Raw genomic sequence first — 56,502 nt, 5'->3', positions numbered from 1 at the left:
TAATACCAACAAGTTCTAGCACTGGTCTTACCGCACCACCGGCGATTAACCCTGTACCCTCACTTGCAGGTTTAAGTAAAATTTTTGATGCATTGTATTTAGCTTGAACGTCATGGTTAATAGTGTTACCATGAATACCTTCGATTTTAACTAAGTTTTTGAATGCATCGTCAATTGCTTTTTTAATTGCATCCGGAACTTCTTTAGCTTTTCCAGTTCCGATTCCAACTATACCTTTTTTATTTCCAACAACTACTAAAGCGTTAAATCTGAATCTTCTACCACCTTTAACAACTTTAGTAATTCTTCCGATATTAACAACTACTTCTTCAAATTCTTCTCTGTTATAATCTCTAATTACTTGAGCTTTTTTAGCCATTTGCCTTCCTTATAATTTTATACCGTTTTCTCTAAGAGTATCTGCAAACGCTGCAACTACACCATGATATTTATATCCGTTTCTATCAAATCTAACTGATTCAATATTAGCAGCTTTTAATTTTTCAGCAAAAAGTTTAGCTGCTTCTTTTGCTCCGTTAATGTTTGAAGGTAATTTATTTTCTAAATGTGCAGTATTTAAAAATGCCAACGTATTACCAGCAACATCATCAATAGCTTGAATAACTAAGTATTTATTTGATTTATAAATACTAACTCTTGGCATATCAGCAGTTCCGCTGATTCTACCTCTAACTCTTCTTTTTCTTTTAAGTCTTCTTAAGTCTCTTTTAGCTAATGCTTTACTTCTTCTCATCTCTCACCCTTATTTTTTAGCTGTTTTACCAGCTTTTCTAATAATATGTTCATCAACATATTTAACACCTTTACCTTTATAAGGCTCAGGTTTTCTAAAGCTTCTGATTTCAGCAGCAACTTGCCCAACTTGTTGTTTATCGCTACCTTTTACAGTAATAATGTTTTTTTCAACTGTAATAGTAATACCTTTAGGAATTTCATAATTTATAGGGTGTGAATATCCAAGTTGTAATTCTAAAACATTTCCTTTTACAGCTGCTCTGTAACCAACACCATTAATTTCAAGTTTTTTCTCAAACCCCTGAGTTAATCCGATAACTGCATTGTTAGCTAAAGCCCTAACAGTTCCCCACATTGCTTTTGCGAATTTGCTCTCTTCTGCAGGTTCAAAAGAAACTGTATCACCTTCAATATTTACTTTAACAACACCTTTAGTGTCTATAACTTTTTCGTCTTGGCCTTTTTTAATGATTAATTTATTCCCTTCAAGTTTAGCTTCAAGGCCAGAAGCTAACTTTACGGGTTGTTTACCTATTCTACTCATAAACTATCTCCTTACCAAATACTACAGATTACTTCGCCGCCTACTTTTAATTTGTAAGCTTCATCGTTAGGTAAAACGCCTTTATTTGTTGATACAACTAAAGTTCCGTATCCGTTTTTAAATCTTTTAATATCTTCGTATCCTTTGTAAACCCTTCTACCAGGTTTAGATACTTTTTTAACTTCATTGATAACAGAGTTACCATTCTCATCATATTTTAAAGTAACGTTGATGAATTTTTTGTTTCCATCTTCGATTACTTTAAAACTTTCAATATAACCTTTTTCTTCAAAAACTTTCAATACCGCTTCCATTAGTTTAGAGTGATTAAGTTGAGTAACCTCTAAACCTCTCATAGCGGCATTTCTGATTCTAGTTAATCCGTCTGCAATAATATCATTCATCATCTTGGCATCCTTTTACCAACTTGCTTTTTTAACACCAGGGAGTAATCCCTCGTTTGCCATTTTTCTTAGGCAGATTCTGCAAATACCAAAATCTCTGTAAACAGAGTGAACTCTACCACAGATTGAGCATCTTGTATATGCTCTAACTTTAAATTTTGGTTTTCTTTTAGCTTTAGCTATCATACTTTTTTTTGCCATATTACTTTCCTTTTGTGAATGGGAATCCGATAAGTTCTAGCATTCTTTCAGCCATTTTATCGTCTTCAGTAGTTGTGGAAATGTTAATATTCATACCATGAACTTTAATAATGTTATCATAATCAACTTCAGTAAATACTAATTGCTCAGTAAGACCGAAGTTAAAATTACCTCTTCCGTCAAATCCGTCTCTTTTTACACCTTTAAAGTCTCTAACTCTTGGAAGTGCGATTGAAATTAGTTTTTGAAGGAAATTCCACATCATTTCACCTCTTAGTGTAACTTTTACACCAACAGGCATTCCTTCTCTTACTTTAAACCCTGCAACAGACTTTCTTGCAGGTGTAATTACTGCTTTTTGACCAGTAATGATTGTTAATGTATCAGCTACGCTTTGAAGGAATTTTTTATCTCTGCTTCCTTCACCAACACCAGCACTAACAACGATTTTTTCAATGTTAGGAATTAGCATTGGGTTTTTAATATCAAACTCTTCAGCTAATTTTGCTCTAACTTCTTCTTTATATTTTTTTTGTACTTCAAACATCTTCTCAGCCTTCTACTTTTTTTACATTTGAGATGTGAATTGGTTTTTCAATATATTCAAACCCACCTTTTGGGTTTTGTTCAGTTGGCTTAACAGCCTTTTTAACTACGTTCACACCTTTAACAAGTACTTTAGCATCTTTAACAAGTACTTTTAAAACTTCACCAGTTTTTCCTCTGTCATCTCCTGCGATAACTTTTACCGTATCGCCTTTTTTGATTTTGTATTTAGGAGGTAAATTTTTTCTAGCACCCATTATAACACCTCCGGAGCAAGTGATGTAATTTTTTGGAAACCTTCGTATCTTACTTCTCTCGCGATCGGTCCGAAAATACGAGTTCCAATTGGTTCTTTTTTAGCGTCGATGATAACAGCCGCGTTATCATCAAATCTTATAAGTGATCCGTTTTCTCTTTGAACTTCTTTTTTAGTTCTAACGATTACCGCTTTTACAACTTGACCTTTTTTAATTTTACCGTTTGGAAGGGCTTTTTTTACAGAAGCGACAATAATGTCACCTACTGAAGCATATCTTCTTTTTGACCCTCCCAAAACTTTAATACACATAATTTCTTTAGCACCGCTGTTGTCAGCAACTTTTAATCTTGTAAATGGTTGAATCATTCTTATTCTCCTCTCTCAAGAATATCTTTAAGAACGAAAGATTTTCTTTTAGAAATTGGTCTGTGTTCAATTGCGCTTACAACATCGCCAACATTTGCTTCGTTGTTTTCATCGTGAACAAGATATTTTTTAAATTTTTTAACAATTTTATGGTATTTAGGGTGTAAAACTTTTCTTTCAACTAAAACGTTGATAGTTTTATCACCAGTTTTTTTGATAACTTTTCCAGTAATTATTCTTTTAGGCATTAGTTACCCCTTTTTGCTCTCATCGCAGTTTTAATTCTTGCGATGTCTTTTCTAATTTTTCTAACAAGAGAAGTATCTTGTAGCTGCATAGTTTTTAATTTCATTCTTGTTTCAAAAAGCTCCATTTTTTTCTCTTTTAAAAGATCTTGAAGCTCTTTTTCAGACTTTTCAACAAGTTCCGCTACGTTTAATTTAGTATAGCTCATTTTCACTCTCCATGCTTACAATTTTTGTTTTAAATGGTAATTTAGCAGCTGCAAGAGTTAATGCCCTAACGGCAGTTTCATTATTCACACCAGTGATTTCGAAAATAATTCTTCCGGGTTTAATATTCATAACCCACTCTTCAACACTACCTTTACCTTTACCCATTCTCACCCCAACAGGTTTTGCTGTTAGAGGTTTATCAGGGAATACTCTAATCCAGATTTTACCTGTTCTTTTCATAGTTCTTGAAAGTGCAACCCTTCCAGCTTCAATTTGTCTTGAATTGATTCTTCCAAGCTCTACAGCTTTAAGACCGTATGTTCCGAATGCAAGAGTGCTGCCTCTGTAGGCTTTACCTCTGTTTCTACCTTTTTGTTGTTTTCTATATTTAGTTCTTTTTGGCATTAACATTTCTGCGTCCTTTTCTTCTTCTTGGAGCTTTTCTTTCTGGCGCTTGTGTATCGTCAGAATTCATTTTTCTTTGAAGAACTTCACCTTTGAATATCCAAACTTTTACACCGATGATTCCGTATGTTGTTAAAGCTTCGGCAAATCCGTAATCAATTTTTGCTCTTAATGTATGAAGAGGAACTCTTCCCTCAAGATACCACTCAGTTCTTGCCATTTCAGCACCATTAAGTCTTCCTGCAACTTGAACTTTGATACCTTTTGCACCAGATTTAAGTGCAGATTGAATAACTTTTTTCATAGCTCTTCTGAATGCTACCCTTCTTTCAATCTGAGTAGCAACGTTTTCAGCCGCAAGCTGTGCTGAAAGTTGTGGTTTTCTCTCTTCTTTAATGTTAAGAATTAATTCTTTATTACCAATTCTTTTTTGAAGTTCAGCTTTTAAAGCTTCGATTTCACTACCACCTTTACCAATGATGATACCAGGTTTTGCTGCAAAAATAGTAATTCTGATTTTTTTAGCAGTTCTTTCAATAATAATATCACTGATACCTGCGTAATAAAGTTTTTTCTTAAGGAATTTTCTAAGTTCATAATCACTTAAAACATTCTCAGGCATAGTGTTATAGTTAATGAACCATCTGCTTCTCCAGTTTCTGTTTATCCCTAGTCTTAGTCCGATTGGATTCGTTTTTTGACCCATTAGCTTTCCTTTTCAACTTCTACAAAAATATGTGCTGTAGGTTTTTGGATTCTGCTTGCCATACCTCTAGCTCTTGGTCTGAATCTTTTTAGATACGGACCTCTGTCGATTCTGCAAGAAGTAATTACAACTTCATTTGCATCATATCCGCCGTTTGCAACAGCACTTGCAACAACTTTAGCGATTACTCTTGCCGCTTTGTTTGGCATAAATTCTAATTTAGCAAGTGCTTCTTCAGCATTCATACCTTGAATTTCTTTAGCAATTAATCTGGCTTTTGTTGGCGATAGTCTTATAAATTTTAATACTGCTTTACTCATCACCTATCCTTACTTACCAATTTTCTTTTGAACAGAACCTTTATGTCCTCTAAAAGTTCTGGTAGGTGCAAATTCACCTAATTTAAATCCAACGTGTCTTTCAGTAATATATACAGGCACGAAATCTCTTCCGTTATGAACATTGATAGTCAAACCTATCATTTCAGGTGTAATAGTACTTCTTCTTGACCAAGTTTTAATTGGTTTTGGGTTTTTTTCTTCTTTAGCTTTTAAAACTTTTTTCATTAAATGGTCATCTACAAAAGGACCTTTTTTTAAACTTCTAGCCATGAGCTATCCTTATTTCTTTCTTCTTGAGATGATGTATTTATCAGATTGTTTTTTCTTTCTAGTTTTGTAACCTTTAGTCGGCATACCCCAAGGTGTAACAGGATGGTTACCTTTACTTCTACCTTCACCACCACCGTGCGGATGGTCAACCGGGTTCATAGCAATACCTCTTGTTTGAGGTCTGATACCTAGATGTCTGCTTCTACCGGCTTTACCGATAGTAATGTTTTGGTAATCAGCATTACCAACAGTTCCGATAGTTGCCATACATTCACCTAGAATATATCTCATCTCACCGCTTGGTAATCTTAAAATAACGTATTTACCTTCTCTACCCATAATTTGGCAGCTGTTTCCGGCACTTCTTGCGATTTGTCCACCTTTACCAGGTTTCATTTCAACGTTGTGCACAACTGTCCCTACAGGGATATTTTTAAGTTTCATTGCGTTACCAGGTTTAATGTCAAGTCCTGCTTCAGCTGCCATAACAGTGTCACCAACTTTTAAACCTTCAGGTTGAATGATATATCTTTTATCACCATCAACATAGCTGATAAGACAAATTCTGCAGTTTCTATATGGATCATATTCGATTGTCGCTACTTTACCAGGCACACCGAATTTATTTCTTTTGAAATCGATAATTCTGTAAAGTTTTTTCGCACCAGCTTCTCTGTGTCTTGATGTAATTCTACCAAGGTTGTTTCTTCCTGCTTTTTGAGGAAGTTTAATTAATAGTTTTTTTACCGTCGGTTTTGATGTTATGTCGCTGTTGTCAAGCGTTGTCATAAATCTTCTTGACGGTGTATATGGTTTATAACTCTTTACTGCCATCTTCTATCCTTATACACTTAGGCTTTCAAGTTTTGCATCTTCAGGTAATTTAACATAGAATTTTTTATAATCCGGTCTTTTACCTTCGATTCCTCTAAATCTTTTCACTTTTCCTTTTTGTCTAAGTGAATTAACTTTAAGCGGAGTTACTCCGAAATACTCTTTAAAAATCTCTTTAAGTTGATTTTTAGTCACTTTTGGTGTAGTTTGCACTACAAGCACACCTTGCTCTTGAAGGTTTAGTGCTTTTTCTGTATATACAATTGATTTAATATCTGTAATATCCGCCATCGCTTAGCCCTTTATAACTTTTTCGTAAGCCGCTTTATCAAAAATAATGCTGTGGAATACACTTGCATAATAAGCGTTTAATTCTTCAGGTGTAATGATATACACGTTTGGAATGTTTCTGAATGCTAAAAATGTTTTTTCATCCATTTCGTCAACTACGATTAGATAATCTCTTTGGTTAACTTCATTTAGCCATTTTACAGCGTCTTTTGTTTTTCCGCTTTCGATTTTAATGCTGTCAACAACAAAAAGTTTTCCGTTTTCAGCTTTTTCATTAAGAGCATATTTAAGTGCTACTCTTTTTTGTTTTTTGTTTAATTTTTGAGACCAGTCTCTTTCGTTTCTTGGTCCGTGTGCAACACCACCACCTACGAAGTGAGGCGCTCTGATACTACCTTGTCTAGCTCTTCCTAGACCTTTTTGTCTGAAAGGTTTTTTTCCACCACCGCTTACTTCACCTCTTGTTTTTGTATGTGCAGTTCCTGCTCTTTGATTAGCAAGGTATGCTTTTACATACAAATAAAGGTTATGCGGATTGATGTTTTGAAAATCCTCAGGTAATTGCTTAATTACTTCTATACTCATTTCACAATCCTTACTTTTCCTAAACTTCCATTAGCTCCAGGAACGCTTCCTTTAATTACAAGAACGCCCATGTTTTCATCATATTCTAATACTTCAGCGTTTACTGTTACGTTTTTGTTTCCGTATTGACCAGGCATTTTTCTACCAGGCATAACACGTCCAGGCCATTCACAGTTACCAATTGATCCAGGTGCTCTGTGAAATCTTGAACCGTGTCCACCAGGTCCACCAGCAAATCCGTGTCTTTTTACAACACCTTGGAAACCTCTTCCTTTTGATTTGAAAGTTAATTTAACTTTTTTAGCCTCTTTAAGTGGTTCTACACTTAAATCTCCAGGCTCAGTATTTGCAACTTCAAGTTCAACAAATCTGTTGAATTCTTTACTTAATCCGTATTTTTTTTGCATACCTTCGATTGGTTTATTGATTTTTTTCCCATTTGCGTATGCAACTAAAGCTTTGTTTTCTTTAATTTCACAAACTTTAGCCGGAACAACTTTTAATAATGTTACCGGAACACTTGGGATTCCTACAGTCCTACTCATTCCTATTTTTTCAACTATAAATTCCATTCAATTCTCCTTAACTTAATGCCCTAACTTCTACATCAACCTCTGGTGCCAACTCTAACTTCATAAGTTGATCAACAGTTTCAGGCGATGCGTTCACAACATCAACAATTCTTCTGTGAATTCTGATTTCAAACTGCTCTCTTGAATCTTTGTTAATGTGAGGTGATCTTAATACCGTATATCTTCTGATTTTTGTAGGTAGAGGAATTGGTCCCTTTACTTCCGCTCCAGTTCTTTTAATAGCATCTGTAATAATGCTAACAGCTTTGTCAAGCACTCTGTGATCGTATGCTTGAAGTTTAATTCTGATTTTCTCCATAGCCTTCCTTTTTAAAGATCTCGTGGTTTTTCCACGCTTTTGTGGACTGAAATTATAAATGATTTTAATGTTAAATGCAAGATATTTTGAAGTATTTTTTCCTTATAAAAAGGAAGAAGAGATGCTATTTATTTTTAACTATTTCCGTAATAGGCGCATTTTTTGAAATATATTCAACTACCTCTTGAACATCATCAGTAACTAAATACAAATTTTTGTCTTCAGGAGAGATGTATTTCATTTCTAGCATCTTTTCATAAAAATCCAAAAGGGGTTTATAAAATTCAATTCCGAAAAACACGATAGGAATTTGACTCATTCTTTTAGTTTGAACAAGTGTCAGCACTTCACTTAATTCATCCAAAGTTCCAAAACCACCCGGCATCATCACGGTTGCAACGCTGTATTTTAAAAAAGTCACTTTTCTTGTAAAAAAATATTTGAATTTCAATTTTGTTTTTACATACGGATTAGTTATCTGTTCGTGGGGTAGTTCTATGTTTAGCCCTATGCTGATTTTTGCACCTTTATTCGCCGCTTCCATAATCCCCGGGCCACCACCGGTTATAATCGCATACCCTTTATCACTAAGCTCTTTTGATATTTCAGTTGCTTTTTCATAATAATAATGCCCGGGCTTCTCCCTTGCACTTCCGAATATTGAAACGGCGGGCGGGATATCTTCAAGCTCGTCAAACGCATCCGTAAAATCACTTATAACCCTAAATATTCTCCAAACATCTTTATTTATGTTTCTGTTATCTAAAAATTCTTTTTGTATATCTCGCATAGATGTCCTTTTTAGTTAATTAAGTTGTTAAAGTTATTTAGGTTAGTTAATGTTTGAAAGGTTATTATGGTTAATTTGTTATTGGTATATTTGTTATTTGTAATCTGTTATTCAGTCATCACAGTAACTTTAAAACTTAACTAACTCTAATAACCTCAACAACTTTTATAAATTTCCCATTTATTAAAACAGTCGCCCCATTTTTCTAAACCCAATATAAAATAATACCAAACCTATAATAATTTCACCGGCAAAATAAGGAAGCAGATCGTTAAATGAAGTTCCCCTGAAAAATATCGATTCAGTTCCTTCAATAAAATACCTCACCGGTGATATAATTGTTAAAGCCTGTAAAAATTCATTCATAGAACTGATAGGCGTCCATGCACCGCTTAAAAACAAAAGAGGCATCATAACTACAATACTGAGCTGTGAAACCTGCATAACACTTCTGCTAAATGCCGCTATTACAAGCGCAATTCCGCCAAGTGAAAGAGCAAAGAAAAAACAAAGCACAAAAAAAGCGAACAGATTCCCGTTTATCGGCGCGTTAAACACCCCAAACACCACAATGCCCACACTTATAAACACACCAACCATCAATAAAGCTATTTGAGAGAGAACTTTGGCTAAAATTATCACGCTTCCGCTTACAGGCATCAAAAGCATAATATCCCAGGTGCCCGATTCTTTTTCCTTTACAAACACAACGGCTATAAGAATCAAAGCCAGCATAGTAATAACGCTCATAAGCTCACTAAGACTCATAAACCACTCGGAATTGGAATTTTGGTTAAAAAGCTTATGGATTTTAATATCAAGAGGAAATTTCGCATTAAGCATGGAATATACTATCTGATTAAGATATATAAGCGTTACCTGTGCTTGTGCCGAAGCGGTGGCGTCTATTAAAACATTTATCCGGGCATTTTTTCGAGAGAGAAAATCCTTTTCAAAATCTTTGTCGAACATAATTCCTACCATTATTTCACGGTTAAAAATAGCTTTTTTAAGTTCTTTTTCATTTAAAAACCTTTTAGGCGGTTGAAATTCAGGTTTGTGAAAATGGGAAAGTATTTTTTGAGGTATTGCTTCACCGGAATTTATAACATAACCGATACTGACGTTTTTAGGTTTAATCTCTATCCCTTTTCCGGCCGTATAGATATCAAACGTAAACATATAAAGCACAAAAAACACAAGCCCTATATTACGCAAAAAAGAGAGTATTTCCTTTTTAAATACGGCATAAAAACCTTTCATTTTATCGCCTTTTTCAAAAGCAGTGATCCGATACTTAAAAGCATAACCGCATAAAAAAACAAAATCAGCAGGTATTTTATGTTAAGCAAAGAATCAAACCCGTTTCCGACTAAAAATGTATCGTAAATTATATGGTTGTAATACATTACCGGAAACATATGCGCTTCTATGTAACTCTCGCCCGTCATAGAAGATATCGGCATCATAATACCCGAATACAAAAATCCCGGAATTACGGTTATGATAACCGAAAGAACAAGAGCCGCCACCTGTGTGGAAGTAACGATTGACACCAAAAGCCCTATTCCGACACTGACAAGTATATACAGCTCACTCGCAAGAATATAAAGCCAAAAGCTTCCCTTAAAGGGCAGATCAAACCAGTAAACCGCCCATAAAAGCAAAATAATTGCATTAAGGGAATGTAAAATAAAAGGCGGGGTTAATTTGGCAATTAAAAACTCGCTTTTTTTAAGGGGTGTTGAGTAAAAATTAAAAATCGTGCCTAGCTCTTTTTCCTTTACAATTAAAAGTGCGGCAAGAATTGAGGGAGCAATCAGCAAAGCCAAACCGATAACCCCGGGAATTATCGCATTTTCATCCCTCATTGATTCGTTGAAAAGATTTCTCTGGTTAATCTTTACCGGTGTTTCAATGCCGTTTTTTTCCAAAATGTTAATAAACATCCCGTTTACATACCCTTCAAGCGTTGTGGCCCTAAGAGGAAAACTTCCGTCTATAAACACTCCAACTTCCGCATTTTTGGAATGTATCAAATTTCTTTCGAAATTATGAGGGATAATGATAAAAAGATCGGCTTTATTTTGTTTAACAAGTTTCAATGCGGCATTGTCCGATATATTTAAAAGTTTTGTATCGAAATATTTGGAATGAGTAAAAGATTTAACTATTTCATTTGAAAGTTTTGTGTTGTCTTTGTCTATTATTATTGTTCTGGCATGGGTTATTTCCATTTTGAGCCCGTATCCGAACAGAAGGGTTATGAGAGTGGGCATAAGGTAAACCATAATAATCATTTTAGATCGCACCAGATCTATAAACTCTTTTTTTAAATACGCTTTTATTACACCCACATTCATGCATTCTCCTCGTAATATCTTATAAATATCTCTTCAAAACTTAAATTCGGGAATTTTTCGTGTAAATTTTCAACTTCGTCGTCTATTATTTTTTTACCTCTTTTTAAAACCACAACCCTATCACAATATTCCGCTTCACTCATATAATGGGTCGTAATTAAAATCGAAATTTTCCATTTTTCTTTAAGTTCTTTTAAAAGTTTCCAAAATGTTGCCCTTGCCACCGTATCAACCCCGCTTGTAGGCTCATCCAGAAACAAAACGACAGGATCATGCAGCAGGGCGACCGCTACCGAAAAACGCTGGTTTATTCCAAGCGGCACGTCTTTTGGAAATTCGTTTAAATACCTCTCAAACCCCAAAAGTCTTGCAAAAAATCTTTTTTTATCATTTATCTCTTTATTTGAAAGCCCGTGCATTTTTCCGAAATAATCAATATTTTCCGAAATGCTCAAATCATCGTATAATGCAAATCTCTGGGATACGTAGCCTATTTTGCTTTTGAGTTTTATTCTGTCTTTGTATGAATTTATCCTCTCACCCAGCAGATAAAGCTCGCCCTCGTCAATCGGATAGAGTCCTAAAAGCATTTTCATAAATGTGGTTTTTCCGGCTCCGTTTGCACCTAAAAGCCCCAAAATCTCCCCGCTTTTAAGTTCAAGGTCAATGTGATCGTCGGCGACAAAACTGCCGAATTTTTTGGTAAGGCCTTTTGCTTTTACCACAATATCCGGTATTTGAGTGTTTTTTTCTTCAAGGGTAATTTTAACTATTTCCTGATTTTTCTTAAGCGAATTTATAAAAAATAAAGCCTCAAGCGTAGGTTTGGCGTGTTTTTTGTCTAAAGAGTTTAATGAATACGTTTTATTGTTAAACGATATACACTTTTCGCATTCAAACTCACCCTCATAGGTATAATTTTCGGCATTTTGCAAAAGTTCATCCACTTTCCCGGAAGCGATAATTTCCCCCTCATCAAACAGCATAACCCTGTCCATCAGGGCGGCTTCTTGCATATATGCCGTGGAAATTAGGGCGATTATTCCTTCTTTTCGTCTTATATCATCCACTATTTCCCAAAGCTCTTTACGGCTTATAGGATCTACTCCCGTTGTAGGTTCGTCAAGAATAAGAAGTTTGGGTCTGTGAAGCAGTGTTAAAATAAGCGAAAGTTTCTGCCTCATACCGCCGCTTAAATTTGCCGCAAGTCTATTTTGAAATTCATAAAGTCCCGCCATTTTGAGAAGTCTTTTTTCGTATTCCGAATCTTTTTTTACATTCCTTAAACTTCTGAAAAAATCAAAATGCTCTTTTACACTAAGAGAATCATACAAAACAAGCCCGAGCCCCTGAGGCATAAGCCCTATAAACTTTTTAATTTTTTCGGCTTCTTCGGGACTTTTGTAAACAATTCCATTGTAACTTATTTCCCCCTCAAACCTTTTAACCCCGGCAACTGCGTGTAAAAGAGAGCTTTTTCCAGCCCCGTCCGCACCGATCAGACCGATAATTTCCCCCTCTTTTACTTCAAAACTTATGTTTTTAACGGCCGTGACGTTTTTATACTTTACGGTTACGTTTTTTACACTTAACATAATGGTTTATTTGTTATTGGTATATTGATGTATTGATTATTTAATTTTCCATTTTTCATAGAATAATTTTCCTTTTTTCAACCTTCTTCATACTTGGAACCTGGAACCCGGAACTTGGCAACTTTTTCATTCTCTCTATACTCCAAAAAGTCTCACGACTTTTCGGGAACCCCGTTTTAATTGTCCATTCTCCATTCTCAATTCTCCATTATAATTCTGGTAATTCATCAAGTGATTTGGGAAGACTTCCGTTACCTGTAAGTATCACACCCGTAGCCGGAAGTCCGAGTTTAAAGTATTTACAAGGACTTAAAGGCTTAAGTCTTACTTCATACACCCTTGTTATTCTGTCGCTTCTGACTGCAACTTCTTTTGGTGTGAATTCCGCTTTTTTTGAAATTTTACTTACAACAGCTTCAATCGGTTTATCAGGGAATGAGTCAAGGAATATCACCGCTTTATCACCCAATCTTACTTTGCCGTTGTTTATTTCATCTATATATACGCTTAAATAATAACTTTTAGGATCAATTACCGAAACAACCGGCATACCTGCACCCACAACCTCACCCACGTTTGCAAGCTTTGCGTCCACATATCCGTTAACCGGTGAATAAAGAGTTAGCTCGTTGATAACATTTGATAATTCATTTCTCTTTGCTTTTAGGGCATTAATTGCGTTATTTAAAGCTTTGATATTTTCTTTTGAGGCAATTGCCGTTTTTAAGTCTTCTTTTGCAATATCCACCGCAAGTTTCAGTGCTTTTTCTTTTTGTAAGAGTGAATTTAATTTGTTTATATCCGTTTTTGTCTTAAGTATAGCCAGTTCGAGTTCGTGAGGTTTTGCAAGTTTTCTTTTTACAAGGGATTTTATTCTTTTTTCGTCTTTTTTATCCTGTGCAATCAGGGCTTTTAGAGAATCTATTTGAGGATAAAGGGAATTTAATTCCTTTTGTTTAATGTCTATTGCCGTTTTTGCTTTTTTAATTGTGCTGTTTATTTTATTTTTCATAAAGGCAAGTTCGTTTTCTTTGGCTTTAATTTCGTAATTTAAAGCATTTAGTTTGTCTTTAAACTCTTTGGAATCAAGAACAGCTAATATTTCGCCTTTTTTTACCAAATCACCGGTGTCAACATTTAATTTAATTATCCTGCCCGGATATTTTGTGTTTATGTTTATCAAATCGCCGTCAATTTTTCCCACCGCTTCTATCAGGTAAGGAGGCAGTTTTTTCGGATTTAATTTCTTATAGATAAGATATGCCGATACCGCCAACAATGAAATTACGACAATAAAAATTATATTTTTTTTATTCATAATAGCCTCCGTTTAATCTGAGCTTTATTTTTAGGAAAAATATTTTGGCTTTTACGGCTTCTTTTTTAGCCCTCGCTTCTGCAAGCTTTGCTATTGCATCGTTTAGGTCGCTGCTGTCAGCCAGACCTTCATTGAATTTTGCTTGTATGTATTCGTAATAACTTTCCCTGGCATTCATTTCTTCCCCGGCCGCATCGAGCTGCACATAAAGGGCTTTTAACGTTTCAAGGTCATTTTGGTATTCCGTTTTGATTTTATTCAAATAATCGTTATAAAAAAGCATCTGGGCATTTTTAGCAAGTTTAGCCGTTTGAAGTTCGGCGTTTTTTTCACCTGCATCAAATATATTATACTTAATTCCTATGGCAATATACGATTTGTCAATATTTTGATAATCGTTTTGAGTAAGCGTTAAATTGTCGGCTTCTCTTTTTATTCCGGCTTCTATTCCGATTTGAGGATAATATTTTGATTTTGCCAGGGCTATGTTTTTATCCGAAATTTTGAGGGTTTCTTTTATTGCTTTTACATCGGGTCTTTTTTGAAAATCGGGCTTAAACCTGACTTTTTCAATATTAACCCCGTCAATATCGGAAATATTTTTGTTGACAAGATATCCCAAAAGATTAAGCAAAGAATCCTTTTGTGCCTTTGTTTCTTTAATAAGTGCTTTGATTTCAAAATATTTGGCTTTGATTTCATCGACGTCCGACTTATTGATAAGTCCCTCTTCATAAAACCCTTCGGCCTTTTCCTTTGCGCTGATAAGGGCGTCTTCGGCTTTTTTAAGTGCGTTTATTTTTGCTTTTAGGGCGTATATGTTCGAATATAATTCGGCTGAATTTAAAATAAGCTCTCTTTTTATGTTTTTTAAATTCAATTTCTCTTTTATAAGTTCAAGTTTTGATTTTTCTATCATATTTGTAAGAGCAAAACCGCTAAAAAGCGGATAAGAATATTTTATTACACCCGTAAAATGGTTTTTGTCACTCATTGGAAGTTCGGAATGAACGGGAACGAAAATCAGCTGATTGGTAGACGGATTAACGGCTACGGCCTGCATTGTATCCATCTTCATAACAGGCTGTTTAAAAAGATGCACGGCGTTATATTCGAAATCAAGACTTCCGTAATTTTTAGCTTCAGCCGCTTTTAATTTACTCGCAAAAATTTCAACCCGTTTTTCCTGCATTTTGTATTTAAGAGAATTTGTTATTTCATTTTTTATCTGATTAAAACTTTCCGCATTTAAAACAAGTGCAAATAAAAAGAATAAAATTATTTTTTTTAATTCTCCATTCTCCATTCTCAATTCTCCATTCATATCGTTCCTTTTTTTAATTTTTTACTATTTACAAACAATAACATAAAAACAAACAAACTGCCCACAAGCCCCCAGAATCCTGCATCAAGCCAGACGTATTTAAACCCGTAACTCGCACTCATAAATTCTTCTAACATTCTGAATATTTCTTTTCCGGCACTGCCTAAAAACTTTTCAAGGGCTGATACAAAATCGTTCGTAATATGATAATTCTGAAGCGTCGTCATTCCGTCAAACTCTTTGTTGGAATAAAACACAAGGTTGTTTGTGGCAATTGCCGTCCCGAAACTCCCACCGATAAAGCGCACATAATCCATTGTCATTATACCCTGTTCGATTTTTCCGTTTGAGTTGTTCATAACAAGCACCGTAATCGGTGCAAAAAACAGCCCCATCGCAATACCAAAAGGCATGGTTTTTAAAACCGCCTCATAAAACGGCGTATAGTAATTTATACTCGGAAACAGCACAAAAGAACTTACAAGATATATTACCGCCCCGGCGATTAATACAGGCACCGGTGAAAATTTATCACTAAGAGCCCCAGCTATCATACTGAAAACTCCAATCCATATACCAAACCCAAGCACCCCAAGCCCAGTCTGAATGGAACTTAAGCCCTTTATATGCTCGTAAAACATAGGAATGAGATAAAAATACTGATACATCGAAAAGCCAAGCAAAACGAAATAGATAAGTATCCCCAAAGAATAGTAAGGGTTTTTAAAAAGCGAGTAATCAAAAAGAGACTCTTTGGAATAATACTCACTCATTATAAAAAACAGTGTCCCGAAAAACGTAATAAACGCAAGATACACAATCAGTGAAGAATTAAACCACCCAAACTGCTGTCCCTTGCTTAAAAGTATCAGCAATGCAACTGTCGCAACGGTTAAAAACGCCACTGAAATAAAATTGAGCCTCTCTTCTTTTCTTTCATCTTTATCAGGCAAAAGCAAAGAACCGAATATCACAAGCACGATACCAATCGGCACATTCACAAAAAACACGGCCCTCCAGCTGAACCATTCCGTCAAATACCCTCCAAGCGTCGGACCGATTGCCGGGGCAAACGCAACGCCAAGGGCAAATATACCCATGGCAATACCACGTTTTTCAGGCGGGAAAAAACCAAAAAGCATAGCCTGAGCCGTAACCATTATCATAGCTTCCGCAAACCCCTGAATAACACGGGCTACGATTATAAACGAAAGGGAATTAGCAATACCGCACAAAAACGAAGCAATAGTAAATACCGCCACCGAAATAATGTATATCCATTTGTTTCCGTATTTTTTAATAAGCCATTCAACTATCAAAAGCCCCACCGCCGCCGCTATCATATACGCCGTTATCACCCACTGCACGCCATACATATCGGTTGATAAAGGCCCTTTCAGACGCGGCACGATAATATCCACGACTGTAGTATCGAGGACTGCCATGAAAGCTCCGAAAACTACCAACAACACCCATGTTGTTAAATTGAGAATTGAGAATTGAGAATTGAGAATTTTAGTTTGCATTTTTAACGATTCTTACCAAAATTTTTATTATTTCTTCTAAAAGTATTAAAACTTGCCCAGTTTTTTTCTGAGGTAAATAATCGCTTGCAATTAATAAATCCAGCCAATATTTTGTTTCTCTAGCTTCCTTAAGGGCAATAGACATTTTATTTCTAAAATCCTTTTTACTAATACCATCTAACGCTTCAACAACATTTGCACCTATAGATGTACCGCTTCTAAACAATTGTTTTGAGAGTACAAATTCTTTTTTTTCATTTAAATATTTATATACTTTTATTATTTTGAGAGAAAATTCAAACGTTTTGTCTTTAATAATATTTGTTTTTAATTCTCCATTCTCCATTCTCAATTCTCCATTCTCTTAATCTCAACTTCACCCGACATCCCAACCAAAACATCTTCCGGGATTTTGTTAAATTTAATCCTTACGTAAAATCTCTGTGCGAGTTTGGTAAATTCACCGCTGCTGATATCTCTTGGGACCAATGCAAACGTAGCGGCGCTTGCAGGTAGTATTTCACTTACAACTCCGTCAAAATCCTTATCCAATGCATCAATATGGATTTTTACTTTACACCCGGGTTTAATTCCTTTCATTTTAGTCTCTTCAAGTAAATCAAGCACATACAAATCTTTCGGATCGACTACACTCAAAACTTTCATACCAGCACCGACCACTTCGTTGTCATTTGCAAATTTTCTGGCTACCCTTCCATTTATCGGTGAATGAATGTATGAGTTTTGTATGTTTGTATTTATTAAAGAGAGTTTTTCATTTAGAGCTTTTAGCTGATTTTTTTGAGCTTCAATGGATTTCTCAAGTCTTTGGATCTCTTTTTTGTTGTTTAGTGTAAGTTTTACTTTCATATCGATCGTGTTGTTTTCAAGCTGTAAAGCTTCAAATTTTCTCTCCTGTGCACTCATCTGATCTTTTAAAGAGTTATAAGCAACTTTTACACTTTCATACTTTTCTTTTGAAACTTTACCCTGTTTGTAAAGTTTTTGAAATTTTTTATAATCATCTTTTAATTTTTCAAGTTTATATCTCATAGCATCTATTGAAAAAGCCATAGCTTCTATGTTTTTTTGAAGTTTTTCTTTTTCGTTGTTTAGAAGTTTCAGGTTTGTGTCTATATCGTTTGCAAGTTTTTCTTTTTGAATTTCCGTTGCTTTTATTTTGTCTTGTAAAGCGTTTATATTTGCGAGAAGCTCTTTTTTTTGTATTTCGAGCTCTTTTGTTTCCAGTTTTGCGAGAAGTTCGCCTTTTTTGATGTTTTCACCCTCTTTTACGTAAATTTTTTCTATTTTACCCGGAAGTTTGAAGCTTAAAAACGTTAAAGAATCCGATTTTACAAATACCGCATTACTCTCGGCGTAATTTTCGTTAAAAACAATATATTTATATAATCCGTAAACTCCGCCTATAATTAACAAAACAAATATAAAAAGTGCCAGATTTTTTTTCATTAACAGCCTTTTGAATGTATTTATGGATATTTTAGCAGAGAAATGTTGATATGTCAATAACAGGATTGGGTTATTTTTAGTTTACAAGTTGTTAAGTTTTTTGAAACACAATTTTATATTTCAAAAACTTAAACAACCAATCACTATCTAAAACCTCAACAAAAGAGGTTATTTTTTAAGTTTGTAAATTTTAACAAACGGATTTATGATTACCGGTTCGAACAGATTTTTATCATAGTTTTCCAAGAAAAACATCTGCACATAAGTGGCGTTTAACTTATCCCTGCTTAAAATCAAAACTTTATTCAAAGGCTTATACCAAATTACAACTACATTCGATCTTGAATTAAAAGGTTGTTTTATTACCCTGTATTTGCCGGTTTTGTCATATAATCCTATGTATATCTCATTTAAAGGTATTAATTTATTACCCCAGTGCAGATTTCCTTTCATATCCATCCATATACCATTTGCAAATTTAAGCCCGTCTTTCCCTGCCGCAACTACTCTTGTAGCTACGATAAAAGGCTGATTTACTTTTCCTGTTTTCAAATCTATACTGCTAAAAACGGCTACAGTAGGATATATATCAGACATTCTGTAAGGAAAATAAAAATAAACATCCCTTGTTTTTTTAGGTAATTTAAAATCAGGATTATTAAGAACTTCTAAAAACTCATTTGGATTTTTAAATCCGTATTTTTTCATCATATCTTTAATATAACCTTCTGTTTTAAATTTATTGCCAAGTTCTCTTGCTACTTCCAATTTATCTGTATATTCTACATCAAGCCTTGCAATATTGGCTGCAGCTATTTGATTATGAGTCAATGCAAAACTTACCGGAAAATTTACTTCCCCGCTATGCTTCCCACCATCAACTAATGTTTTAGTCCCAGCATAATATCTTATAGGATATCCGTAATCCCACCATGTTACTACATAATCTTCAGGTTTGGCAATATGAGAGAGTTTATCAAGGCTTTCGACTTCCTGACTTAAAAAAGTTGTAGGCATTTTATAATTAATCACGTGTTTTATATTCGCATACAGCGAAGGTGTTATTAAAATCAACGGTAATACTATTTTAGAAAGTTTGGCTATTTTATCATTAATAAATAGTTTTGAAACATATTCACTAATGAGTAACACCAAATAAGCAAATCCAAGAGCAAAAAAAGGCACCGCATAAATCGTAAAACGAAGCCCAAGTTTATGAGCCATTATACCTATTATCGACATAGGAAGGGAAATAGCCATAACGGGATATCTGATTATCATCAAAATATATCCGATTATTGAAAAAATAAAAAGGCCCATGCCACCACTTATACGGTTTGCCACTACATTATAAGGTATTTGTGACGCTTCTCGTATTGTTTTTGACACATTATAAAAATGAAGTCCTTCTCCCGCACTATTAGCTCTGTTAAAATAAAGCAAAAACTTACCTATGAGCAAATGCATCGTCCCGCTGAAAAACAGCACTAAAACAGCAATACCAAACATTCCATAAATTATTTTCCAATTTAAAAACAAATCCTGTTTTTTAATATATACGACATATAAAACTGTCACCAAAACTGCATTTATATAAAATTTAAATCCAAACAAAGCCACTATCAAAAACAAAACAAAAATAAAACTTTCCTGCTTTCTTTTAAACACCAAACTATATAAAAAACTCATCCCTACAAGCGCTAAAAGCACCGTCCTGCTTTGAGGATACCACCATTCGTATAAAATTATCATAAACGGCACAAACAAAAACATTTTTGTATTATCATTTACCAAATATTCAATAATTCCCCACACTATAAACATTAAAAGAACTATTACCAGCATATCCGTATCATAATACCCCACCATTGTCCTGTTATAATAACTCCATACAATACCGCCTATAAGTGCAGCAGTAAAACCTAAAATATCATTTTTAAAAGTCCTGCCTACAAGAAACAGAGGAACAACCAACAAACTTCCAAAAACAGCCGGCATCCATAATATAACCTGATCAAGCGTTAAAAAAGGAAAAATTTTAACTATTGCGGCAGTCAGCATACTCGGTAAGGAATGATATGGATTTAAGTTCCCTATTACATGCGAATTATTCAGCAACTCTTTCGCTCCTGCGGCATAATAATACCCGTCAACATTGTTTATCATTAGAGTCTCATGCCACAGAAACTCTTTAATTCCACTCGCCCATGAAAAATAATAATATCTTACACCCAAAGCAAAAACATAAGCAATCAAAATTAATAAAAACGCTATTTTATTTGAAAATCTATTTTCTGAAATATTAAGATATTTTTTCATCCTATCCCTTTATTAAAATATTTGTTATTATAACAATAATCTACCTAAAAAAAACAAAGGATACATTTGATAATATTAGGTGATAAATATAAATTTAATTTACTAGAACTAAATCAAATTAAAAAAAAGTATAATCTTGTTAACATATCCTTAAAAAACAAACCTTCATCAGAAATAATAAATGAAATATCAAAACTCTGTAAAAACTCTCAATATAAAATTATTGTTCTAAATACTTCAAAAAACATTTCGGATGAACTTATTAAATATTTGACAGCCTTAGAGTTTAAAGGTATTGAATTTATTACCATTGAACATTTCTTAGAAAAATATCTTGGAAAAGTGTATATTCCTCGAGATGGAAGCAATATAAATTTTTTAGATGAAATAAAATCTTATAACAAATTCCAATATATAATAAAACGTCTAATAGACTTTTCTATTGCAATTCCTCTTGGAATAATTTCTTCACCAATTATGATATATGCTGCATATAAAATTAAAAAAGAATCCCCTGAAGGGCCCGTAATATTCAAACAAAAAAGAGTTGGATTAAACGGTGAAGAATTTGTCTGCTACAAATTCAGAAGTATGGTCCCAGATGCAGAAAAAGGCATACCCCTATTTGCAAGCAAAGACGATCCAAGGATTTTCAAATGGGGGGCATTTATGAGAAAAACTCGCATTGACGAACTACCTCAACTTTGGAACGTAATAAAAGGCGATATGCACCTCATCGGTCCAAGACCTGAAAGGCAATACTGGATTGAAATTTTTGAAAAAAACATCCCATACTACAACCTTAGACATATTGTAAAACCGGGAATCACAGGATGGGCCCAGGTATGCTATCCTTACGGCGCAAACGAAGAAGACGCATATCAAAAACTTATGTATGATCTTTATTACATTAAAAACTGGTCATTATGGCTTGAGATTAAGACAATTTTTAAAACTATTTGGGTGATGGTGAGTAGAAAAGGACTATAATATTTCTTTCCATTTCCTGCTTTGGTATTGTCTTGAAAAGAGTTGACGATTAGAAGATATATTTTCTAAAAATAAATCATAACTTTCTTTAATTTTCATTATACAACTAGCTATTTGCTTTATATCGTTATCACATTGATACCCAAATTTATAATATTCTATTATAACTCCTGATTCTGATTTTGGAGTAACAATAACTGGAATTCCAACCCCCATATATTCAAAGATTTTTACAGGAAATGCTGATTGACTAATGAAATCATCTGTTCTCAAAGAAATACCAATATGTGCTTTAGAAATTAATTCTGGAATTTTTTGATATGGTACTTTTTTTATATAAGTTAAATTTTCTACTTGTAAATTTTCTATTAATTGACTTTTACTTCCATCTCCTATTACTAAAAACTTTACATCTTTTTTTTCTTCTATCAATTTACATAACAACTCAATATTTTGAAACCTCCCTAATGTCCCATGAAAAACAATAGTAAAATCTTTAAATTTTTCACTTATAGGTTTAAAAATTTCTTCATCAAATCCATTTCTGATTACATATACAGGAGTAGCTGTCTTATTATTGATATCTTTCCTTAAATAATCCGTTACAGTAATTATTTTTTCACTTTTATCATATAAATATTTTTCTATTTTAGAAAAAATTTTTCCTAAAAAAGAGTTTTTATTTAAAATCTTATTTTGAAACAACACTTCTGGATATAAATCTCTTATATCTAAAACAATCCTTCCCTTTTTTAATTTAACAGCTAAAAAACTTATTAAGGTCACAATAAAGGGTGGAGATGAAATTACATACATATCTTGCCTTTTATTATAAATTATCCTAAAAAATAATTCTATCCCATAAATTATTTCTTTAAATATCCTTTTTATAATAGATGCTTTATTTGAAGCCAATTTCACTTTATTTAAACAGATATTATATTTTTCATTCTCTACAGAAGAAAATACTATAACTTCATGACCTTCATTTTGTAAAAATTCAATAAAAAAAGTATTTCTTACCGCTCCTGCATTATTAATAGGTAAAATATCAACAGCCACATAACCTATCTTCATTCAAAAAATTCCTTTATTTTTTCTATAACATATTTCACATCTTTTTCTTCTAAGTGTTCCCCCATCGGTAAACTTAATAGTTCTTTATCAATATTATTAGCAATAAAATTCTCATTTGCCTGATTTAAATATTCATAAGCTTTTAATTTAGGTAAAGCTATAGGATAATGAATCCCCGTTTGAATTCCTTTTTCTTGCAAAAAAGACTTTAATTCATCTCTTTTTTCAGTTCTAATTACAAAAAGATGATAAACCTGTTTAGCCCAACTCTCTCTTTTCGGTAAAACAATATCCCTAACATCTCTTAAATTATCCAAATAATATTGAGCAATAGAAATTCTTTTATCCGTCCATTCTGACAAATATTTAAGTTTAATAGATAATATTGCTGCTTGTAATCCGTCAAGTCTACTGTTTCGTCCTTCAAACTCATGATTATACTTATTTATTCTTCCATGATTAGCTATCATTCTACACTTTTTTGCTAATTCTTCATCTTTTGTAACAATAGCTCCTCCATCTCCATAAGCACCAAGATTTTTTCCAGGATAAAAGCTAAATGTTCCTATATCTCCAATTGTTCCTACTTTTTTACCTTTATATTCTGCACCATGAGCTTGAGCACAATCTTCTATAATTATTAAATTATTTTCTTTAGCTATCTTTAAAATTTCATCCATATCACAAGGATGTCCATACAAATGAACAGCAATCACTGCACTTGTATTAGGTGTAATTTTTTTCTTCAAAGAAGAAATAGAAATAGTATAATTTTTTTCATCACAATCACAAAATACAACTTTATGTCCTGTTCTTGTAACCGCTTCACTTGTAGCAATAAAACTATTTGCAGGAACAATTATTTCACTACCTTTTGGCAAATCTAAACTTTCTATTGCTATCTCAAGTGCATCAGTTCCATTTCCAACACCTATACAATATTGAGCTCCTTGATACTTAGCAAACTCTTCCTCAAATATTTTTACATATTTTCCACCAATAAAAGCACTTTCATTTATTACATTAAATATAGCTTTATTTATCTCTGATTTTATACTTTCATATTGTCTTTTCAAATCTAAAAATTTAACCATATTAAAAATTCCTTAATTTTCTTGCAGGATTACCAGCATAAATACCTGGTTCTGTAATATCTTTCGTTACCACACTACCAGCACCGATTACTACATTATCACAAATCTTCACTGGTAAAATAGTGGCATTTGACCCTATTGAAACATTATTACCTATTATTGTTTCTTTCCAAAACTCCTTATTACCCCTTGCTGGACCATTATTAATAAAAGGATCATTAATAAACATTACTCCATGTCCAATAAAACAATAATTTCCTATTGTCACTAACTCGCAAATAAAAGTATGAGATTGTATTTTACAATTATTTCCAATTTTTACATTTTTTTGTATTTCTACAAAAGGGCCTATAAAACAATTATTTCCTATTTCACAGTTATATAAATTCACAGGTTTTACAATTTTACAATTCTTTCCAAATTGTACATCTACTATCCCACTTTCTAAAATAATATTATTATTCATTAGATTGTCCTAATTTACATTTTTTAGGATGAAATCTTAAAAACACTTCTTTGCCAGTTTCAATAGATTCATAAATAGCCATAATAAGTTCAAGACTTTTTCTTCCCTCTAAACCATCAACTAATTGGGCTTTATCATTTAAAATGCAATCAACCACATGATCATAATATTCTTTATGCCCAAATCCATAAACATTAGGAGGATTTACAGAATATTTTTCTAATACTTCTTTGTCTTCTGGTAATTCTTCGGTAAATCGCCAATGAACCATCTTATTAACAGCAAAGCCTCCTATTTCAACAGCACCCTTTTCTCCTAAAATAGATAAAGAACCCTCTAAATCTTCTGGTCTTGTTGCAGTAGTGGCTTCTATAATTCCTAATGCTCCATTTCTAAATTTTAATGTCACAACAGCTGTGTCTTCTGCCTCTATATCTACAAGAGCTGTAATACTTTTTGCAAATACACTTTCCACATCTCCCATCATCCATTCAAGTAAATCAATATGATGACTTGCTTGATTTGTAAGTACTCCTCCGTCCATTGCCCATGTTCCTCTCCATGGAGCTTGATCATAATATTCTTGTGTTCTACACCATCTCACTCTTACCGTTCCAAGCACTAACTTACCAAATCTTCCTGCTTCTAAAGCTTCTCTTAATTTTATTACTGGAACATTAAATCTATTTTGTTTCACTACAAATAATTTACATCCATTTTTATCACACGCTTCTATCATTTTATCTGCATCATCTAAAGTCAATGCCATAGGTTTTTCAACAACTATATGCTTACCATATTTAGCTAAATTAATCACATGTTTAGCATGATTTCCACTTTCCGTTAACACAGAAACTACATCTATATCTTCTTTTTGCATCATCTCGTCCATATTCGTATAATAAGGAATATCAAATTTTTCTCCAATTACTTTTGCTTTTTCTTCTACTATATCACAAACTGCTACAAGTTTTGCATTTTTTATTTGATTATTCCCAAGTAAATCACTATGTCTTCTAGCTATTCTACCACATCCTACAAGAGCAAATTTTAGCATAATAACTCCTTATATAAATTTAAAAGTTTTTGACTTTCTTTCTCCCAATTATACTCTTCAAATATAAGTTTTTTATTTCTTTCTCCTATTTTATTTCTTAATTCATCATTATTTACTAACTCATCTATTGCTTTTATGATTTCTTCTTCTTTTAAAGGATTCGCAAATAATGCGCATCCATTAAAAAAATTTTTCCAATATTCAAAATTAGACATTACCATTGGTAATCCACAAGCCATATATTCAAAAGGTTTAGTGGGTAAAGTAGTAACATGATTTGGTGCCGGTAAAAAAGTAACAATTCCTATATCAGCTTTTTGAATATAATCAAACACTCCATCTGGCAATACTTCCCCTAAATATTTTACATTTTCAGCCTTTTTTATTTTATTATATAACTCTTTTTCTTTTATAGGACCCAATAACCATAATTCTGCATTTTTAATTTTCTTAAATGCATTTATTAATTGCTCTATACCTCTAATCTTTGTCATTCCTCCAACATAAATAACAACTTTTTTATGCTTTATACTTTTTTGTTTTATTTTTTTTATTTCTTTAGGTAAAAAAGGAAAATTTCTTAATGTGATTACTCTTTTATGATTAAATTTTTCTGTAATATCAGGTCTTGCGGTTACAAGAGCATCAAAAAACTTTACAACACTTTTTTCAAAAATTTCAAAAATTATAGAAATTATTTTTTTCACCCACAAATTTTTAATATATTCTTTTGAAAGAATAGCTGCAGAAGTATTTTCATGAATATCATATATTACTTTTTTCCCTTTTAATTTTAAATATAATCCCACAAAAATAAGTTCGGGATCATGAAAATGATATAAATCGGCATCAACTTTTTTACACATTTTTATCATATCTAAAAAAGAAGTTTTTAACATTCTGTTTATTCTTGATTTATGTTTTGGAAAGCCTATAATTTCAACATTCCCAATTTTTTCGTTTTTAGCATCAGCACAAACTAATTTTACACTATAACCATTTTTACTTAAAGTTTGACATTCTTTAAATAATATTCTGTTATCTTTTGCTTGGTGAACAGAAGTTAAATGCACTATTTTTTTCATTCGAATTTTTCCTTATAGTAAATATAAACTAACATATCTCTATACTCATTATAATGTCTTCAACCATACATCTACTTCCTTAATTCTATTTTTCATGAACCATTTATCCCGATCATTTAATATGTTTTTTTTAAAATTTTTAATTTGTATAATATCCGCAATTTTTTGCATACCTTCTACCAATTTATTTAAATCTTTATAATTTTCAGCAATACCATATTTATTATAATTAATAATATTTTTTGCATCACCATCAGGTAATGCTGCAAATATAGGTTTTCCTAAATTAATATATTCATATAATTTAGATGGGATACAAACTCCAAAATAATCACTCGTTAAACTTAAAAAACCAATATCAATATCTTCCATAAAATTTAAAAATTTTTCATGAGACATATATTTAATAAAATAAACTGATTTATCTTTTTTGCTTCTTATTTTTTTCAACGGTCTATATTTATCAATATCGCCTATATAATATATTTCTATATTTTTTAAATTAGATTTTTTCCAAATATAATACAATAATTCAGGAGATTGTGTTTTACTCATCGTACCGACATAAGCTATTTTTATTGGTAAAGATTCATTTTCTAAATTTAAATTAATTTTTTTTATATAACCAAAATAATTACATTTAATTTTTTGCCTTAAAAAAGGAATCCATTTTTTTAAAATTTCTGCATAAGCTAAGGAAGAAGTAATTATTAAATCTGAATTTATAATATAATTAGCGTGAGCTTTTTCCCTCCCAATATGAAATTTATAATCTCTTCTTAATCCATTCATGAATCCATAATTAATAGGATCTCTAAAATTCACTACAAATTTACATCCTATTTCTTTTTTTAATAATGAGCCAAGTTTAATCATTCCAAGCTCGCCGCCACTTGTAGCAAAAACAATATCATTTCTTCTTATTTTGTTTTTTAAATATTTAAATGCTACTTCTACCCATTTATCAAGATAATCTTCATATACTCCTATTCTTTCTAATAATGAAGCTAATTTTTGAATATGTTTCCTTTGAAACGGTATTTGAGTAATATTCCCTTCATTAATAATTTCTTTTGAATCATAATTTGGCATAATTACCTCAATATCCCACCCTAAATCCTGTAAATAATTTACAGCACCTCGTCTCATTAAAGGTCCACCACCTTTTTGATAAGGATAATACGATCGAGTTAAATAATACAATTTCATTAATTATTCTCCATAATTTAATTTGTTATAAACTCTCACATAAATAATTACAATTTTTTATGTAAAATAAATCTATCTTTAGAATACCTAGGAGGTTTTTCTTGTTTATCCAAAGGGTATCCTAATGCAATAGAAGAATATATATACATATATTCTGGTAACCCTAATTGTTTTTTTAAATTATTTTGTTCATAAGATTCACAATGATATATCCAAACACTTCCTAAACCATAAACACTTGCTGCAAGTTGAATCATTGCACAAACACCACCAACATCTAATGCATTCCCATATTTTTCAGGGAAAAATCTATCATCATCTGCTATATAAATCAACATTGGTGCTTTTTCAAATATAGATTTGTTATTGCTATCTCCAACTACCATATTTTCTATTTTATTTTTTACTACTACAAATCTTATACTTTGGCGATTACAAGAAAGTGGTGCATGCATAGCAGTATATAGTATATCTTCTATTATATCATTTGGTACTTCTTTTTGTTGCCAAAATCTAATTGTTGTTCTTTCTTTTATAGCTTTTAATATATCATCTTTATATGGATGAATTTTAATATCATCTATTTCTTTTATATAGATTTCACTATTATTATCAAAATATTTTATCACATCCTTCGCCCAATTAAAAACTTTATCTTCTTTTATTCTTCTTTTAATTGCCTCATTTAACAAAAGTTCAAGTTTATTTCTTTTTTCAACTCCTCTTTTACCTCGATTATGATGTTTAAGAGCTTTTTCCAAATGATGTCCAAAATATCCTATTTGAGTTAATAGCATATCATTATCTAATTTTTCTATATTTAAATTTCCCTCATACCATACAAATTTTGCTCTTCTTAATGAAAAAGTTTTTAAAAAAGTTTTTATACTTCTAAAAAATAACCAAATTTTTGTATTTTTAATGTTCATAATACTTTTACCTTTATTTTATTTATATTTTTAAATTCATAAACTTTCAAATAATCAACTCCTGTACTTGTTTCTATTTTTATTTGTTTATTATTACTATAAAATTTATTAAACTTTAAATTACTAAATTTTGTTGTAAAAAAAAAACTTTCTACTTCTTCATAAAAGAATATATTATAATTTATACAATTGCTCATTCTAATACTAATTATACATTTATCATAAAAATTTTTTTTTAAACTCTTTGTTTTAAATTTCAATATAAGAGTATCATAAATAAAAATAACTTTAACTAATTCATAAGGATAAAAACATGTTCCTTTTTTTTCATAATAAAAGCTATTTCCTGATAGCAAAGGTAAATATTTTTTATATTTTATTTTGTACATTATATTTTTAATCCTTTGAAATATAAAAGAAAAAGTAAATTTATTTTCAACTAACTTTAATATAGGTTGAGGATAAAAACTAACAGCTGATAATATATTTTTATCATTTTTTGAATAATATAATAAACTTAACGGACTAACCCTACTATCAAATTTATGTTTCAAACTATTTTGATGTCCTTTATAATTCAAACAATATTTTATGTTTTTATTTTGATATACTATAAATCCACTATTTTTATATACTCTAATTTTTGAATTATCTAATTCAAAATTATATTCTTCACTTTTTATCTCTTCTAAAAATTTATTTCCTAATAAAAATAAAGCATTTGAATAAGCATTATAAACTATATCATACATATACCCATCAAATCCATATCTTTTGCTATCTTCTTTATTTAAATTAATAGATATATGTCCATCTTTATGTTGATAATTTTTTAAAAATTTTAATAAACTATTTGCTTTTTGCAAAAATAATTTATTATTTGAAAATTTATAAGCCAAAATAAATACCAAATATAAACTTCCATACCCAAATAATGAATTGGTACTTCTTCCATAAAAAAAATAGTAATTTTCAAGTGAAATTTCAAGTAAAACTTTTAAAGCTTTAAAAAAACTATCCTTTAATCTTTTATCTTTAGTATAAAGATAAGCTAATCCTACACACATCATTATCTTAGTATGATATGTAAGATGTGAAACACCTTTATTTTTTTCTACTTTATATTTCATATTACTATCAGGGAAAAAACCATCGTCAAATTGTAGATCCAAAATCCACTCTATTTCAGAATTTATTTTATCTATTAAATTTTTATTTGACAATTTATTATCGAGTATTAATCCAACAAGTCTTAAAGCTCTAAAATTATTATTTAATTTATATAATTCTTCATCACTCTTATGATAAAAAGTTTTTAATATTTTTTCTTTATCTAATTTATTATTCTCATCAAATATAATAGCTAATGATAATAACATAACATTAAAATCATTTGATGGTTTTATTATATCTTTTGGAATAGACAAATAATAGTTAAGTACTTTATTTAAATACTCATCATCCTTTAATAAAATAGAAGACAATATAAAAGAACTATAATGGTATTGAAAGTTTAGTGGTGATTTCAATTTTTTATCGAGTAATTGACCTTTTTGATTAAGAGAAAATTTTAAATAATTATACTGTTTAATTAAAATATCCATTTTCTATAAGCCTTTTTATTATTTTTGGATATGGATAATATTTTTTTTCATCATATTCTTGTAAAAATGGTAAAACATCTTCATTTATATATTTTTCAATTGCTTTATTTAATGGCATTTTATACTTTATTGGTAATACATATTTTAGTATATAATCTTCTAATGTAGGATATTTTTTAAAATCACCTAACTCTCTCCAATTAGTTCTTTCTGACCGATAAAATAAAGTTTTATCATCATTTAAAGTTAAATGAAAAATATAAGGTTTTTTAGTTTTTATATTTATATAAAACCTACTATATGGGATATGCTCCCACCTCCCTATCTTAATAAATTTTAATAAAGGTGTATTTAAAAAAACTTTTGCCATTTCAGAATATACTTGAGGAACATAATGTCCTTCTACTTTATATTTATCAATTTTTTTCCTTTTATTTCTATCTATACCACACTCATTAATTGTCCTATAAATATTTATAAGTTTAACTTTAAATGCTATTAACCAAAAAGGTAATGTATTTAATATCTTATTTCTGAGTTTAGATATACTTAATTCGCCATCTTGATCAGTATAAGCTATAAAATCTGCATCAAATTTTGCTACCCATCTATATTTAGCTTTACTTAAAGCAAAAGCTCGATTATGATATAAATCTGGCAATTCAGGTTTATCATAAAATTGCACTTTTTCTGGATATTTTTCTACTAATTCTCTACAAATATCCCTTGTATTATCAGTTGAACCATTTGTAACTATTATTATTTCATCTCCAAATTCCAAAAAAGACTCTACACAAGGTTTAATTGTTTTTTCCTCATTTTGTGCTGCAATTAATACAGAAATACCATTTGGCTTAATCCATTTTTGTAATAATTTTTTTATCATTTTTATATCCTTAATAATTTATCAATATTAAACATTTTCCCTATAAATAAAAATATTAATAACATTAAAAAATCTAATGTAATTTTATTATATTTTAAACTTACATAACTAAAAATAATTGAAACTAAAAATAAAAATAAAAATTTTTCATACGGTAAGATAAATTTTTTTAATTTTTGAGCCATAGCAAATACTATAACAGCATATATAAAAAAACTAAATAATGTAGTCCAAGCTGCTGCATAAATTCCATATTTTGGTATAAATATAAAATTTAACACTAAGTTCAGTAACGCTGGTAAATAGCCACTCATACTCATCCACCAAGATTTCTTATAATATACTAATATATTTGCAAAAATTTTTCTTATAGATAAAAAAACAAATCCCATTCCTATAATAGAAATTAAGAAATAATCCCCATGATATTTTAAAGGAAATAAATTTTGAATAATAAATGGTAAAAAAAACACCATTGTCAAGTATACTAATAATAGTAAATATATAAAAACTATAAAAAATGCTTCAATACTTTTACTATTTTTTTGTGTATTTTCTTTCATTAATTTCATAAAAGTTGGAGTAAAAGCAGTATCTATAGATTGCGTAATAAATTGAAGAATAGAAGTCAATTGAATTATAAAGGAATATTTTCCGGCCATTGCAAGAGAAACATAATAAGTAATAATATATCTATCACTTAAATTAAATATCCAGCTACTAAAAGATAATGGGACATAACCTAATGCATATCCAAAAGTTTTCTTAAAAGTATTCTTATTAAATAAAAAAATTTTTATAACATTTTCTTTTCTCATTATATTTATATGAATTAATAAAGTTATAAATCCTACTAAAAATTGTGATACAAAAAAAGCTTTCACTCCCATGTGAAAATAAATTAACAATATTAATAATATTAACTGAACAGCAAAAAAATTAAAAGTAGTTATAGTTAATATTTTTTTAGTCTGATATTTTGACTGCATTAAAAAAACATTTAAAGCAGAAAATTGTTGAAATAAAACGATAAAAGGTAATAATATAGATATTAACAATTCTTTGTAACCCCAACTTTCAATTAAATAATACACCCCAATAATAGATATAATTAAATAAATAATGCTCCAAAAAATAAAAAAAGTTATAATTGTACTCGTTAATAATCTTAATTTTTTAATAGATGAATTATAATCATAAACAAATCTCCCATATGCTGAATCTAAACCTAATGTTGCAATTAAATATAAAATATTTTGAGTTGATTGTAAATTTGTATATAAGCCATATTCTGATAAATTTAAATATTTTGTTATAATTGGTAATAACAAAAATCCAGTAGCTTTGGTAAGTAAACTTACTATTAAATATGCACTACCGTGCCTAAAAATTTTTTTAAACATAACTAATTTTCCTAATAATACTTACTTTTTTCTTAATATAAATAAATTAGAAGAACCTCCAAATATTCTCGCAATCATTTTACGAACTTTTAAAAATTTAAATGGAAAAATTTTATGCAAACTATAAAGAATTTCATTACTTTGAATATCTTCTACAACTAAATTATTTCTTTCGAAAGTTTCTTTCCATTTTTCTCTTTTCCAATAATATAAACATCCAAATCTATTATAAACACCATGACCTGCTCCCCAAATCAAGTTAATTGGATTTAAAGTTAATATAAAATTTTTAATAAATCTCAAAATATTTTTATTTCTAAATGGTTGATATTTAGTAAAAAAATATCCATTAATATACAAATATATGGCTCTGATATATGAAAATGGTTGCATAAAAATTGTCAATAACATTGTGTTAGTTGATGGAACTAAATGATACATTTTTCCATCATCTTTTAAAAGTCTTTTGAACTCATGCATAGCATTATCAATATTTTCAATATGCTCTAATACATGAATTGAGATTATTACATCATATTGTTTATCTTTTAAATTTGTTGATTGCCCATCTATTTTTAATACATTTGTATATTGGGGAAATCTTGGATTTAAATCTGAAGCAGTTATATCTAAACCATATTTTTCTTTTAATATATATGCTACATAACCATCACCACTACCAATTTCTAATATTTTTTGATTTTTTTTAAGTTTTGATACCAATAATTCTATTTCTTGTTTTCTTAAAAAATGTGTCCATTTTGGATGTAAAAAATTATAATATTTTTCTTGATTTATAAATAATGTTCTTTTAATAGATTCAACATCTTGCTTTTTTTTTGAATAAAAAATATATTCTTCTGAAATTCTATATTTATAAAACATTAGAATTTATCCTTTTTTATTAGATCTTTTTAATAAGTTTATAATTTGAATCTACTAGATTTGCTATACTGAAATTTTTTTGTTCACAAATTAATAAATCTGTAAATTGTTTATTAATTATTTGTGTATCATATATTATATATTTATGATACACATTTAATTTTTTCAATTTATTTTTATTTTTATAATATATTTTTGGATCTGTATCATAACAAATGATATTAAAATTCATTAATATATTTTTATTTTCAATATAAAAATGACTATTAATTATTGTTATTGTTTTAATTTTTAAAGTATTTACTATATCACCCAATTCTCTAATATAAAAATATTCAGGGGGTTCAATAAAAAAACTTTTTATATTTTTCTTTAATTTACGATAATATAGTCTTCCATATTCCCTAATTATTTTTACATCTTTTCTTCCATACTTCCAACATTCTATTAAATATTCAGGATAATTTCTACATACACCTTTTGCATGCCAAACTTTACCTTCTTTTGTAAAATGAGTATCATTATAAATATCGTTTAAAGGAAAAAAATTTATTTTATCTTGCATTTCTAAGTAAGTAGTAAATAACATTTCTTGGTCAATACATGTAATAACTTTTGCTTCTTTTACATAAATTATCGGATTTTTTTTAGTCTTTAAATAATCTAAAATATTTTTTCTTAATCTTTTTGAATATTCTTTCATAACCTCATTATTTTTCATTACAATACAACCATTATTCATAATTCCCCCAAATTCATTGGTTGTAGGTCCTTTTATTCTATTGAAAGGTTGGTATCTAAACATTAAATCATATTTTAATTTATACAATTCAGAAATATCATTTTTTAAGACAATATCAGCATCCAAATATATTATATCTTCATTAACTTTTATTTCATTTAATAACCAATCAAAAACAAAAGTCATCATAACATACATATAAGATTTATACTGTTCCTGAGGAACTTTAAATTCTCTAAAATCAATAATAGTATTTGGATTCCAACTTAATACATCTTTTTTTATATCCTCAGAAGCACAATTAACTATAAAAAGATAAACTTTTTCATGTGGCATATACTTATAAATACTTGCTAATAAATATCTTGCTTCTTTATATAAATAATTTTTATCAACTATTGTTGTAATCATATTAAAACCTATTAATAATTTCAATTACTTTGTAAATTTCTTCTTTGGTATGAAAATAAGAAATAGGTAAAGACAATGTAGTATTATGAATTTCTTCACTTATTGGATACTCTCCTTCTATTATACTCTGCATAGCAGGTTGTTTATGAGGAGGAATAGGATAATGAATTTCCGTTTTAATTCCATTTTTTTCTAAATATTTTTTTAATTCATTCCTTTTATCAAATCTAATATTAAAAATATGATATACATCAAAATAATCTTTATCTTCAATTGGTTTAACAAATTTATTATCTAAATTTTCTAAATATATTTTAGCTAATTCTCTTTTATGGAATATAATATCCTCTAAAATATCTAATTTTACTGATAAAAAAGCTGCTTGTATTTCATCAAGTCGTGAATTATAACCAATATACTTATTATGGTATTTTTTATCGCTTCCATAATTTCTTAATGCTTTTATTTTTAGCATAAAATTTTCATCATTACAAGTTATAGCACCACCATCACCTAATGCCCCTAAATTTTTCGTTGGATAAAAACTAAAACAACCCACCCCAAAACTTCCTACTTTTTGATTTTTAAATTCAGCTCCATGAGCTTGAGAACAATCTTCTATCACTTTCAAATCATACTTTTGTGCAATATTAATTATTTTATCCATCTCACAAGCTTTACCATACAAATGTGTTACAAGAATTGCTTTCGTTTTATTGGTAATTTTCTCTTCAATTTTATTTGGATCAATATTATATGTTGTTATATCTGGTTCAATTAAAACAGGTTTAAATCCATTTTTTACAATTGCAAGTATAGTAGCAATATATGTATTTGAAGCAACTAAAATTTCACTATTTTCTGGAAAATCAAAAGCATCTATTGATAAAATTAAAGCATCCAAGCCAGATGCAACGCCTACACAATAATTTGTATTACAGAAACTTGCAAATTCTTTTTCAAAAGATTCAACATTTTTACCTAAAATATACCACCCTGTATCCAAAAAATCATTAAACTTTTCCTTATATTTAGAAAATAATTTTTCATTAACTTTTTTTAAATTTTCATACTCTATTATCATTTAGTATACCTTTCATATACATAATCATTTTCATTGTAATATTCAGAAGCCAATACCAATAAAATACAATCTTTACTAAAATCTTGCATTATATGCCAATCTTTAGGTTCTAATAATAAGCCTTTTTCGGGATTATTCAATATAAAAGTTTCAGTCGTTTGATTTTCATATTCACAAAATATTTCACAACTTCCACTTATAGCAATTAATATTTGTCTGGTTATTTTATGCCTATGTCCGCCCCTTTTTTTATTGTTTTTATTACCATAAATATAATATATTCTTTTTATATCAAAATTATCAATTTTTTCTATCACACTTAACTTTCCTCTTTCATCAACAAAAGTAGGAATATCTATCAATTTCGCCATTTTCCATCTTTATAATTTAAATACCACTCAACAGTTTTAACAATACCACTTTCAAAATTTTCATCCGCTCTCCATCCAAGCTCATTTTCTATTTTTGTAGCGTCAATTGCATATCTTCTATCGTGTCCTGGTCTATCTTTTACGAAAGTGATTAACTCTTTATATGAAGTTAATTTGTTATTTGTTATTTGTCTATTAGTGTTTATTGGATATAATTCATCTAAAATTTCACAGATTTTATTTGCAATATAAATATTCGTTCTTTCGTTTCTTCCACCAATATTATACGTTTCTCCTGCTTTTCCTTTATGATATGCCAAATCAATTCCTTTACAATGATCAAGCACATACAGCCAATCTCTTATGTTTTTACCGTCTCCATATATTGGAATAAGATTACCTTGCAGTGCGTTTCTTATTATTGTGGGAATCAGCTTTTCATCATGCTGTTTTGGTCCATAGTTGTTTGAGCAGTTTGTGATAATTGTATCTATTCCAAAAGTATGATGATAACTTCTTACAATCATATCAGAGCTTGCTTTACTAGCTGAATAAGGTGAATTTGGCGCATATGGTGTCTCTTCTGTAAATAATATGTTTGGATTATCCGGAAGAGTTCCATATACTTCATCAGTAGATATATGATGAAATCTACATCCTTTATATTCATTTTTATATTTAAAAGGCTCTTCCATCCAATAATTTTTAGCCACATCAATTAATGTATATGTTCCCTCTACATTTGTTTTTACAAATACTCCCGGATTTTTAATTGAATTATCTACATGGCTTTCAGCTGCGAAATGAATAACTCCTTTTATATCGTATTTATTAAAGATATATTCTACAAGTTTTCTATTGCAAATATCACCTTTTATAAATTTATATTTTGTATTGTTTTCTACTTCTTTTAAATTTTCAAGGTTTCCAGCATATGTAAGCAAATCTAAATTTACTACACTATATTCAGGATGTTTTTCTAAAAAATATGGAATAAAATTGCTTCCTATAAATCCGGCACCACCTGTTATAAGAATAGTTTTCAATTATTTTCCTTTGCAATTTTTTCTAAATACTTTCCATATTCTGTTTTTAACAAAGGTTTAGCCAACAAAAACAATTCTTTTTTATTTATCCATCCATTTCTATATGCAATTTCTTCTATACAAGCAATTTTTAGACCTTGTCTTTTTTCAATAGTTGAAACAAATAATCCAGCTTCCAATAAATTATCATGAGTTCCAGTATCAAGCCATGCATATCCTCTCCCCATTACTTCTACTTTAAGTTTCTTTTTCTTTAAATACATTTCATTTATTGAAGTTATTTCAAGTTCTCCTCTTCTACTTGGCTTCACTTTTTTTGCTTTATAGATTACATCATTTGGATAAAAATATAATCCAACCACTGCATAATTACTTTTAGGAATTTTAGGTTTTTCTTCTAAACTCACAACTTGGCCATTTTTATCAAATTCTACTACTCCATAACTTCTTGCATCATTAACATAATATCCAAAAATAACTGCTTTTTTTTCTTTTTTAACTATACTTTTTGCATTTTGCAACAATTGACTAAAACTATCCCCATAAAATATATTATCTCCTAATATTAAACATACATCATCATCTTCAATAAAATCTCTACCAATAATAAAGGCTTCTGCAAGTCCATTAGGTTTTTTTTGAATAGAATATTCTATATTTAATCCTATATGATTTCCATTACCAAATAATTTTTTATAATTTTCAATATATTCTTCATTCGAAATAATTAGAATATCTCTTATTTTAGCTAAAATCAACACAGAGAGTGGATAATAAATCATTGGCTTATCATATATTGGAAGTAACTGCTTACTGATCCCTCTTGTAATTGGATAAAGTCTTGTTCCACTCCCTCCTGCTAATATTATTCCTTTCATTTTACACCTTTTTCACACCACAAAAATCCAGTATCTTTTTATCTTCAATAATTAAATTTTTAAATTTTTTATGTGAGACTAAAAACACAACAATGTCTGCTTGTTCAACAGCTTTTTTATAATCTATAATTTCAAACTCATCAAATTTATTAATATTTGGTTCTACAAAAAGCAAATTATCAAATTCATTATTTAGTCTTCTTGCAATATAAAGTGCTGGACTTTCTCTTAAATCATCAATATCTGGTTTAAATGCAAGTCCCATTAAAGCAACTTTGGGTTTATTACTGTTTTCTAATTCGTATTTTAAAATCTCATTCTTAATTTTTTCTATAACCCATTCAGTTTTATAATTATTTACTTCTCTTGCAGTTTTAATAAGTTTAGCTTTATCTTTTGCATCTGAAACAATAAACCATGGATCAACTGCAATACAATGTCCTCCAACTCCAACACCAGGATAAAGAATATTTACTCTTGGATGTCTGTTTGCCAATTCTCTAAGTTCCCATACATTGATTCCATATTTATCACAAATTATACTAAGCTCATTTGCAAAAGCAATATTCACATCTCTAAAAGAATTTTCTGTTAATTTACAAAGTTCAGCTGTTTTTGCGTCAGTTTTTAACACTTCTCCCGATACAAATGTTTTATAAAATTCTGCTACTTTTTTTGTAGCTTCTGACGTTAATCCTCCTACAATTCTATCATTCTCTACAAGCTCTTGCATTATCTTCCCTGGTAAGACTCTTTCAGGACAATGAGCAATATAAATTTTTGAAATATCAACTCCTTCTTCTTTTAAAATTTCTGCAATTTTTTCTGTTGTTCCAACAGGTGATGTTGACTCAAGAATAACAATATTGCCACTTTTTACATAAGGTGCTATTGATTTAGTAGCACTTATTACAAAATTAATATTTGGAGTAGGAATATTATATCCACTTTTATGAAAAGGGGTTGGAACTGCTATAATAAACACATCTGCTTCTGTGGGTTTAGTATCGGCTTTAAGTTTACCGCTATTTACCGCAGCTTTTACAAAAGTATCTAAATCAGGTTCAACTATATGAATTTCACCTCTATTTATTGTATCAACTACATCTTGCATAATATCTACACCATGAACATCATACCCTTTGTTTGCAAGAAGTGCAGCAGTTGGCAGTCCTATATAACCAAGACCTATAACATTAATTTTCATAAATTCTCCTTTAAAAATTCAACTATTCTTTCACTTGCTTTACCATCTCCATATGGATTATGAGATTTACTCATTTTTTCATACTCTTTTCTATCTCTTAATAATTTTTCAACTTTTTTTATTATTTTTGATTTATCAGTACCTACCAATTTAACAGTTCCAACTTCAACAGCTTCCGGTCTTTCTGTTTTTTCTCTCATAACAAGTACAGGTTTGCCAAGGCTTGGAGCTTCTTCTTGAATGCCTCCACTATCAGTTAAAATTATGTAACTTTTGTTCATTAAATATACAAACTCCATATACCCTAATGGCTCTATTAATTTTATGTTTTCTATCCCTTTTAAAATCTCATTAACAGGTTTTCTTACATTCGGATTTAAATGTACCGGATATACTATACTAATTTTTGGATTATTTAGTGCTATTTCTTTTAAAGCATTGCATATATTTATAAACCCTTCTCCAAAATTTTCTCTTCTATGTCCTGTAACTAATATTATTTTTTTATTTAGATTAACTCCTATATTCTTGAAATATTCTTCTATTTTTTGCTTTAAAAAATCATTTTTATTTATCTTTTCTATAACGATGTATAAAGCATCTATAATTGTATTTCCTGTTACTATAATACTTTTTTCATTTTTATTTTCTTTTAATAGATTATATTTATTACTTTTAGTAGGTGCAAAATGAAAATTTGCTAAAATACCTGTTATCTGCCTGTTTGCCTCTTCAGGCCAAGGACTGTATATATTCCATGTCCTAAGTCCGGCTTCCACATGGCCTACTTTTATTTTTTGATAAAAAGCTGCAAGAGATGCAGTACTTGTAGTTGTGGTATCACCATGAACTAAAACAATATCCGGTTTAAAATCATTTAAAACTTCTTTCATTTTTAAAAGAACATTAGAAGTTATATCATATAAATCCTGATTTTTTTTCATAATGTTTAAATCATAATCCGGTTTAATTTCAAATATATCAAGAACTTGATCTAACATTTCTCTATGTTGAGCTGTAACACAAACTTTTACATCAAAAATATCACTATTTTCCTCAAATTCTTTAACAAGTGGAGCCATTTTTATTGCTTCCGGCCTTGTCCCAAAAACTATCAAAACTTTTTTCAATGAATTTCCTTTTCCCCTTATAAATTATAAAATTCTTTATACCACTCAACAAATTTCTTAATACCTTCTTTTACATCCGTATATGGTTTATATCCTAAATCTTTCTCAAGATCTGTAGTATCTGCGTAAGTACTTGGCACATCCCCTGGTTGCATCGGAAGCAGGTTTTTTTTCGCTTTTTTGCCAAGTGTTTCTTCTATCGCTTCTATGAAATCCATAAGTTTAACAGGACTTCCGTTTCCGATATTATATACTTTATAAGGCGCTACGCTTTCACTAGATCTTCCATCCCAATTTAGATTGCCTTTTGGTGGATTGTCAATTACTCTTACAATACCTTCTACTATATCGTCAATATATGTAAAATCCCTACTCATTTTTCCATAATTATACACGTCTATCGGTTTGTCTTCAAGTATGTTTTTTACAAACTTAAACAATGCCATATCTGGCCTTCCCCAAGGTCCGTAAACAGTAAAAAATCTAAGTCCCGTTGTAGGTATATTATATAAATACGAATAAGTGTGACTCATAAGCTCATCCGCTTTTTTTGTAGCTGCATAAAGACTTATAGGATGATCTACGTTATCATCCGTTGAAAACGGCTGTTTTTTATTCAAACCATACACACTTGAAGAGCTGGCATAACTTAATGCTTTTACACCATTGTGTCTTACTGCTTCGAGGATATTCATATGTCCCACGATATTGCTTTGAATATATGCATCAGGATTTTCAAGTGAATATCTTACTCCCGCCTGAGCCGCAAGATGACAGACTTTATCAAATTTCTCTTCTTTAAAGAGTTTATCAATAGCATTTTTATCTTCAAGGTTTAATTTTATAAATTTGTAATTTGGATATTTATTACTTGTTATTAGTTTCCCGTATTCTATTTTTTCTTTTTCAATACCTGTCTCAGCTAATCTTCCATATTTTAAATTTACATCGTAATAGTCGTTGATATTATCAAGTCCTACTACCTCATCGCCTCTTTCAAGAAGTCTTTTTGCCAAATGAAAACCTATAAATCCTGCTGTTCCTGTTATTAATATCTTCATATTTTAATACCTTTTAACGCTTCTTTTTCTATTAAATTATTAAAATCTTTATGTATGACAATATCTACGTTTCTAAAAAGAGCATCTTTTAAATCAATTTTCGCTTTTATCCGTTTTTCATATATATTTTCATAATTTTGAGGAATTACAAATATATCCACATCTCCACCTTTTTTACTCAAATCAATCCTGCTTCCGAATATATAAATATCACTTTTACCAAAAATTTTATTAATCGTATTTTTGATAATTTTAATTTCTTCCGGATTTAATCTGATTTGCGTATTCATATTTTTCCTCAACTTTTTTAACTATTTTCTCAAATATTTCTATACTGTCTAACATTTGATTTATTGCATTGACTACAGACTCAATTTCTTCAGGATAATCGTGAGAAAGGGAATTTCTGATTTCTCTCAATTTTTTCCACTCATAAATGCTGTTGATGATCCCCTCTTTTTCTATATATTGCAAAATATCTATATAACTTTTATCAGTTAAATCATATTCCAGTTTTTCCAATATTTCTTTAAATACTTTTATATGAAATTCTATCACTAATTATCCTTTTTCTTTATCAATCCCTCGAATAAATATCCCTCGTATAAACTTTATCTTTTACCTTTTGAAGGTTTTCGTCTATTCTGTTTGCGAGTATTACGTCTGATTTTTTGGCAAACTCTTCAAAATCGCTTACAAACTCAACTCCCTCAACTTCATCACCTTTTGCCATTGGTTCATATACTACAAGTTTTACAAAAGGTTTAAGCATTTCCATTACGTCAAATATTGCACTGCTTCTGAAATTATCGCTTCCGGCTTTCATTATGAGTCTGTATACACCTACGGTGCCTGTTGATTGTTTATTGTTGATGGTTGATAGTTTATCAAGGACTCTTTTGGCTATAAACTCTTTTCTTGTTGTGTTTGAATCAACTATTGCTTCCATTAATTTTTGAGGGATGTTTTCTATTGTATAGTTTGCTAATAATTGTTTAGTGTCTTTAGGAAGACAATATCCCCCGTATCCGAAGCTCGGATTATTGTAATGGTTGCCTATTCTCGGATCAAGACAAATACCTTCAATTATATCTTTGGTGTTCAAACCTTTCATTTCCGCAAAAGTATCCAATTCATTAAAAAATGAAACTCTCATAGCTAAGTATGTATTGGCAAAAAGTTTCACAGCTTCCGCTTCTGTATTGTTTGTAAATAGTAGTGGGATAGTTTCTTTAAAAGCCCCGTCTCTAAGTAAGTTTGCAAATATTTCTGCTTTTGTTGATTTTTCACCTACTATTATTCTGCTTGGATAAAGGCTGTCAAAAAGCGCTTTTCCTTCTCTTAAAAATTCAGGAACAAAAAAAATATTTGGGTAATTGAATTCTTTTTTGATTCTTTCGGTATATCCTATCGGAATAGTTGATCTTATAACGATTGTGGCTTTGGGATTAATTTCGATTACGTCTTTTATTACACTCTCGATTGATTTGGTATTAAAATAATTTGTTACCGGATCATAATCAGTCGGTGTAGCTACTACAACGTATTCCGCGCCTTCGTAAGCTTCTTTTTTATCTGTCGTAGCTTTAAGATTCAAATCTTTGGTTTGGAAAAATTCGGTAATTTCTCTATCTTCAATTGGGCTTATTCTTTTATTAATAAGTTCCACTTTTTCCGGAATAATATCAAGTGCCACCACTTCATTATTCTGTGCTAAAAGCACTGCATTGCTAAGTCCTACGTATCCGGTTCCGGCTATAGCTATTTTCAATGTAAATCCTTTTGATTTAGTGTATTAGTTATTTGTGTATTAGTTATTAGTTGCATTTTTATTTTTAATGCTTTTAATAAAAATGTTTAGTCTTTTTCCTAAAATTTCCAAACTTTTTATTATTTGTTCATATTCATTTTTCTCAATTAAACTTCTCTTATACATTAAATAAATCCAATGTTTTGAATCCCACAATGAGCCTCTTGCATTATAATAAAATTTTATATTATCTTTATAATGAAACCTTCCAAAACCTTCTGCAATATTTGCACCGATTGAATCAATAGAGCGAATTACCTGAGATCCGATATTATATTTTAAATCATTACTTAAATCCATGTATATTTGCCAAATTGTATCACTTAATTTCAGAGATAATTTATATACTTCCAATTTCCCTAATTCCAATATATTCTCCTAATATACAAATAACCAATATACCAGTCTGCTATTCAACCTCTATCTCATCTTTTATTTTCTCAAACGTTTTTTTGCCTATTCCTTTTACTTTCATGATATCTTCTATTTTTTTAAACGGATGTTTTTTACGATATTCCATAATCGCTACGGCTTTTATATGACCTATACCTTTTAAAGAATGTAATTCTTGCATTGTTGCCGTGTTGATATTGATTTTTGCAAATAAGCTTATTACAAACAAAAATAAAATTAAAAATTTTTTCATCCCCGCCCCTTTTTTAAAATTATATCAAATTAGTTTCCTCTCCCACTCATATGCCGTTTTGCATATAGTTTCCAAATCATCGTATTTTGGCTGCCAATGCATTCTTTCTTTTATTTTTGAGTTGTCGGCAATAAGCATTGCCGGATCTCCCGCTCTTCGCGGTGCAGTTTCTACTTTAAAATCCACACCGCTTACTTTTTTAACTGTATCAATTACTTCTTTTACACTTGCGCCTTTTCCGTATCCGATATTAAAAACATCACTTTCATTCTCATCAAGATAATCAACCGCTTTAATATGTGCATCCGCCAGATCCATTACATGGATGTAATCCCTTATACACGTTCCGTCAGGCGTAGGATAATCTGTCCCGAATATATACATTCCATCTCTTTTTCCTACAGCACATTCACTTGCCACTTTGATAAGATGGATTGCGTTTTTGGTTTTTTGTCCTATTGTTAAATCCGGTGCAGCACCCGCAACATTGAAATACCTGAAAATCACATATTTAAATTCAGGATTTACTTTTGCCGTGTCCTGAATTATCTTTTCACTAAATAGTTTGCTCTGCCCATAAGGATTTATAGGATTTGTCGGATAGTCTTCAGAAATTTTAAAATCACTTGGAACTTGGAACTTGGCTTCCTGGTTACTTCCAACATCTGGCTCTCCATATACAGCGGCCGTAGAAGAAAATATAAATTTTTTAACACCGCTTTCGTTTGCAGTGCGGACTAAATTAGCAGTATTTGCGGTATTGTTTAGATAATATTTCAGAGGTTTCTCCACACTTTCAGGCACAATCAGACTGGCTGCTAAATGTATAACCGCATCAAAATTATTATTTTTAAATATTTCTTCAATTTCATTCCAGTTACTCAAATCAGCTTTTATAAAATCAAAATCTCTTATTTTTTTAAGTTCTTTTATTGTAGATTCAAACCCAGTAACAAAATTATCGATAACCGTTACATTGCTATTTGTGTTTTCTAAAAGAAGTTTAACTACATGACTACCGATATATCCCGCCCCGCCTGTCACTAAAATATTCAATTAAGTTCCTTTATCATTATTAAAATATTGTTTTTTTTATCTTTAAATAAAATTTTGTTTTTTTCTTTTTTACAATAAAACCCGTCTACACATTCTTTGCTCAAAATTTTATCAAAAAAGTCTGCAGGGTAGCCTTGCGGCATATATTCTTTAATAAACTTCACTTTATCCATACATCTGCCGTTCATACAGATATACGAATTTTTTAAAGTTATTTCAACCGGTGCGTTTGCAGCTTTGTAAATTATAAGCTTTTTATACCCGAAACCTTTTTCCAAAAATCCCTGATCCGCTGCTTTGAATTTCGGAGTTTTTATAACTGCGTATATAGGAGTGGTTTTTGTGCTACAACCGGCTACAAGAATGTAAAGTGTAAAGTATAAAGTGAAAAGTGTGACTTTTTTTACAATCCTCAATTCTCAATTCTCCATTCTCAATTTTATCTTATTCTTTTAATTTTATTTTTTGATAATTTAAAAATAGATGAAGGTTCTCCCTCAAACAATCCTCTTTTATCTTCCACAATAATATCCGCCTGTTCTTTTGCCCATACCTCATCAAAACGTTTTTTGTGAAGATTTGCGGAAGTTGAATACATCCATTTGAATTTTTTTAAAAATTCCAAATGTCTTTCATCCTTTACCACCCTGTAACTCTCTGTGTTTGGAAAAATAAACGTGGTTTTTTTTGCTCTTCTTAGCATTTTTTTATACTTATCCGGAACTCTTATAAATGTTTTGAGGGTTTCCAAACTGTCAACTTCTCTTAATACCGGCTGATTTAAGGGGCGGTTTTTTATTTTATTGAGCTTTGTTTTGTCCTGCGACAAAAATCCTACGGTAGTATCGGTTTGAGTTAAGTATATTTTATTCGGATTCACCATTTTTCCTTAATAAAATCGCTATTTCGTCCAAATCTCTTGACTCTTTCAGTCTCTTTTCTTTAATTATTTTTTTAATTTCTTCAGCCTGGAGGTATTTCATTTTTTCATAATCTATATTTGCTTTTTTAAGCTCTTCCAAAAGCTCTTTTTTGCGGCTCTCTAAAACCATAATCTGATTTTTGAGATTTTGAATTTCATCTCTTATAATATGCTGCTGGTGTTTGATTTGATTAAGAAGCGCGAAGTTTCCTTCTTTTGGAAAAGTAAAAGAAAGAAGAGTTCTTGTAAGCTCTTCGATTTTGGTTTTTAAATTCTGAATAGAAACGTTTATTTTTTGAAGGTTTCTTTCAATAGCATCGACTTTTTGTTTTTTTACTTTTACGACGCTATCAAACTTTGTTTTCATCTAATTACCGTTGCGTTTCTTTCCGCTCCGGTTGAGACGTATTTGATTTTGGTTCCTATTTTTTCTTCTATAAATTCAATATATTTTTGTGCATTTTTCGGTAAATCTTCCCATTTAGTCACGTGTGCACTGCCGTCCCATCCGTCAAGCTCAACATATACCGGTTTTACATCGTCAAGCTCACTTGGGAAATAGTCTATTTTTTCTCCGTCAATTTCATACCCTACGCACACTTTCACTTTATCAAATCCGTCTAACACGTCAAGCTTCATAACAGCAACCTCGTCACATCCGTTAAGAGTTACCGCATATCTTGCAGCCACCACGTCAAACCATCCGCATCTTCGAGGTCTTCCGGTTGTCGTTCCGTATTCTCCGCCCTGCTCTCTTATTTTGTCGCCTGCTTTACCATCATCTTCCGTAGGGAAAGGTCCGTTTCCGACTCTTGTGGCGTATGCTTTTGCTATTCCTATTACTTTATTCAGGTTTTTAGGTGCTATTCCGCTTCCTGTAAGAGCCCCGCTTGCAATTGTATTCGAGCTTGTAACATAAGGATATGTTCCGTGGTCTATATCAAGAAGCGTAGCCTGAGCACCTTCAAGAAGCATGTTTTTATCCATATTGTCCCAAAGATACTGGGTAGTGTTTGTAATTAAACTCCCTAATTCTTCCTTATATTCTTTAAGCTCTTCTTCAAGTTTGGAAATACTTGGAATTTCTATTCCCAGATAATCAAAATACCCTTTATTCATTTCATAATAATGCACAAGTTTTTCAATAAGTTTAGGAATATTTCTAAGTTCACCCATTCTTACGCCGACTCTTGCAATCTTATCGGCATACGCGGGACCGATACCTCTTCCTGTTGTTCCTATTGCGTTTTTGCCTCTGAGTTTCTCTCTTGCCTGATCTATTGCAATATGATGGTCGAGTATCATATGAGCTTTGTCGGAAATTAAAAGTTTTTCTTTTATATTGTGTTCAAAACTTCTGATTTCTTTAATAAGCTGTTTAGGATATACAACAACCCCGTTTCCGATTACGTTTGTGGCGTTTGGATTGAGCACACCGCTCGGAAGAAGGTGAAGTGCATATTTTTTACCGTCCACCACCACGGTATGGCCGGCATTGTGTCCACCCTGGCTTCTGATTACTATATCATAGTTTTTTGCCACCAAATCAACAATTTTCCCTTTTCCTTCATCTCCCCATTGAAGTCCGACTATCAAATCAACCATTAATATCCTTTAATAAATTATCCGTATATATTGAAAATCCAACGCTTCTTTCACCCTCTACCACGTATTCCCCGCCTTTTGCATAAACGGTGTTATCTTTTAAAAATCTGTAAAAAACACCTGTGTAATATCTTAAATTCGCTACATACAACGGTGCAATTATAGCATTTTCATGTTTTTCGGCCACACTTTTAAGCTCTTTTAAATAAGCGGCTATTTCCTCAGGAAACACTTCTAAATTATTCAGATCTTCCAATTTATGAATTGAAACGAGTTTGTTTAGCCATTCTTCTTTAAATTTATAAAGTCTCATCTTTTTAATATCTTCTATATCAAGCCCCGTAAGTTCCGCTACTTTTTGAGGTATTTTTATGTGTGAGAGCTGAAGTGTGTAATCTTTTGAGAGTCTCTCAAAAATAAGCTTGTTGACTTTTAATATCTCAACCAAATCACCGCCTAAACTCTCAGCTCCTATTTGATACATTTCATTACTCGGCGCTCTGAATACCGGCTGAATATAAAACCATTTTTTGGCTTCGCTTTTGAGTCTTTTGATAACAAGTCTGATAACGTCAATAGAACTGTCACCTCTCAGTGCCAAAGACCTGTTTTTTTCATCCGTAAATCTTATAAGCTCCTTTTCATCCAGTGCCTCTAATTGATGATAAGAAAAAAACGGACTTACAATTTCTTCAAATTCAAGTGTTTCAAAAACTTCCGCCGCAATGTTTTCTATTTCTCTTTTTATTTTAGCTTCTTTACCGAAATATAATTTCGCCCCCTGAGGTATGTCGTGTTTTAATATCATTATTTCTCTTTACTGTATATTTTTACTGCCGTAGCGTCATACTTTCTGATTCCGAGCTCTTCAAGCGCCAATTCTAAAGAATTCAATATATACGCCATTTTGTTATCCTCTATAATCCCCATGTTATTGATTCTAAACAGCTTGCCTTTCATATGATCCTGACCGCCCGCTACGTTGATTTCGTATTTGTTTTTCAGTATTTTTCTTATTTCCTCAGCTTTGTCGCTGTAAACCGCCGCCATTGAAAGTGCAGGATTTTGAGGAAAAATATTTAGTCCAACAGCCTCAATCGCACTTAGCATCGCTCTGTGTCTTTTAGCTGTATTTGCATAATGATTATAAAGCCCTATGTCTTCAAGTTTTTTCAGTACCTCGTTTAATGCGATTATAAGCCCCGTTGCCGGAGTAAAGGCTGTCGTTCCTTCGCTTTGTTTTTTAATTTCGTTTGCGAGATTAAAATAAAACCCTCTGCCGCTTCCGATTCTCTCAACCGCAGCATCGCTAAGTCCAAGCATACTGAGTCCTGGAGGCAGCATAAATGCTTTTTGGCTTCCTCCCACTACGATATCGATATTACTTGTATCCAAATCTTCCACACCAAGAGCTGTAATTCCGTCAGCCACCACGATAATGTCAGGATTTATAAGTTTTATTTCTGCGGCAATTTCTTCCACAGGATGTCTAAGTCCTCCCGCACTCTCACTAATCTGAATAAAAAACGTATCGATTGAATCATCTTCTTTAATGGCCGCAATAACATCATCAACAAGTGCCGGAGTATCCCAGTCGTATTTGATTTCACTAAATTCTATACCGTGGGCTTTACATATTTTACCCCATCTTTCACCGAACTTCCCGGCGTTTACAGTTAATGCTTTATTTTTTACGGTATTAATTACAGCCGCTTCCATTGCACCCGTTCCGGAAGAGCTTAGAAAAACGTTATAAGGAAGTTTTGTAATGTTTTTGAATCTGTTTAAAGTATCAAGCAGAATCTCCTTAAATTCAGGAGTTCTGTGATGAATCGTATCCCTAAGGTAGGTTTCCCTTACAAAATAAGGAATTTCAACAGGTCCTGGAGTTGCCAATATCATTTTTCAATCCTTTCTACAATCGCATCTACGTCAAATCCGAAATGTTTATATACATCCCCGCCTTTACCGCTTGCACCGAATGTATTCATTCCTATTACCTCATCGGCATATTTATACCATTCAAATGCTCTGTTTGCTTCTATTGCAATTACTCTGCCTTTGAAAAGAGACGATTTAAATTCTTCATCCTGCTCGTCAAAAAGCTCAAAACAAGGAACGCTTATAACTCTCGCATCAATTCTTTTAGCAACTTCTACAGCCAGATTAACTTCGCTTCCGCTGGCCACCAAAGTAATATCGCTGTTTCCTTCTCTTAAAATATATGCACCCTTGCTTAAATCAACATCTTTTGGTGTTATGTTTCTAAGCCCCTGTCTGCTTAACGCAAATACTACAGGAGCATCGATATCAAGTGCCGCTTTCCATGCGTTTACGTTTTCATTGGCATCTGCAGGTCTGAATACGTATAGATTCGGAATTGCTCTTAAAGAAGTAATATGTTCAACCGGCTGATGAGTAGGGCCGTCTTCACCTACTACGATACTATCATGAGTAAAAATCCAGTAGTTTTTATGACTGCTAAGTGCCGCAATTCTAAGAGCGCCTCTTAAATAATCACTAAATACCAAAAATGTAGCTGCATACGGTAAGAATCCGTATGCGCTGAATGCGTTGTTAATAGCCGCCATTGCATGTTCTCTGATTCCGTAATGTAGGTTTCTACCATGCGGAAAATCATCTTCATCTTTTAAAGCCGTATTATTTGACGGTGCCAAATCCGCACTTCCGCCTAGGAAACTCGGAACCGCTTTTGCTATGGCATTAAGAATTTCACCGTTGCTTTTTCTTGTGGCGATACTTGCGCCTTCTTCGAATTCAGGCCATTTGATTTTACTGAAGTCTTTTTCAAAAAACGCTTTAATCTCTCCGGCATTTGCTTTTTTATTAAATTCAGCCTCAATTAATTTTCCTCTTTCTTTTACACATCTGAATCTCACAAGCACGTCTTCAGGAACTATAAACGTTTCATCAGGATCAAATCCCGCAGCTTCTTTTGATTTTTTAATTACATCCTCACCCAAAGGCGCACCGTGGGTTTTTTCGCTTCCTTCAAGTCCTACGGCCCCTCTTGCTATTACTGTTTTGGCGATAATCAAAGTAGGTCTTCCGTCGCTGTTTTTGGCTTCGTTTAATTTTTTTTCAATATCTTCATAATCGTGCCCGTTCATTTCAAGAACTCTGAATCCTTGTGACTCGAATCTTTTTTGAACATCCTCTTCAAAAGCTATACTTACTTCGCCCTCGATTGAAATATTGTTGCTGTCGTATATAATTATTAAATCTTCAAGTTTGTGTTTTCCGGCTAAAGAGCATGCTTCGTAAGAAATTCCTTCTTCCAAATCCCCGTCACCACAAAAACACCATACTTTATGGTTTATTTCAGGGAATTTAAGACTCATAAACTTTTTAGCCATTGCAAATCCGACAGCATTTGCCACACCCTGCCCAAGAGGTCCGGTAGTTACTTCAATTCCCGGAGTGTGCCCGAATTCCGGATGTCCCGGGGTTTTGCTCCCTAGTTGTCTGAAGTTTTTCAGATCATCCAAAGTAATGTCATACCCCCAAAGGAAAAGCATTGAATAAATAAGAGGAGTCGCATGCCCACCTGAGAATACTACCCTGTCTCTGTTTACAAATTCTGGATTATGCGGAGTAATATTTACCACTTCACTGAATACCGTCATAATATCAGCAAGACCCAAAGCCGCACCCGGATGCCCCGAATTTGCTTTTTGCACCATATCGGCAGCTAAAAATCTGATCGTATCCGCCATTTTTTTTCTTAAGTTCATTATTTCTCCTTATGTCTGTATAAATATTTTTCGAGTAACGGTTCTAATTCTTTTCTAAGTTTCTCATCAAATCTGCTTATTTCATTTTTTAACTTCTGGGCAAGAACATCCGCTTCTTTTAAAGCGCCATCGAGCCCCAAAAGTGTTACAAACGTATTTTTGTTTTCATCAACGCCGGTTGTTTTACCCGCTTCTTCACTGCTCATTGTTACATCCAGTATATCATCCTGCACCTGAAAAAGAATTCCCAAATCAATTCCGAAATTATATAATTTTTCCTGCAGTTTTTTATCTAAATTTACGATAACCGCTCCCATTTGCAAACTTGCCGCAATTAACTTCGCAGTTTTATTAAGATGTAGGAATTTAAGTTCATCCAAGTTCAGTTTTTTATTTTCAAAATAACAATCTATTGCCTGCCCCAAAACCATACCGCCGGCTCCGGCGTTTTCACTTAGGATTTTAATAAGTTCGACTTTAACATCACTGCTAAACGGAGATTTTGAAAGAATCTCAAACGCATATGTATTAAGAGCGTCTCCTGCTAATAATGCGGTAATTTCGTCATACGTTACATGAAGTGTAGGATGGCCGCGTCTAAGATCGGCATTGTCCATAGTAGGCAAGTCGTCGTGTATTAATGAATATGTGTGTATAAGCTCAATCGCGTAAGCCGCATATTTTGCATTTTCTACCAAAAGAGGTTCATACGCTTTTACGACTGAGAGCAGGAGTTTGGGTCTGAATCTTTTACCTCCCGCCAACAACATCTCATTTAAAGCTTTTTCATAATACGGATGAAAACTCGGTGCTTTTATTAAATTTTTTTTTATAAAATCTTCCATTTCCTACCTTAATGGTATTGTAGCCGTTATACCTTGCTGATATAGTGAAATTGTAACATTTTTGTAAGTTGAGAGTGCTTTTTTAAGCTCTTCAAAAGTTTTAATTTCCACGCCGTTTACTTTTATTATTTTAGCACCCGGTTTTATAAAATATATCTGCTGAAGTTTTTCAGGAAGTTTTGTTATTATAAGCTGATCATTTACCGATATTCCGAAATGTTCAAGTGGAGTGTAAAGATATTTTTTCTTTCTTATTGTAAGTTTTATATTTTTTCCGTTAATAGTCAAAACTATTTTTTTACCTTTAATACCTTGTATTATATATTTATTAAATGTTTCAGGAGTTGCATTTTTATTATTTATTTTTACTATTTTTTGGCCTGTTTTTATATTTTTTACATAAAAAGGATCAAAACTGACAATTTTCATATTTTCATCAACTTCTATACCAACATCTCCCCAGTATCCGTATTTTACAAAATGCTCAACCATATCACCTTTTATAAACCCGTCTCCTCTTCCGATTCCTATTGCTCTGCAGAACATATCGGTAACCACGCTGTTCTTCACCGCCTTTACACTAAGAAGTGCGGGTGAAAAAAAGATTTCGTTTTTAGCATAGTTTCCGACATATATTTCATTATTTTTAACACTTGCAGCCCACCAGCCGAGTTTTGGGTTTTTGAAAAATTTTATAACTTTTTTATTAGTGGATTTAACAACGCACATTCCGGTAAAAGGGTCATAATCAGTGCAGTTTTTTTTCTTAAAAGTGATACTTTTTGTTTTAATTATAGGGACAGAGTTTTTTATAAAAGAATATTTAATTAAACATGGTCTAAAATCCGGATAAGTTGACGCTAAAAGAAAAAGAGGGATAAAAAATATTAACTTTTTCATTGTCCTAAATTCATTCCTCCAAACATATTTAAAGCCTGTGATTTTTTATCTTCAACAGCCATTTTTATAGCGTCGTTAATTGCACTCATTAAAAGAATCTGAAGCGATTCTTTATCTTCCAAAAGCGAATCGTCTATTTTGATATCTATTACCTCAAACTTTCCATTCACACTTACTTCGACCATTCCACCGCCGCTTGTTGCAGTATATATTTTATTATCGGCTTCTTGCATCTGCTCTTGAAGTTTCTGAAGCATTTCGTTTAAATCTACATTACCAAACATTACCCCTCCTGCAAATAAGTTGTTTTTTCAATTATATCGTTATTATCATCAACAATCAACACTGCAGGTTTAAAACTTTTAGCTTCCTCGGGTGTCATGTTTGCATAAGCTATTATTATTATTTTATCGCCCGGATGAACTTTTCTTGCCGCGGCTCCGTTTAGACATATGTCACGATTCCCTCTTTTCCCTTTTATAACATAAGTAGAAAATCTTTCACCATTATTAATATTTACGATATCTACTTTTTGCCCGACAAGCAAATTCGCTTCTTCCATTAGCTCTTCGTCGATAGTAATGGAGCCGACATAGTTTAAATTGGCGTCCGTTACCGTAGCTCTGTGTATTTTGGAATAAAGCATTTCTATTGTCATTTTATATCCTTATGCCCAGAATTCCTCCGGAATTAAATATTCTTTTACCGGATTTCCACCGATAATATGTTCTTTTAGAATTCTTTCAATTTTATCTTTATCAAGATCTACATACATATACTGACCTGGTTCCACCATCATAACCGGTCCGAAGTTACATCTGTTAAGACATCCGGTTGGGACTATCCAGTTAACCATAGGGTCAATTCCCATCTCCATCATTTTTTGCTGAGTAAACTGAAAAAGATCTTCTTTTCCTTCTCTAACACAGCTTGGTTTTGGAAAACTCGGCGGTCTTTTGACCTGACACATATAAATTACGTTTTTTGGTTTTGGCATTTGCATATTACGCTCCTTAAATTTTTTGCGACTTATAACATATTTTTTTTAATTTTACAAATAAATTATTAGTTTTTAAGTTATTAAAGTTATTAAGGTTAATTAGGGTTATTAAGGTTTTTTTAAATTATTTAAGTTTTTTATATTTTTAATTTAATAAATTTCTATAACTTTAACAAACCTTAACAACCTCAATAACTTAATAACCATAATAACCCTAACTAACCTTAAAAACTTTATTACCTAACAACTTCTTCACAATTTCCCTATCCGAATAATCAACTTTTTCTTCACAATATTCTATATAATTTTCATCACCTTTGCCTAAAAGCATTAATGTATAATCTTTCTTCTTGGCTATGTCTAATGCTTCTTTGATAGCTTCTTTTCTGTTTGTAATGATTTTATATGGTGTATTTTTAATACCTTTTGCTATATCTTCACATATATCAAACGCTTTTTCACATCTTGGATTATCTTCAGTAAGTATTATATATTCTACGTATTTATCGGCAATTTCACCCATCAAATATCTTTTATCTTTATCCCTATTACCACCCGCACCAAAAACTACAATCTTTTTACCTTCCACACTACTCAAAACTTTTTCCATTCCATCAGGCGTATGTGCAAAATCAATTATAACAAGAGGGTTTTTCGAAACTATTTCCATTCTTCCGGGAATTTTTAAGTTCCAAGTTCCAGGTTCCGGGTTCCAAGCTTTATTTAAATCTTTTTGTATCAATTCAACAGCTTTTATTGCAAGAGAGAAATTCATTTTGTTAAATTCTCCCGCCATTGGAACATCATCGACAATAGGTTTTTCCAAAACATATAAATTTTTAGAATCTATTTTGAAATCAAAACCTCCTACATTTACTAATTGAAACTTGGAACTTGGAACTTGGCGACTTTTCAGTTTTCCATTCACAACTTTAATAGCCTCATCCTGAAAAAAACTTTCTTTAACTCTTCTATATTCTTCCATCGTTTTATGAAAATCAAGATGGTCTTGAGAAAATGAAGTGAGTATTTTAGCCGTAAATTCAATACCTTCTATTCTTTGCTGAACGATCGCGTGGGAACTAACTTCCATAATATAAAAATCCGGTTCATATTTCACGGCTCTTTTAATCGTTGTGAATATGGGAGGAGTTGTCAGGGTTTTGGCCTCTTTTTTCTTTCCATTAAAATAAAAGCCTTCAGTTCCTTGAATTCCTACACTAAAGCCGGCTTGTTGTAAAAGGTAACCTAATACAAATGCAGTAGTTGTTTTTCCATTTGTGCCTGTTATTCCAATAAATTTAGTTTTTAGATTAAGATTATTGATTAAATCTTTTGGGGTAATGTAATCTGATATATTGTTAGCGTATTTTTCATTCTGTTTGGTTTTTAAAAATAGCCTGTCTTTACTAAGTTCTTTTGTATTGTCAGTAATAAGTTCTTTTTGTATAAGTTCTTTGTAGTTCATGACTTAATTATATCACATTATTGTAAGAGAGTATTAAATCCGTCTATTAATTCGTAATCGTTAAAGTTTGAAAGTAATTTCTCAAAATAACTTATTGCACTTTCTTTATATCCGTAATTCAAAAGCATTTCAAAAAATTCAAGCAGATCTTCTTTATTTTCAAATATCACTTTTGTAGAAAGAAGTATATTTTCCAAATCTTCTTTTGTCTTTACAAGTAACTTTACATCACTGAACATTATTCCGTTTATTTCTTCGTGATTAAAAGGAGAAGAGGAGTCTGACAAAAGCTTTTCAATAAGCTTCATCACTTTCCCATACTCCTTTTTCTCAATCGCAGATTTAAGGAGTTCTTTTAAATCAAAATGAATATTTGACAAGCTCATCCAATTTATCCTCATATCCATGAGGGACATTCATTACTACAAGGTCCGGGTGAATTTTCTCTTTTAATGCTTTTTCAATTCCGTATTTAAGTGTAGCACCCGCACTTGCACACCCTACACATCCACCTTGTAATTGAACAAAAACAATCGGTTTTCTTACGTCTATTAACGTAACATCACCGCCATCCATTTGAAGCATTGGTCTAACTTCGTCAAGAACGTTAGCCACAGCTTCTTTTAAATCTTCGTTAGAAAAAGGAATTTCAGCCATATTATTCTCCAACGAATTCAATTATACACATTTCAGCTGCGTCACCTCTTCTGAATCTTGTTTTTATAATTCTTGTATACCCACCATTTCTGTTTTCAAATTTAGGTGCAATTTCTTCAATTACTTTTCTAGTTGCCGCTTTTGCTCTTTCGTTTGATCCAAGTTTTGAATAAACATATCTGTGAGTGTTAAAATCAGCTTTTTTAGCTCTTGTAATAATTTTTTCTATATATTTTCTAAGTTCTTTTGCTTTAGGAACTGTTGTTTCAATTTTTTCATTTTCAATTAAATCGCACGCTAAGTTTCTAAGAAGTGCCTGTCTGTGTTCGCTAACACGACCTAGCTTTCTGTATCCATGTTTATGTCTCATTAATTCTCCTTAAGTTGTGATAGTTTATCTTCAATTGCTTTTTTAATATCAAGCGGCAATGTTTTATTTAACGGGAATCCAATTTCTTCTAATTTTTCAAAAATTTCTTCTAATGATTTAGTTCCAAGATTTTTGATATTAGAAATTTTTTCTTTACCCATTAAAACAAGTTCACCTACAAATCTGATTCCTGCTCTATCAAGTGCATTGAAGCTTCTGCTTCTAAGATTAAGGTTTTCAATAGGTTCAAACAAAACATTATAAATATCATCAAGCTCAACGCTTTGAGATGTT

At 31.2% G+C, this 56,502-nt stretch carries 72 protein-coding genes (2 of these 72 running past the window's edge); 1 reads left to right on the top strand and 71 read right to left on the bottom strand.

Annotated elements, in window-relative coordinates; translation table 11 throughout:
* The 29 genes from rpsE to ACYQ19_RS07960 all read right to left on the bottom strand — a co-directional run.
* Window positions 1–379, bottom strand: the 5' portion of a protein-coding gene (gene rpsE / locus ACYQ19_RS08100) for a 30S ribosomal protein S5 (RefSeq protein WP_459978917.1). 98 nt of this gene lie to the left of the window's left edge; the window shows 379 of its 477 coding nt (coding positions 1–379); its start codon is at window positions 377–379; its stop codon lies off the left edge, out of view.
* A 9-nt stretch (window positions 380–388) separates the two neighbouring features.
* Complete coding sequence (gene rplR / locus ACYQ19_RS08095) at window positions 389–754, bottom strand: 50S ribosomal protein L18 (protein ID WP_459978916.1); 366 nt, start codon at window positions 752–754, stop codon at window positions 389–391.
* Window positions 755–763: 9 nt separating this feature from the next.
* Window positions 764–1,300 carry a 50S ribosomal protein L6 gene (gene rplF / locus ACYQ19_RS08090; RefSeq protein ID WP_459978915.1) on the bottom strand — a complete coding sequence of 179 codons (537 nt, stop codon included), beginning with the start codon at window positions 1,298–1,300 and terminating at the stop codon, window positions 764–766.
* Between the two features lie 11 nt (window positions 1,301–1,311).
* A complete protein-coding gene (gene rpsH, locus ACYQ19_RS08085; protein WP_459978914.1) occupies window positions 1,312–1,707 on the bottom strand; it encodes a 30S ribosomal protein S8 in 396 nt (131 codons plus the stop codon).
* A 12-nt stretch (window positions 1,708–1,719) separates the two neighbouring features.
* Window positions 1,720–1,905: a type Z 30S ribosomal protein S14 gene (locus ACYQ19_RS08080; RefSeq protein WP_007475795.1), complete on the bottom strand. Its 186-nt coding sequence runs from the start codon at window positions 1,903–1,905 to the stop codon at window positions 1,720–1,722.
* Between the two features lies 1 nt (window position 1,906).
* Complete coding sequence (gene rplE / locus ACYQ19_RS08075) at window positions 1,907–2,452, bottom strand: 50S ribosomal protein L5 (RefSeq protein WP_459978913.1); 546 nt, start codon at window positions 2,450–2,452, stop codon at window positions 1,907–1,909.
* A gap of 4 nt (window positions 2,453–2,456) precedes the next feature.
* Window positions 2,457–2,708: a 50S ribosomal protein L24 gene (gene rplX / locus ACYQ19_RS08070; RefSeq protein WP_459978912.1), complete on the bottom strand. Its 252-nt coding sequence runs from the start codon at window positions 2,706–2,708 to the stop codon at window positions 2,457–2,459.
* The gene (gene rplN / locus ACYQ19_RS08065) at window positions 2,708–3,076 is read right to left on the bottom strand and encodes a 50S ribosomal protein L14 (RefSeq protein ID WP_015901868.1); all 369 of its coding nucleotides are present in this window, start codon (window positions 3,074–3,076) and stop codon (window positions 2,708–2,710) included. Before rplN ends, rplX begins: the two co-directional genes overlap by 1 nt.
* Window positions 3,077–3,078: 2 nt before the next feature.
* Entirely contained in the window at window positions 3,079–3,324 is a 246-nt protein-coding gene (gene rpsQ / locus ACYQ19_RS08060) for a 30S ribosomal protein S17 (protein ID WP_015902595.1), read from the bottom strand.
* Window positions 3,324–3,530, bottom strand: a complete 207-nt coding sequence (gene rpmC / locus ACYQ19_RS08055) for a 50S ribosomal protein L29 (protein WP_015902377.1) — start codon at window positions 3,528–3,530, stop codon at window positions 3,324–3,326. The genes rpsQ and rpmC overlap by 1 nt, the downstream gene beginning before the upstream one ends.
* A complete protein-coding gene (gene rplP, locus ACYQ19_RS08050; protein ID WP_015902787.1) occupies window positions 3,517–3,942 on the bottom strand; it encodes a 50S ribosomal protein L16 in 426 nt (141 codons plus the stop codon). Before rplP ends, rpmC begins: the two co-directional genes overlap by 14 nt.
* A complete protein-coding gene (rpsC, locus tag ACYQ19_RS08045) occupies window positions 3,920–4,642 on the bottom strand; it encodes a 30S ribosomal protein S3 (protein ID WP_459978911.1) in 723 nt (240 codons plus the stop codon). Before rpsC ends, rplP begins: the two co-directional genes overlap by 23 nt.
* Complete coding sequence (gene rplV, locus ACYQ19_RS08040; RefSeq protein WP_012663770.1) at window positions 4,642–4,962, bottom strand: 50S ribosomal protein L22; 321 nt, start codon at window positions 4,960–4,962, stop codon at window positions 4,642–4,644. The genes rpsC and rplV overlap by 1 nt, the downstream gene beginning before the upstream one ends.
* Window positions 4,963–4,971: 9 nt before the next feature.
* Window positions 4,972–5,253 (bottom strand): 30S ribosomal protein S19, encoded by a 282-nt coding sequence (rpsS, locus tag ACYQ19_RS08035; protein ID WP_456470128.1) that lies wholly within the window; start codon window positions 5,251–5,253, stop codon window positions 4,972–4,974.
* 9 nt (window positions 5,254–5,262) lie between these two features.
* Window positions 5,263–6,087 carry a 50S ribosomal protein L2 gene (gene rplB / locus ACYQ19_RS08030; RefSeq protein WP_459978910.1) on the bottom strand — a complete coding sequence of 275 codons (825 nt, stop codon included), beginning with the start codon at window positions 6,085–6,087 and terminating at the stop codon, window positions 5,263–5,265.
* 9 nt (window positions 6,088–6,096) lie between these two features.
* On the bottom strand, window positions 6,097–6,378 hold the full coding sequence (locus tag ACYQ19_RS08025; protein ID WP_012663812.1) for a 50S ribosomal protein L23: 282 nt from the start codon (window positions 6,376–6,378) through the stop codon (window positions 6,097–6,099).
* A gap of 3 nt (window positions 6,379–6,381) precedes the next feature.
* The gene (gene rplD, locus ACYQ19_RS08020; protein ID WP_459978909.1) at window positions 6,382–6,963 is read right to left on the bottom strand and encodes a 50S ribosomal protein L4; all 582 of its coding nucleotides are present in this window, start codon (window positions 6,961–6,963) and stop codon (window positions 6,382–6,384) included.
* Window positions 6,960–7,535: a 50S ribosomal protein L3 gene (gene rplC / locus ACYQ19_RS08015; RefSeq protein WP_459978908.1), complete on the bottom strand. Its 576-nt coding sequence runs from the start codon at window positions 7,533–7,535 to the stop codon at window positions 6,960–6,962. The genes rplD and rplC overlap by 4 nt, the downstream gene beginning before the upstream one ends.
* Before the next feature lie 10 nt (window positions 7,536–7,545).
* Window positions 7,546–7,854 carry a 30S ribosomal protein S10 gene (gene rpsJ, locus ACYQ19_RS08010; RefSeq protein WP_012663777.1) on the bottom strand — a complete coding sequence of 103 codons (309 nt, stop codon included), beginning with the start codon at window positions 7,852–7,854 and terminating at the stop codon, window positions 7,546–7,548.
* A 124-nt stretch (window positions 7,855–7,978) separates the two neighbouring features.
* The gene (locus ACYQ19_RS08005; RefSeq protein WP_459978907.1) at window positions 7,979–8,644 is read right to left on the bottom strand and encodes an LOG family protein; all 666 of its coding nucleotides are present in this window, start codon (window positions 8,642–8,644) and stop codon (window positions 7,979–7,981) included.
* 183 nt (window positions 8,645–8,827) lie between these two features.
* The gene (locus ACYQ19_RS08000) at window positions 8,828–9,907 is read right to left on the bottom strand and encodes an ABC transporter permease (RefSeq protein WP_459978906.1); all 1,080 of its coding nucleotides are present in this window, start codon (window positions 9,905–9,907) and stop codon (window positions 8,828–8,830) included.
* On the bottom strand, window positions 9,904–11,007 hold the full coding sequence (locus ACYQ19_RS07995) for an ABC transporter permease (protein ID WP_459978905.1): 1,104 nt from the start codon (window positions 11,005–11,007) through the stop codon (window positions 9,904–9,906). The genes ACYQ19_RS08000 and ACYQ19_RS07995 overlap by 4 nt, the downstream gene beginning before the upstream one ends.
* Window positions 11,004–12,602 (bottom strand): ATP-binding cassette domain-containing protein, encoded by a 1,599-nt coding sequence (locus ACYQ19_RS07990; protein WP_459978904.1) that lies wholly within the window; start codon window positions 12,600–12,602, stop codon window positions 11,004–11,006. The genes ACYQ19_RS07995 and ACYQ19_RS07990 overlap by 4 nt, the downstream gene beginning before the upstream one ends.
* A gap of 208 nt (window positions 12,603–12,810) precedes the next feature.
* Window positions 12,811–13,920 (bottom strand): HlyD family secretion protein, encoded by a 1,110-nt coding sequence (locus ACYQ19_RS07985; RefSeq protein WP_459978903.1) that lies wholly within the window; start codon window positions 13,918–13,920, stop codon window positions 12,811–12,813.
* Window positions 13,913–15,244 carry a TolC family protein gene (locus ACYQ19_RS07980; protein ID WP_459978902.1) on the bottom strand — a complete coding sequence of 444 codons (1,332 nt, stop codon included), beginning with the start codon at window positions 15,242–15,244 and terminating at the stop codon, window positions 13,913–13,915. Before ACYQ19_RS07980 ends, ACYQ19_RS07985 begins: the two co-directional genes overlap by 8 nt.
* Entirely contained in the window at window positions 15,241–16,716 is a 1,476-nt protein-coding gene (locus ACYQ19_RS07975) for a DHA2 family efflux MFS transporter permease subunit (protein WP_459978927.1), read from the bottom strand. Before ACYQ19_RS07975 ends, ACYQ19_RS07980 begins: the two co-directional genes overlap by 4 nt.
* A gap of 43 nt (window positions 16,717–16,759) precedes the next feature.
* On the bottom strand, window positions 16,760–17,116 hold the full coding sequence (locus tag ACYQ19_RS07970) for a four helix bundle protein (RefSeq protein WP_459978901.1): 357 nt from the start codon (window positions 17,114–17,116) through the stop codon (window positions 16,760–16,762).
* 2 nt (window positions 17,117–17,118) lie between these two features.
* The gene (locus ACYQ19_RS07965) at window positions 17,119–18,240 is read right to left on the bottom strand and encodes an HlyD family secretion protein (RefSeq protein WP_459978900.1); all 1,122 of its coding nucleotides are present in this window, start codon (window positions 18,238–18,240) and stop codon (window positions 17,119–17,121) included.
* A gap of 168 nt (window positions 18,241–18,408) precedes the next feature.
* Window positions 18,409–20,559 carry an STT3 domain-containing protein gene (locus tag ACYQ19_RS07960; protein ID WP_459978899.1) on the bottom strand — a complete coding sequence of 717 codons (2,151 nt, stop codon included), beginning with the start codon at window positions 20,557–20,559 and terminating at the stop codon, window positions 18,409–18,411.
* A gap of 66 nt (window positions 20,560–20,625) precedes the next feature.
* On the opposite strand from ACYQ19_RS07960, the gene ACYQ19_RS07955 reads away from it, so the two are divergent.
* Window positions 20,626–21,549, top strand: coding sequence for a sugar transferase (locus ACYQ19_RS07955; RefSeq protein WP_459978898.1), 924 nt, complete (start codon window positions 20,626–20,628; stop codon window positions 21,547–21,549).
* Here ACYQ19_RS07955 and ACYQ19_RS07950 read toward each other — a convergent pair.
* The 42 genes from ACYQ19_RS07950 to ACYQ19_RS07745 all read right to left on the bottom strand — a co-directional run.
* Window positions 21,544–22,626 (bottom strand): glycosyltransferase family 4 protein, encoded by a 1,083-nt coding sequence (locus ACYQ19_RS07950; RefSeq protein ID WP_459978897.1) that lies wholly within the window; start codon window positions 22,624–22,626, stop codon window positions 21,544–21,546. The two genes, ACYQ19_RS07955 and ACYQ19_RS07950, sit on opposite strands and share 6 nt — an antisense overlap.
* Window positions 22,623–23,720: a DegT/DnrJ/EryC1/StrS family aminotransferase gene (locus ACYQ19_RS07945; protein ID WP_459978896.1), complete on the bottom strand. Its 1,098-nt coding sequence runs from the start codon at window positions 23,718–23,720 to the stop codon at window positions 22,623–22,625. The genes ACYQ19_RS07950 and ACYQ19_RS07945 overlap by 4 nt, the downstream gene beginning before the upstream one ends.
* A gap of 1 nt (window position 23,721) precedes the next feature.
* Window positions 23,722–24,186: an acyltransferase gene (locus ACYQ19_RS07940; protein WP_459978895.1), complete on the bottom strand. Its 465-nt coding sequence runs from the start codon at window positions 24,184–24,186 to the stop codon at window positions 23,722–23,724.
* A complete protein-coding gene (locus ACYQ19_RS07935; RefSeq protein ID WP_459978894.1) occupies window positions 24,179–25,243 on the bottom strand; it encodes a Gfo/Idh/MocA family protein in 1,065 nt (354 codons plus the stop codon). The genes ACYQ19_RS07940 and ACYQ19_RS07935 overlap by 8 nt, the downstream gene beginning before the upstream one ends.
* On the bottom strand, window positions 25,237–26,328 hold the full coding sequence (locus ACYQ19_RS07930) for a glycosyltransferase (RefSeq protein WP_459978893.1): 1,092 nt from the start codon (window positions 26,326–26,328) through the stop codon (window positions 25,237–25,239). Before ACYQ19_RS07930 ends, ACYQ19_RS07935 begins: the two co-directional genes overlap by 7 nt.
* 48 nt (window positions 26,329–26,376) lie before the next feature.
* Window positions 26,377–27,537 carry a glycosyltransferase family protein gene (locus tag ACYQ19_RS07925; RefSeq protein WP_459978892.1) on the bottom strand — a complete coding sequence of 387 codons (1,161 nt, stop codon included), beginning with the start codon at window positions 27,535–27,537 and terminating at the stop codon, window positions 26,377–26,379.
* A 47-nt stretch (window positions 27,538–27,584) separates the two neighbouring features.
* Entirely contained in the window at window positions 27,585–28,466 is an 882-nt protein-coding gene (locus ACYQ19_RS07920) for a nitroreductase family protein (protein ID WP_459978891.1), read from the bottom strand.
* Window positions 28,463–30,070, bottom strand: a complete 1,608-nt coding sequence (locus tag ACYQ19_RS07915; RefSeq protein WP_459978890.1) for a hypothetical protein — start codon at window positions 30,068–30,070, stop codon at window positions 28,463–28,465. The genes ACYQ19_RS07920 and ACYQ19_RS07915 overlap by 4 nt, the downstream gene beginning before the upstream one ends.
* Window positions 30,054–30,956: a glycosyltransferase family 2 protein gene (locus ACYQ19_RS07910; protein ID WP_459978889.1), complete on the bottom strand. Its 903-nt coding sequence runs from the start codon at window positions 30,954–30,956 to the stop codon at window positions 30,054–30,056. Before ACYQ19_RS07910 ends, ACYQ19_RS07915 begins: the two co-directional genes overlap by 17 nt.
* A gap of 2 nt (window positions 30,957–30,958) precedes the next feature.
* The gene (locus ACYQ19_RS07905) at window positions 30,959–32,359 is read right to left on the bottom strand and encodes an oligosaccharide flippase family protein (protein WP_459978888.1); all 1,401 of its coding nucleotides are present in this window, start codon (window positions 32,357–32,359) and stop codon (window positions 30,959–30,961) included.
* Window positions 32,360–32,380: 21 nt separating this feature from the next.
* Window positions 32,381–33,244, bottom strand: coding sequence for a class I SAM-dependent methyltransferase (locus ACYQ19_RS07900; protein ID WP_459978887.1), 864 nt, complete (start codon window positions 33,242–33,244; stop codon window positions 32,381–32,383).
* A 19-nt stretch (window positions 33,245–33,263) separates the two neighbouring features.
* Entirely contained in the window at window positions 33,264–34,397 is a 1,134-nt protein-coding gene (locus tag ACYQ19_RS07895; protein ID WP_459978886.1) for a glycosyltransferase family protein, read from the bottom strand.
* A gap of 1 nt (window position 34,398) precedes the next feature.
* A complete protein-coding gene (locus tag ACYQ19_RS07890; protein ID WP_459978926.1) occupies window positions 34,399–35,478 on the bottom strand; it encodes a DegT/DnrJ/EryC1/StrS family aminotransferase in 1,080 nt (359 codons plus the stop codon).
* Window positions 35,478–35,852 carry a sugar 3,4-ketoisomerase gene (locus ACYQ19_RS07885; RefSeq protein WP_459978885.1) on the bottom strand — a complete coding sequence of 125 codons (375 nt, stop codon included), beginning with the start codon at window positions 35,850–35,852 and terminating at the stop codon, window positions 35,478–35,480. Before ACYQ19_RS07885 ends, ACYQ19_RS07890 begins: the two co-directional genes overlap by 1 nt.
* Entirely contained in the window at window positions 35,840–36,898 is a 1,059-nt protein-coding gene (rfbB, locus tag ACYQ19_RS07880; RefSeq protein WP_459978884.1) for a dTDP-glucose 4,6-dehydratase, read from the bottom strand. Before rfbB ends, ACYQ19_RS07885 begins: the two co-directional genes overlap by 13 nt.
* Window positions 36,895–37,776 (bottom strand): glucose-1-phosphate thymidylyltransferase RfbA, encoded by an 882-nt coding sequence (gene rfbA / locus ACYQ19_RS07875; protein ID WP_459978883.1) that lies wholly within the window; start codon window positions 37,774–37,776, stop codon window positions 36,895–36,897. The genes rfbB and rfbA overlap by 4 nt, the downstream gene beginning before the upstream one ends.
* Window position 37,777: 1 nt before the next feature.
* The gene (gene wecC, locus ACYQ19_RS07870) at window positions 37,778–38,983 is read right to left on the bottom strand and encodes a UDP-N-acetyl-D-mannosamine dehydrogenase (protein ID WP_459978882.1); all 1,206 of its coding nucleotides are present in this window, start codon (window positions 38,981–38,983) and stop codon (window positions 37,778–37,780) included.
* Window positions 38,980–40,113 carry a non-hydrolyzing UDP-N-acetylglucosamine 2-epimerase gene (gene wecB, locus ACYQ19_RS07865; protein WP_459978881.1) on the bottom strand — a complete coding sequence of 378 codons (1,134 nt, stop codon included), beginning with the start codon at window positions 40,111–40,113 and terminating at the stop codon, window positions 38,980–38,982. The genes wecC and wecB overlap by 4 nt, the downstream gene beginning before the upstream one ends.
* Window positions 40,114–40,130: 17 nt before the next feature.
* Window positions 40,131–41,174, bottom strand: coding sequence for an NAD-dependent epimerase (locus tag ACYQ19_RS07860; protein WP_459978880.1), 1,044 nt, complete (start codon window positions 41,172–41,174; stop codon window positions 40,131–40,133).
* The gene (locus tag ACYQ19_RS07855; RefSeq protein ID WP_459978879.1) at window positions 41,171–41,464 is read right to left on the bottom strand and encodes a nucleotidyltransferase domain-containing protein; all 294 of its coding nucleotides are present in this window, start codon (window positions 41,462–41,464) and stop codon (window positions 41,171–41,173) included. The genes ACYQ19_RS07860 and ACYQ19_RS07855 overlap by 4 nt, the downstream gene beginning before the upstream one ends.
* Complete coding sequence (locus ACYQ19_RS07850; protein WP_459978878.1) at window positions 41,427–41,732, bottom strand: hypothetical protein; 306 nt, start codon at window positions 41,730–41,732, stop codon at window positions 41,427–41,429. Before ACYQ19_RS07850 ends, ACYQ19_RS07855 begins: the two co-directional genes overlap by 38 nt.
* 19 nt (window positions 41,733–41,751) lie before the next feature.
* A complete protein-coding gene (locus tag ACYQ19_RS07845; RefSeq protein WP_459978877.1) occupies window positions 41,752–42,945 on the bottom strand; it encodes a nucleotide sugar dehydrogenase in 1,194 nt (397 codons plus the stop codon).
* 39 nt (window positions 42,946–42,984) lie between these two features.
* Window positions 42,985–43,353, bottom strand: coding sequence for a four helix bundle protein (locus tag ACYQ19_RS07840; RefSeq protein WP_459978876.1), 369 nt, complete (start codon window positions 43,351–43,353; stop codon window positions 42,985–42,987).
* A 40-nt stretch (window positions 43,354–43,393) separates the two neighbouring features.
* Entirely contained in the window at window positions 43,394–43,630 is a 237-nt protein-coding gene (locus ACYQ19_RS07835; RefSeq protein ID WP_459978875.1) for a ComEA family DNA-binding protein, read from the bottom strand.
* 24 nt (window positions 43,631–43,654) lie between these two features.
* Complete coding sequence (gene galE, locus ACYQ19_RS07830) at window positions 43,655–44,686, bottom strand: UDP-glucose 4-epimerase GalE (RefSeq protein ID WP_459978874.1); 1,032 nt, start codon at window positions 44,684–44,686, stop codon at window positions 43,655–43,657.
* On the bottom strand, window positions 44,683–45,102 hold the full coding sequence (locus tag ACYQ19_RS07825; protein ID WP_459978873.1) for a hypothetical protein: 420 nt from the start codon (window positions 45,100–45,102) through the stop codon (window positions 44,683–44,685). The genes galE and ACYQ19_RS07825 overlap by 4 nt, the downstream gene beginning before the upstream one ends.
* Before the next feature lie 23 nt (window positions 45,103–45,125).
* A complete protein-coding gene (locus ACYQ19_RS07820; RefSeq protein ID WP_459978872.1) occupies window positions 45,126–45,566 on the bottom strand; it encodes a Sua5/YciO/YrdC/YwlC family protein in 441 nt (146 codons plus the stop codon).
* Complete coding sequence (locus ACYQ19_RS07815) at window positions 45,553–45,975, bottom strand: flagellar export protein FliJ (protein ID WP_459978871.1); 423 nt, start codon at window positions 45,973–45,975, stop codon at window positions 45,553–45,555. The genes ACYQ19_RS07820 and ACYQ19_RS07815 overlap by 14 nt, the downstream gene beginning before the upstream one ends.
* Window positions 45,972–47,219, bottom strand: a complete 1,248-nt coding sequence (locus ACYQ19_RS07810; protein WP_459978925.1) for an adenylosuccinate synthase — start codon at window positions 47,217–47,219, stop codon at window positions 45,972–45,974. The genes ACYQ19_RS07815 and ACYQ19_RS07810 overlap by 4 nt, the downstream gene beginning before the upstream one ends.
* The gene (locus ACYQ19_RS07805) at window positions 47,206–48,021 is read right to left on the bottom strand and encodes an ATP phosphoribosyltransferase regulatory subunit (protein ID WP_459978870.1); all 816 of its coding nucleotides are present in this window, start codon (window positions 48,019–48,021) and stop codon (window positions 47,206–47,208) included. The genes ACYQ19_RS07810 and ACYQ19_RS07805 overlap by 14 nt, the downstream gene beginning before the upstream one ends.
* Window positions 48,021–49,115: a pyridoxal-phosphate-dependent aminotransferase family protein gene (locus ACYQ19_RS07800; RefSeq protein ID WP_459978869.1), complete on the bottom strand. Its 1,095-nt coding sequence runs from the start codon at window positions 49,113–49,115 to the stop codon at window positions 48,021–48,023. Before ACYQ19_RS07800 ends, ACYQ19_RS07805 begins: the two co-directional genes overlap by 1 nt.
* Entirely contained in the window at window positions 49,112–50,968 is a 1,857-nt protein-coding gene (gene tkt / locus ACYQ19_RS07795; protein ID WP_459978868.1) for a transketolase, read from the bottom strand. The genes ACYQ19_RS07800 and tkt overlap by 4 nt, the downstream gene beginning before the upstream one ends.
* The gene (locus ACYQ19_RS07790; protein WP_459978867.1) at window positions 50,968–51,813 is read right to left on the bottom strand and encodes a polyprenyl synthetase family protein; all 846 of its coding nucleotides are present in this window, start codon (window positions 51,811–51,813) and stop codon (window positions 50,968–50,970) included. Before ACYQ19_RS07790 ends, tkt begins: the two co-directional genes overlap by 1 nt.
* A gap of 3 nt (window positions 51,814–51,816) precedes the next feature.
* Window positions 51,817–52,713 (bottom strand): DUF7488 domain-containing protein, encoded by an 897-nt coding sequence (locus ACYQ19_RS07785; protein WP_459978866.1) that lies wholly within the window; start codon window positions 52,711–52,713, stop codon window positions 51,817–51,819.
* The gene (locus ACYQ19_RS07780) at window positions 52,710–52,997 is read right to left on the bottom strand and encodes a YbaB/EbfC family nucleoid-associated protein (RefSeq protein WP_459978865.1); all 288 of its coding nucleotides are present in this window, start codon (window positions 52,995–52,997) and stop codon (window positions 52,710–52,712) included. Before ACYQ19_RS07780 ends, ACYQ19_RS07785 begins: the two co-directional genes overlap by 4 nt.
* Window positions 52,997–53,371, bottom strand: a complete 375-nt coding sequence (gene panD, locus ACYQ19_RS07775; RefSeq protein WP_459978864.1) for an aspartate 1-decarboxylase — start codon at window positions 53,369–53,371, stop codon at window positions 52,997–52,999. Before panD ends, ACYQ19_RS07780 begins: the two co-directional genes overlap by 1 nt.
* A 9-nt stretch (window positions 53,372–53,380) precedes the next feature.
* Window positions 53,381–53,716, bottom strand: coding sequence for a (2Fe-2S) ferredoxin domain-containing protein (locus tag ACYQ19_RS07770; RefSeq protein WP_459978863.1), 336 nt, complete (start codon window positions 53,714–53,716; stop codon window positions 53,381–53,383).
* Between the two features lie 211 nt (window positions 53,717–53,927).
* Window positions 53,928–55,181, bottom strand: a complete 1,254-nt coding sequence (locus ACYQ19_RS07765) for a UDP-N-acetylmuramoyl-L-alanyl-D-glutamate--2,6-diaminopimelate ligase (RefSeq protein WP_459978862.1) — start codon at window positions 55,179–55,181, stop codon at window positions 53,928–53,930.
* Between the two features lie 17 nt (window positions 55,182–55,198).
* Complete coding sequence (locus tag ACYQ19_RS07760; protein ID WP_459978924.1) at window positions 55,199–55,489, bottom strand: hypothetical protein; 291 nt, start codon at window positions 55,487–55,489, stop codon at window positions 55,199–55,201.
* A gap of 52 nt (window positions 55,490–55,541) precedes the next feature.
* The gene (locus ACYQ19_RS07755) at window positions 55,542–55,838 is read right to left on the bottom strand and encodes a NifU family protein (protein ID WP_459978861.1); all 297 of its coding nucleotides are present in this window, start codon (window positions 55,836–55,838) and stop codon (window positions 55,542–55,544) included.
* A 1-nt stretch (window position 55,839) separates the two neighbouring features.
* The gene (rplQ, locus tag ACYQ19_RS07750; RefSeq protein WP_459978860.1) at window positions 55,840–56,208 is read right to left on the bottom strand and encodes a 50S ribosomal protein L17; all 369 of its coding nucleotides are present in this window, start codon (window positions 56,206–56,208) and stop codon (window positions 55,840–55,842) included.
* Window positions 56,208–56,502 carry the 3' portion of a DNA-directed RNA polymerase subunit alpha gene (locus tag ACYQ19_RS07745; protein ID WP_459978859.1) on the bottom strand. 698 nt of this gene lie beyond the right edge of the window, so the window shows 295 of its 993 coding nt (coding positions 699–993); its start codon lies beyond the right edge, outside the window — the gene reads right to left on this strand; the stop codon is at window positions 56,208–56,210. Before ACYQ19_RS07745 ends, rplQ begins: the two co-directional genes overlap by 1 nt.

The organism is Nautilia lithotrophica, from assembly GCF_054656815.1.
Note: the sequence above shows the minus strand (reverse complement) of the source record. Positions and strands in the feature narration are given on the sequence as shown.

Bases quoted from the DNA above. Each gene is read 5' to 3' on its own strand.
- ACYQ19_RS08000 (WP_459978906.1), bottom strand. From the start codon at position 9,907: ATGAAAGGTTTTTATGCCGTATTTAAAAAGGAAATACTCTCTTTTTTG.
- rpsH (WP_459978914.1), bottom strand. From the start codon at position 1,707: ATGATGAATGATATTATTGCAGACGGATTAACTAGAATCAGAAATGCC.
- rpsS (WP_456470128.1), bottom strand. From the start codon at position 5,253: ATGGCTAGAAGTTTAAAAAAAGGTCCTTTTGTAGATGACCATTTAATG.
- rpmC (WP_015902377.1), bottom strand. From the start codon at position 3,530: ATGAGCTATACTAAATTAAACGTAGCGGAACTTGTTGAAAAGTCTGAA.
- rplF (WP_459978915.1), bottom strand. From the start codon at position 1,300: ATGAGTAGAATAGGTAAACAACCCGTAAAGTTAGCTTCTGGCCTTGAA.
- ACYQ19_RS07965 (WP_459978900.1), bottom strand. From the start codon at position 18,240: ATGAAAAAAAATCTGGCACTTTTTATATTTGTTTTGTTAATTATAGGC.
- ACYQ19_RS07915 (WP_459978890.1), bottom strand. From the start codon at position 30,070: ATGGATATTTTAATTAAACAGTATAATTATTTAAAATTTTCTCTTAAT.
- panD (WP_459978864.1), bottom strand. From the start codon at position 53,371: ATGACAATAGAAATGCTTTATTCCAAAATACACAGAGCTACGGTAACG.
- rplV (WP_012663770.1), bottom strand. From the start codon at position 4,962: ATGAGTAAAGCAGTATTAAAATTTATAAGACTATCGCCAACAAAAGCC.
- ACYQ19_RS07935 (WP_459978894.1), bottom strand. From the start codon at position 25,243: ATGCTAAAATTTGCTCTTGTAGGATGTGGTAGAATAGCTAGAAGACAT.
- rplD (WP_459978909.1), bottom strand. From the start codon at position 6,963: ATGAGTATAGAAGTAATTAAGCAATTACCTGAGGATTTTCAAAACATC.
- rfbA (WP_459978883.1), bottom strand. From the start codon at position 37,776: ATGAAAGGAATAATATTAGCAGGAGGGAGTGGAACAAGACTTTATCCA.
- ACYQ19_RS07760 (WP_459978924.1), bottom strand. From the start codon at position 55,489: ATGAAGCTTATTGAAAAGCTTTTGTCAGACTCCTCTTCTCCTTTTAAT.
- ACYQ19_RS07995 (WP_459978905.1), bottom strand. From the start codon at position 11,007: ATGAATGTGGGTGTAATAAAAGCGTATTTAAAAAAAGAGTTTATAGAT.
- ACYQ19_RS07990 (WP_459978904.1), bottom strand. From the start codon at position 12,602: ATGTTAAGTGTAAAAAACGTAACCGTAAAGTATAAAAACGTCACGGCC.
- ACYQ19_RS07910 (WP_459978889.1), bottom strand. From the start codon at position 30,956: ATGATAAAAAAATTATTACAAAAATGGATTAAGCCAAATGGTATTTCT.
- rplQ (WP_459978860.1), bottom strand. From the start codon at position 56,208: ATGAGACATAAACATGGATACAGAAAGCTAGGTCGTGTTAGCGAACAC.
- ACYQ19_RS07985 (WP_459978903.1), bottom strand. From the start codon at position 13,920: ATGAATAAAAAAAATATAATTTTTATTGTCGTAATTTCATTGTTGGCG.
- ACYQ19_RS07960 (WP_459978899.1), bottom strand. From the start codon at position 20,559: ATGAAAAAATATCTTAATATTTCAGAAAATAGATTTTCAAATAAAATA.
- ACYQ19_RS07925 (WP_459978892.1), bottom strand. From the start codon at position 27,537: ATGAAATTGTATTATTTAACTCGATCGTATTATCCTTATCAAAAAGGT.
- ACYQ19_RS07940 (WP_459978895.1), bottom strand. From the start codon at position 24,186: ATGAATAATAATATTATTTTAGAAAGTGGGATAGTAGATGTACAATTT.
- ACYQ19_RS07765 (WP_459978862.1), bottom strand. From the start codon at position 55,181: ATGAACTACAAAGAACTTATACAAAAAGAACTTATTACTGACAATACA.
- rplC (WP_459978908.1), bottom strand. From the start codon at position 7,535: ATGGAATTTATAGTTGAAAAAATAGGAATGAGTAGGACTGTAGGAATC.
- ACYQ19_RS07950 (WP_459978897.1), bottom strand. From the start codon at position 22,626: ATGAAGATAGGTTATGTGGCTGTTGATATTTTACCTATTAATAATGCA.
- ACYQ19_RS07980 (WP_459978902.1), bottom strand. From the start codon at position 15,244: ATGAATGGAGAATTGAGAATGGAGAATGGAGAATTAAAAAAAATAATT.
- ACYQ19_RS07755 (WP_459978861.1), bottom strand. From the start codon at position 55,838: ATGGCTGAAATTCCTTTTTCTAACGAAGATTTAAAAGAAGCTGTGGCT.
- ACYQ19_RS07855 (WP_459978879.1), bottom strand. From the start codon at position 41,464: ATGAATACGCAAATCAGATTAAATCCGGAAGAAATTAAAATTATCAAA.
- ACYQ19_RS07770 (WP_459978863.1), bottom strand. From the start codon at position 53,716: ATGCAAATGCCAAAACCAAAAAACGTAATTTATATGTGTCAGGTCAAA.
- ACYQ19_RS08025 (WP_012663812.1), bottom strand. From the start codon at position 6,378: ATGGCGGATATTACAGATATTAAATCAATTGTATATACAGAAAAAGCA.
- ACYQ19_RS07785 (WP_459978866.1), bottom strand. From the start codon at position 52,713: ATGAAAAAGTTAATATTTTTTATCCCTCTTTTTCTTTTAGCGTCAACT.
- ACYQ19_RS07895 (WP_459978886.1), bottom strand. From the start codon at position 34,397: ATGATTACAACAATAGTTGATAAAAATTATTTATATAAAGAAGCAAGA.
- wecC (WP_459978882.1), bottom strand. From the start codon at position 38,983: ATGAAAATTAATGTTATAGGTCTTGGTTATATAGGACTGCCAACTGCT.
- rplR (WP_459978916.1), bottom strand. From the start codon at position 754: ATGAGAAGAAGTAAAGCATTAGCTAAAAGAGACTTAAGAAGACTTAAA.
- ACYQ19_RS07805 (WP_459978870.1), bottom strand. From the start codon at position 48,021: ATGATATTAAAACACGACATACCTCAGGGGGCGAAATTATATTTCGGT.
- ACYQ19_RS07790 (WP_459978867.1), bottom strand. From the start codon at position 51,813: ATGGAAGATTTTATAAAAAAAAATTTAATAAAAGCACCGAGTTTTCAT.
- ACYQ19_RS07905 (WP_459978888.1), bottom strand. From the start codon at position 32,359: ATGTTTAAAAAAATTTTTAGGCACGGTAGTGCATATTTAATAGTAAGT.
- ACYQ19_RS07815 (WP_459978871.1), bottom strand. From the start codon at position 45,975: ATGAAAACAAAGTTTGATAGCGTCGTAAAAGTAAAAAAACAAAAAGTC.
- rplX (WP_459978912.1), bottom strand. From the start codon at position 2,708: ATGGGTGCTAGAAAAAATTTACCTCCTAAATACAAAATCAAAAAAGGC.
- ACYQ19_RS07835 (WP_459978875.1), bottom strand. From the start codon at position 43,630: ATGAAAAAATTTTTAATTTTATTTTTGTTTGTAATAAGCTTATTTGCA.
- ACYQ19_RS07780 (WP_459978865.1), bottom strand. From the start codon at position 52,997: ATGTTTGGTAATGTAGATTTAAACGAAATGCTTCAGAAACTTCAAGAG.
- ACYQ19_RS07945 (WP_459978896.1), bottom strand. From the start codon at position 23,720: ATGGTTAAATTTTTAGATTTGAAAAGACAATATGAAAGTATAAAATCA.
- rplB (WP_459978910.1), bottom strand. From the start codon at position 6,087: ATGGCAGTAAAGAGTTATAAACCATATACACCGTCAAGAAGATTTATG.
- ACYQ19_RS07920 (WP_459978891.1), bottom strand. From the start codon at position 28,466: ATGAACATTAAAAATACAAAAATTTGGTTATTTTTTAGAAGTATAAAA.
- rplP (WP_015902787.1), bottom strand. From the start codon at position 3,942: ATGTTAATGCCAAAAAGAACTAAATATAGAAAACAACAAAAAGGTAGA.
- ACYQ19_RS07860 (WP_459978880.1), bottom strand. From the start codon at position 41,174: ATGAAGATATTAATAACAGGAACAGCAGGATTTATAGGTTTTCATTTG.
- ACYQ19_RS07930 (WP_459978893.1), bottom strand. From the start codon at position 26,328: ATGAAAAAAATAGTGCATTTAACTTCTGTTCACCAAGCAAAAGATAAC.
- tkt (WP_459978868.1), bottom strand. From the start codon at position 50,968: ATGAACTTAAGAAAAAAAATGGCGGATACGATCAGATTTTTAGCTGCC.
- rplE (WP_459978913.1), bottom strand. From the start codon at position 2,452: ATGTTTGAAGTACAAAAAAAATATAAAGAAGAAGTTAGAGCAAAATTA.
- rplN (WP_015901868.1), bottom strand. From the start codon at position 3,076: ATGATTCAACCATTTACAAGATTAAAAGTTGCTGACAACAGCGGTGCT.
- rpsJ (WP_012663777.1), bottom strand. From the start codon at position 7,854: ATGGAGAAAATCAGAATTAAACTTCAAGCATACGATCACAGAGTGCTT.
- ACYQ19_RS08080 (WP_007475795.1), bottom strand. From the start codon at position 1,905: ATGGCAAAAAAAAGTATGATAGCTAAAGCTAAAAGAAAACCAAAATTT.
- rpsC (WP_459978911.1), bottom strand. From the start codon at position 4,642: ATGGGTCAAAAAACGAATCCAATCGGACTAAGACTAGGGATAAACAGA.
- ACYQ19_RS07800 (WP_459978869.1), bottom strand. From the start codon at position 49,115: ATGATATTGGCAACTCCAGGACCTGTTGAAATTCCTTATTTTGTAAGG.
- rpsQ (WP_015902595.1), bottom strand. From the start codon at position 3,324: ATGCCTAAAAGAATAATTACTGGAAAAGTTATCAAAAAAACTGGTGAT.
- ACYQ19_RS07900 (WP_459978887.1), bottom strand. From the start codon at position 33,244: ATGTTTTATAAATATAGAATTTCAGAAGAATATATTTTTTATTCAAAA.
- ACYQ19_RS07970 (WP_459978901.1), bottom strand. From the start codon at position 17,116: ATGGAGAATGGAGAATTAAAAACAAATATTATTAAAGACAAAACGTTT.
- ACYQ19_RS08005 (WP_459978907.1), bottom strand. From the start codon at position 8,644: ATGCGAGATATACAAAAAGAATTTTTAGATAACAGAAACATAAATAAA.
- ACYQ19_RS07885 (WP_459978885.1), bottom strand. From the start codon at position 35,852: ATGGCGAAATTGATAGATATTCCTACTTTTGTTGATGAAAGAGGAAAG.